Origin of the sequence: Geobacter sp. AOG2, assembly GCF_019972295.1 — a bacterium.
Classification (GTDB): Bacteria; Desulfobacterota; Desulfuromonadia; order Geobacterales; family Pseudopelobacteraceae; genus Oryzomonas.
Genome location: NZ_BLJA01000001.1, coordinates 1,932,317 through 1,989,172, shown reverse-complemented (window position 1 = coordinate 1,989,172; position 56,856 = coordinate 1,932,317). Strand labels below are relative to the sequence as shown.

58 protein-coding genes (2 of these 58 only partly in view) are annotated in these 56,856 nt (G+C 55.2%); 14 read left to right on the top strand and 44 right to left on the bottom strand.

What is annotated here, in order from left to right:
• On the bottom strand, window positions 1–2,076 hold the 5' portion of the coding sequence (locus LDN12_RS08985) for a DNA internalization-related competence protein ComEC/Rec2 (RefSeq protein ID WP_223922335.1). It extends 336 nt beyond the left edge of the window; 2,076 of the gene's 2,412 nt are visible here — the first part of the coding sequence; it begins with the start codon at window positions 2,074–2,076; the stop codon falls past the left edge of the window.
• 216 nt (window positions 2,077–2,292) lie between these two features.
• On the opposite strand from LDN12_RS08985, the gene LDN12_RS08980 reads away from it, so the two are divergent.
• Together LDN12_RS08980 and LDN12_RS08975 are read left to right on the top strand one after the other, a co-directional pair.
• Complete coding sequence (locus LDN12_RS08980; RefSeq protein WP_223922334.1) at window positions 2,293–4,119, top strand: ATP-binding protein; 1,827 nt, start codon at window positions 2,293–2,295, stop codon at window positions 4,117–4,119.
• Complete coding sequence (locus LDN12_RS08975) at window positions 4,116–5,162, top strand: HD-GYP domain-containing protein (RefSeq protein ID WP_223922333.1); 1,047 nt, start codon at window positions 4,116–4,118, stop codon at window positions 5,160–5,162. The genes LDN12_RS08980 and LDN12_RS08975 overlap by 4 nt, the downstream gene beginning before the upstream one ends.
• Window positions 5,163–5,243: 81 nt before the next feature.
• On the opposite strand, the gene LDN12_RS08970 is transcribed toward LDN12_RS08975, so the two are convergent.
• The 12 genes from LDN12_RS08970 to LDN12_RS08915 all read right to left on the bottom strand — a co-directional run bounded on the left by LDN12_RS08970 (window position 5,244) and on the right by LDN12_RS08915 (window position 14,516).
• Window positions 5,244–5,537: a hypothetical protein gene (locus tag LDN12_RS08970; RefSeq protein WP_223922332.1), complete on the bottom strand. Its 294-nt coding sequence runs from the start codon at window positions 5,535–5,537 to the stop codon at window positions 5,244–5,246.
• 10 nt (window positions 5,538–5,547) lie between these two features.
• Window positions 5,548–6,495 carry a class 1 fructose-bisphosphatase gene (locus tag LDN12_RS08965; RefSeq protein WP_223922331.1) on the bottom strand — a complete coding sequence of 316 codons (948 nt, stop codon included), beginning with the start codon at window positions 6,493–6,495 and terminating at the stop codon, window positions 5,548–5,550.
• A gap of 118 nt (window positions 6,496–6,613) precedes the next feature.
• A complete protein-coding gene (locus LDN12_RS08960; RefSeq protein ID WP_223922330.1) occupies window positions 6,614–7,615 on the bottom strand; it encodes a hypothetical protein in 1,002 nt (333 codons plus the stop codon).
• Complete coding sequence (locus LDN12_RS08955) at window positions 7,612–8,340, bottom strand: ABC transporter ATP-binding protein (RefSeq protein WP_223922329.1); 729 nt, start codon at window positions 8,338–8,340, stop codon at window positions 7,612–7,614. Before LDN12_RS08955 ends, LDN12_RS08960 begins: the two co-directional genes overlap by 4 nt.
• 2 nt (window positions 8,341–8,342) lie before the next feature.
• Window positions 8,343–9,479: an ABC transporter permease gene (locus LDN12_RS08950; protein WP_223922328.1), complete on the bottom strand. Its 1,137-nt coding sequence runs from the start codon at window positions 9,477–9,479 to the stop codon at window positions 8,343–8,345.
• Between the two features lies 1 nt (window position 9,480).
• Window positions 9,481–9,771, bottom strand: coding sequence for a hypothetical protein (locus LDN12_RS08945; protein ID WP_223922327.1), 291 nt, complete (start codon window positions 9,769–9,771; stop codon window positions 9,481–9,483).
• 20 nt (window positions 9,772–9,791) lie between these two features.
• Window positions 9,792–10,274: a nitrous oxide reductase accessory protein NosL gene (locus LDN12_RS08940; protein WP_223922326.1), complete on the bottom strand. Its 483-nt coding sequence runs from the start codon at window positions 10,272–10,274 to the stop codon at window positions 9,792–9,794.
• Window positions 10,275–10,300: 26 nt separating this feature from the next.
• A complete protein-coding gene (locus LDN12_RS08935) occupies window positions 10,301–12,040 on the bottom strand; it encodes an ABC transporter substrate-binding protein (protein ID WP_223922325.1) in 1,740 nt (579 codons plus the stop codon).
• The gene (locus LDN12_RS08930; protein ID WP_223922324.1) at window positions 12,037–12,615 is read right to left on the bottom strand and encodes an SCO family protein; all 579 of its coding nucleotides are present in this window, start codon (window positions 12,613–12,615) and stop codon (window positions 12,037–12,039) included. The genes LDN12_RS08935 and LDN12_RS08930 overlap by 4 nt, the downstream gene beginning before the upstream one ends.
• Before the next feature lie 103 nt (window positions 12,616–12,718).
• Window positions 12,719–13,225: a nitrous oxide reductase accessory protein NosL gene (locus tag LDN12_RS08925; protein ID WP_223922323.1), complete on the bottom strand. Its 507-nt coding sequence runs from the start codon at window positions 13,223–13,225 to the stop codon at window positions 12,719–12,721.
• A gap of 308 nt (window positions 13,226–13,533) precedes the next feature.
• Window positions 13,534–13,908, bottom strand: a complete 375-nt coding sequence (locus LDN12_RS08920) for a hypothetical protein (RefSeq protein ID WP_223922322.1) — start codon at window positions 13,906–13,908, stop codon at window positions 13,534–13,536.
• 422 nt (window positions 13,909–14,330) lie between these two features.
• Window positions 14,331–14,516: a YrzE family protein gene (locus LDN12_RS08915; protein ID WP_223922321.1), complete on the bottom strand. Its 186-nt coding sequence runs from the start codon at window positions 14,514–14,516 to the stop codon at window positions 14,331–14,333.
• A gap of 115 nt (window positions 14,517–14,631) precedes the next feature.
• Between LDN12_RS08915 and LDN12_RS08910 the strand changes: the two genes are divergently transcribed.
• A complete protein-coding gene (locus LDN12_RS08910) occupies window positions 14,632–14,736 on the top strand; it encodes an RCKP-type rubredoxin-like domain-containing protein (RefSeq protein WP_149210251.1) in 105 nt (34 codons plus the stop codon).
• Window positions 14,737–14,787: 51 nt separating this feature from the next.
• On the opposite strand, the gene LDN12_RS08905 is transcribed toward LDN12_RS08910, so the two are convergent.
• From LDN12_RS08905 to LDN12_RS08875, 7 genes are all read right to left on the bottom strand, one after another.
• Window positions 14,788–15,273, bottom strand: a complete 486-nt coding sequence (locus tag LDN12_RS08905) for a DsrE family protein (protein WP_223922320.1) — start codon at window positions 15,271–15,273, stop codon at window positions 14,788–14,790.
• Window positions 15,274–15,378: 105 nt separating this feature from the next.
• Window positions 15,379–16,281 (bottom strand): selenium metabolism-associated LysR family transcriptional regulator, encoded by a 903-nt coding sequence (locus LDN12_RS08900; protein WP_223922319.1) that lies wholly within the window; start codon window positions 16,279–16,281, stop codon window positions 15,379–15,381.
• Window positions 16,282–16,324: 43 nt separating this feature from the next.
• Window positions 16,325–17,854 carry a GGDEF domain-containing protein gene (locus LDN12_RS08895; RefSeq protein ID WP_223922318.1) on the bottom strand — a complete coding sequence of 510 codons (1,530 nt, stop codon included), beginning with the start codon at window positions 17,852–17,854 and terminating at the stop codon, window positions 16,325–16,327.
• Between the two features lie 26 nt (window positions 17,855–17,880).
• Entirely contained in the window at window positions 17,881–18,957 is a 1,077-nt protein-coding gene (locus LDN12_RS08890) for a response regulator (RefSeq protein ID WP_223922317.1), read from the bottom strand.
• A gap of 30 nt (window positions 18,958–18,987) precedes the next feature.
• Window positions 18,988–21,642, bottom strand: a complete 2,655-nt coding sequence (locus tag LDN12_RS08885) for a PAS domain S-box protein (RefSeq protein ID WP_223922316.1) — start codon at window positions 21,640–21,642, stop codon at window positions 18,988–18,990.
• Between the two features lie 159 nt (window positions 21,643–21,801).
• Entirely contained in the window at window positions 21,802–22,569 is a 768-nt protein-coding gene (locus tag LDN12_RS08880) for a SagB/ThcOx family dehydrogenase (protein WP_223922315.1), read from the bottom strand.
• A gap of 22 nt (window positions 22,570–22,591) precedes the next feature.
• Entirely contained in the window at window positions 22,592–23,191 is a 600-nt protein-coding gene (locus tag LDN12_RS08875; protein ID WP_223922314.1) for a transglutaminase family protein, read from the bottom strand.
• A gap of 268 nt (window positions 23,192–23,459) precedes the next feature.
• On the opposite strand from LDN12_RS08875, the gene LDN12_RS08870 reads away from it, so the two are divergent.
• The 3 genes from LDN12_RS08870 to LDN12_RS08860 all read left to right on the top strand — a co-directional run bounded on the left by LDN12_RS08870 (window position 23,460) and on the right by LDN12_RS08860 (window position 26,343).
• A complete protein-coding gene (locus LDN12_RS08870; protein WP_223922313.1) occupies window positions 23,460–24,104 on the top strand; it encodes a DUF3047 domain-containing protein in 645 nt (214 codons plus the stop codon).
• Window positions 24,105–24,220: 116 nt separating this feature from the next.
• Window positions 24,221–24,448, top strand: coding sequence for a hypothetical protein (locus tag LDN12_RS08865; RefSeq protein WP_223922312.1), 228 nt, complete (start codon window positions 24,221–24,223; stop codon window positions 24,446–24,448).
• Between the two features lie 125 nt (window positions 24,449–24,573).
• A complete protein-coding gene (locus LDN12_RS08860; protein ID WP_223922311.1) occupies window positions 24,574–26,343 on the top strand; it encodes a M3 family oligoendopeptidase in 1,770 nt (589 codons plus the stop codon).
• A gap of 616 nt (window positions 26,344–26,959) precedes the next feature.
• Here LDN12_RS08860 and LDN12_RS08855 read toward each other — a convergent pair.
• The 6 genes from LDN12_RS08855 to LDN12_RS08830 all read right to left on the bottom strand — a co-directional run bounded on the left by LDN12_RS08855 (window position 26,960) and on the right by LDN12_RS08830 (window position 33,666).
• A complete protein-coding gene (locus LDN12_RS08855) occupies window positions 26,960–28,138 on the bottom strand; it encodes a methyl-accepting chemotaxis protein (protein WP_223922310.1) in 1,179 nt (392 codons plus the stop codon).
• 166 nt (window positions 28,139–28,304) lie between these two features.
• Window positions 28,305–28,685, bottom strand: a complete 381-nt coding sequence (locus LDN12_RS08850) for an HIT family protein (protein WP_223922309.1) — start codon at window positions 28,683–28,685, stop codon at window positions 28,305–28,307.
• 17 nt (window positions 28,686–28,702) lie between these two features.
• Window positions 28,703–30,823 carry an ATP-binding protein gene (locus LDN12_RS08845; protein WP_223922308.1) on the bottom strand — a complete coding sequence of 707 codons (2,121 nt, stop codon included), beginning with the start codon at window positions 30,821–30,823 and terminating at the stop codon, window positions 28,703–28,705.
• Window positions 30,820–31,680 (bottom strand): substrate-binding domain-containing protein, encoded by an 861-nt coding sequence (locus tag LDN12_RS08840; RefSeq protein WP_223922307.1) that lies wholly within the window; start codon window positions 31,678–31,680, stop codon window positions 30,820–30,822. Before LDN12_RS08840 ends, LDN12_RS08845 begins: the two co-directional genes overlap by 4 nt.
• A gap of 187 nt (window positions 31,681–31,867) precedes the next feature.
• Window positions 31,868–32,806, bottom strand: coding sequence for an NADP-dependent oxidoreductase (locus LDN12_RS08835; protein WP_223922306.1), 939 nt, complete (start codon window positions 32,804–32,806; stop codon window positions 31,868–31,870).
• 65 nt (window positions 32,807–32,871) lie between these two features.
• Window positions 32,872–33,666, bottom strand: a complete 795-nt coding sequence (locus LDN12_RS08830) for a dienelactone hydrolase family protein (protein ID WP_223922305.1) — start codon at window positions 33,664–33,666, stop codon at window positions 32,872–32,874.
• 319 nt (window positions 33,667–33,985) lie between these two features.
• Between LDN12_RS08830 and LDN12_RS08825 the strand changes: the two genes are divergently transcribed.
• Complete coding sequence (locus LDN12_RS08825) at window positions 33,986–34,225, top strand: PGPGW domain-containing protein (protein WP_223922304.1); 240 nt, start codon at window positions 33,986–33,988, stop codon at window positions 34,223–34,225.
• Between the two features lie 33 nt (window positions 34,226–34,258).
• The gene (locus LDN12_RS08820; RefSeq protein ID WP_223922303.1) at window positions 34,259–35,197 is read left to right on the top strand and encodes a cation diffusion facilitator family transporter; all 939 of its coding nucleotides are present in this window, start codon (window positions 34,259–34,261) and stop codon (window positions 35,195–35,197) included.
• A 99-nt stretch (window positions 35,198–35,296) separates the two neighbouring features.
• Here the strand turns inward: LDN12_RS08820 and LDN12_RS08815 are convergent, their stop codons facing one another.
• The 7 genes from LDN12_RS08815 to LDN12_RS08785 all read right to left on the bottom strand — a co-directional run bounded on the left by LDN12_RS08815 (window position 35,297) and on the right by LDN12_RS08785 (window position 40,988).
• Entirely contained in the window at window positions 35,297–36,562 is a 1,266-nt protein-coding gene (locus LDN12_RS08815; protein ID WP_223922302.1) for a YbfB/YjiJ family MFS transporter, read from the bottom strand.
• Window positions 36,563–36,706: 144 nt separating this feature from the next.
• Entirely contained in the window at window positions 36,707–37,033 is a 327-nt protein-coding gene (locus LDN12_RS08810) for a c-type cytochrome (RefSeq protein WP_223922301.1), read from the bottom strand.
• A gap of 198 nt (window positions 37,034–37,231) precedes the next feature.
• A complete protein-coding gene (locus LDN12_RS08805) occupies window positions 37,232–38,671 on the bottom strand; it encodes a glyceraldehyde-3-phosphate dehydrogenase (RefSeq protein ID WP_223922300.1) in 1,440 nt (479 codons plus the stop codon).
• 102 nt (window positions 38,672–38,773) lie between these two features.
• Window positions 38,774–39,034: a GIY-YIG nuclease family protein gene (locus LDN12_RS08800; protein WP_223922299.1), complete on the bottom strand. Its 261-nt coding sequence runs from the start codon at window positions 39,032–39,034 to the stop codon at window positions 38,774–38,776.
• Window positions 39,035–39,039: 5 nt separating this feature from the next.
• On the bottom strand, window positions 39,040–39,222 hold the full coding sequence (locus tag LDN12_RS08795; RefSeq protein ID WP_223922298.1) for a hypothetical protein: 183 nt from the start codon (window positions 39,220–39,222) through the stop codon (window positions 39,040–39,042).
• Window positions 39,213–40,532 carry an Hsp70 family protein gene (locus LDN12_RS08790; RefSeq protein ID WP_223922297.1) on the bottom strand — a complete coding sequence of 440 codons (1,320 nt, stop codon included), beginning with the start codon at window positions 40,530–40,532 and terminating at the stop codon, window positions 39,213–39,215. The genes LDN12_RS08795 and LDN12_RS08790 overlap by 10 nt, the downstream gene beginning before the upstream one ends.
• Window positions 40,533–40,739: 207 nt before the next feature.
• Complete coding sequence (locus LDN12_RS08785; protein WP_223922296.1) at window positions 40,740–40,988, bottom strand: TIGR03905 family TSCPD domain-containing protein; 249 nt, start codon at window positions 40,986–40,988, stop codon at window positions 40,740–40,742.
• Window positions 40,989–41,168: 180 nt separating this feature from the next.
• On the opposite strand from LDN12_RS08785, the gene LDN12_RS08780 reads away from it, so the two are divergent.
• The gene (locus tag LDN12_RS08780; RefSeq protein ID WP_223922295.1) at window positions 41,169–41,333 is read left to right on the top strand and encodes a hypothetical protein; all 165 of its coding nucleotides are present in this window, start codon (window positions 41,169–41,171) and stop codon (window positions 41,331–41,333) included.
• 127 nt (window positions 41,334–41,460) lie between these two features.
• Here LDN12_RS08780 and LDN12_RS08775 read toward each other — a convergent pair whose 3' ends face one another.
• Window positions 41,461–43,998 (bottom strand): bifunctional aconitate hydratase 2/2-methylisocitrate dehydratase, encoded by a 2,538-nt coding sequence (locus LDN12_RS08775; RefSeq protein WP_223922294.1) that lies wholly within the window; start codon window positions 43,996–43,998, stop codon window positions 41,461–41,463.
• Window positions 43,999–44,422: 424 nt separating this feature from the next.
• On the opposite strand from LDN12_RS08775, the gene LDN12_RS08770 reads away from it, so the two are divergent.
• Entirely contained in the window at window positions 44,423–45,040 is a 618-nt protein-coding gene (locus tag LDN12_RS08770; protein WP_223922293.1) for a DUF2269 family protein, read from the top strand.
• Here the strand turns inward: LDN12_RS08770 and amrB are convergent, their stop codons facing one another.
• The 9 genes from amrB to LDN12_RS08725 all read right to left on the bottom strand — a co-directional run bounded on the left by amrB (window position 45,041) and on the right by LDN12_RS08725 (window position 52,550).
• Complete coding sequence (gene amrB, locus LDN12_RS08765; protein ID WP_223922292.1) at window positions 45,041–45,844, bottom strand: AmmeMemoRadiSam system protein B; 804 nt, start codon at window positions 45,842–45,844, stop codon at window positions 45,041–45,043.
• A gap of 30 nt (window positions 45,845–45,874) precedes the next feature.
• A complete protein-coding gene (scpB, locus tag LDN12_RS08760) occupies window positions 45,875–46,483 on the bottom strand; it encodes an SMC-Scp complex subunit ScpB (protein WP_223922291.1) in 609 nt (202 codons plus the stop codon).
• 163 nt (window positions 46,484–46,646) lie between these two features.
• Entirely contained in the window at window positions 46,647–47,084 is a 438-nt protein-coding gene (gene mscL / locus LDN12_RS08755; protein WP_223922290.1) for a large conductance mechanosensitive channel protein MscL, read from the bottom strand.
• 12 nt (window positions 47,085–47,096) lie between these two features.
• On the bottom strand, window positions 47,097–47,912 hold the full coding sequence (locus LDN12_RS08750) for a ScpA family protein (protein WP_223922289.1): 816 nt from the start codon (window positions 47,910–47,912) through the stop codon (window positions 47,097–47,099).
• A 29-nt stretch (window positions 47,913–47,941) separates the two neighbouring features.
• Window positions 47,942–48,925, bottom strand: a complete 984-nt coding sequence (gene trpS, locus LDN12_RS08745; RefSeq protein WP_223922288.1) for a tryptophan--tRNA ligase — start codon at window positions 48,923–48,925, stop codon at window positions 47,942–47,944.
• A gap of 39 nt (window positions 48,926–48,964) precedes the next feature.
• Window positions 48,965–49,648 carry a site-2 protease family protein gene (locus LDN12_RS08740; protein ID WP_223922287.1) on the bottom strand — a complete coding sequence of 228 codons (684 nt, stop codon included), beginning with the start codon at window positions 49,646–49,648 and terminating at the stop codon, window positions 48,965–48,967.
• Window positions 49,649–49,778: 130 nt separating this feature from the next.
• Window positions 49,779–51,191, bottom strand: coding sequence for a type I glutamate--ammonia ligase (gene glnA / locus LDN12_RS08735; protein ID WP_223922286.1), 1,413 nt, complete (start codon window positions 51,189–51,191; stop codon window positions 49,779–49,781).
• A 45-nt stretch (window positions 51,192–51,236) separates the two neighbouring features.
• Window positions 51,237–51,575 carry a P-II family nitrogen regulator gene (locus LDN12_RS08730; RefSeq protein WP_223922285.1) on the bottom strand — a complete coding sequence of 113 codons (339 nt, stop codon included), beginning with the start codon at window positions 51,573–51,575 and terminating at the stop codon, window positions 51,237–51,239.
• Window positions 51,576–51,836: 261 nt separating this feature from the next.
• Window positions 51,837–52,550, bottom strand: coding sequence for a PilZ domain-containing protein (locus LDN12_RS08725; RefSeq protein ID WP_223922284.1), 714 nt, complete (start codon window positions 52,548–52,550; stop codon window positions 51,837–51,839).
• 120 nt (window positions 52,551–52,670) lie between these two features.
• On the opposite strand from LDN12_RS08725, the gene LDN12_RS08720 reads away from it, so the two are divergent.
• Entirely contained in the window at window positions 52,671–53,492 is an 822-nt protein-coding gene (locus LDN12_RS08720) for a M23 family metallopeptidase (RefSeq protein WP_223922283.1), read from the top strand.
• The gene (locus tag LDN12_RS08715; RefSeq protein ID WP_223922282.1) at window positions 53,492–54,664 is read left to right on the top strand and encodes a class II aldolase/adducin family protein; all 1,173 of its coding nucleotides are present in this window, start codon (window positions 53,492–53,494) and stop codon (window positions 54,662–54,664) included. Before LDN12_RS08720 ends, LDN12_RS08715 begins: the two co-directional genes overlap by 1 nt.
• Before the next feature lie 207 nt (window positions 54,665–54,871).
• On the opposite strand, the gene LDN12_RS08710 is transcribed toward LDN12_RS08715, so the two are convergent.
• Window positions 54,872–55,663, bottom strand: a complete 792-nt coding sequence (locus LDN12_RS08710) for an AraC family transcriptional regulator (protein WP_223922281.1) — start codon at window positions 55,661–55,663, stop codon at window positions 54,872–54,874.
• A gap of 176 nt (window positions 55,664–55,839) precedes the next feature.
• On the opposite strand from LDN12_RS08710, the gene LDN12_RS08705 reads away from it, so the two are divergent.
• Together LDN12_RS08705 and LDN12_RS08700 are read left to right on the top strand one after the other, a co-directional pair.
• On the top strand, window positions 55,840–56,241 hold the full coding sequence (locus LDN12_RS08705; protein WP_223922280.1) for a hypothetical protein: 402 nt from the start codon (window positions 55,840–55,842) through the stop codon (window positions 56,239–56,241).
• A gap of 219 nt (window positions 56,242–56,460) precedes the next feature.
• Window positions 56,461–56,856, top strand: partial view of a GNAT family N-acetyltransferase gene (locus LDN12_RS08700; protein ID WP_223922279.1) — the 5' portion only. The gene runs 207 nt beyond the window's last position; only the first 396 of its 603 coding nucleotides appear in the window; the start codon lies at window positions 56,461–56,463; the stop codon falls past the right edge of the window.

Here is a 56,856-nt window from a genome sequence, read left to right as displayed (position 1 = left end):
ACTGAGCCGGAACACCAACGACTTTTCGTTCTCCTCCGCCTCATCGGTAACCGGCGGTCGGGGGACGGTCTCCCTCGGAGGGGAGAGTACGGCCAACTTGACGCCGTTGGCAAAGGTTAATTCGTCGCCGGCGGCCAGAGGGCGCCTCGGGACGTGCCGCTCAGCCAGTGCAGCCCGTAGTTGTTCGTATTGTTCGCCGGTGCCCCCCTGGGCCGGTTCCCAGAATTCGCCCACCGGAAAGGTGCGGGCAAGGAACGCCATCCCGCCGATATGGTCGGGATGGCTGTGGGTCAGCACCAAGCGGTCAATCCTGTGTACACCCAGCTTCCACAGGGCCGGCCCCAGGACCTGCCGGCCAAAATCACGGCCGTTGTCATGTAGATACCCTCCTCCATCCACGAGCATGGTCCCGCCATCGGGAAAACGAACCAGCAGCGACTCCCCCTGCCCCACACTGAGCATGGTGACGTGCAGACGTCCATCGGCCGCTGCCGGCGCGCTCAGATGGGTTATAACAGCCACCAGGGGCGGCAGGACACACAGCGCGTACGTGCCCCGAGAGCGCCGCAAAAAGGTGGCAAACACCATGAAACAGAGAAAACAGAGCATGTCCAGGCTGGTAATAGTGTGGACGGAGAATAGCGGAAGCTTTGCAAACAAGGCCACCAGCCAGTTGGAGAGCGCGGTGAGTTGCCCGGCGCACCATAACAGCACCCGGGCCGCAGGGGGGGCAAGATAAACCAACGGGAGCGCGGTAAAACCGGTCAGAACCGCTCCATAGCCAAGAATCGGGACGATCAGAAGGTTGGAGATGATGCCGTTAAGCGAGGTTTGACCGAAATAGAACAGGACCGGCACGATGGTGGCGCACGCCGCGGCGCAGGATACGGCTACGAACTGTATGAGGTTGCGCTGCCAGTTTTTTGGCACTCTCCTGGTGCCCTCCATAAATAATGGGACGGCGACAACTATGCCCCACAGGGCCAGGAAGGACAATTGAAAGGAAAGATCGAACAGGCTGGGAGGGCTGACGACAACCAGCACAAAGGCGGCCAGCAGTAACGCATTGAGCGGGTCTGTCTCGCGTTCGGCGTGGAGTGCCAGGACAAAGGCGGCCAGCATGATGACCGAACGGGCTGTGGCCGGCGCGGCGCCGGTCAGAAAGAGATAGGCCAGCATGGCGGGCACGGCCATCAAAAGCGCCGTGCGTCGCAAGTTGAAACGAAGGCCCAGAAATTCGGAACGGGTCGCCAGGTACAGGGCAACCGCGACGATGAACCAGGCGATGATGCCCACATGAAACCCGGAAATGGAGAGGATATGGTTTACACCGGCCCGTGTGTAGGCGTCATTCAGAGGGGCCGGGATACGTTTCTGGTCGCCGATCAGAAGGGCGGTTAGAACCGACGACAGCTCCCGGTCCGGTACCGTCGTCCGGATAAAATCGCCAAGACGGCGGGAAACGAGGTCAAAGCGCCGCAACAGCGAATCCTCGGCAGCACCGCGGAGCAGGACCATCCCGTCCGGTGCGGCAACCCTCCCCGTGGCCGTCACCCCCTGGTAGGCCAGGTAACGCGTGTAATCGAATTCGCTCGGGATCCCAAGCCGATGGGGCACGGTGATCCTGGCCATGCAACGGACCCGGTCGCCGCGTGTCAGGGGGGTGTCGCCCGTGGCGAGATATACCATCAACCTGCCACACGCCGGGACGGGGGAGCCTTCCCTGACAACTCCCTCGACCCGCAACACGAAACTGCAGCCCTGGGCGGCGGCCACCGGCCGCGACTGCACGATCCCTTCGACAATGATCGGGTCGCGAGTAGCAAAATTCCGTATGTCGTATGCCGGTACCACCGGATGCAGGTAGGCTCCCAGGAAATAGAGGCCCAGCACGAAAAAGAAGGTTGCTGAACAGAGGAGGAACGGAATACTGCTTTTGATCAGGCTACTGAGCACAAGACAACTGAAAACAGCGGCAAGTACCCCAACCGGAACCGCGACGGAATAGCCATCCGCCAGACAGAGCCCGACGGCCATCGACCAGAAGGGTATCAGGAGCGGATGGCGGCGGAACATGGGAGGCTTGCAGACGACGTGGGGTGTTGCCGGCAGTTATGCATCATTTTTCCCTTCGGGGAGGCCGCCCAAAAATAATTGTTGAGATCATTGACAAAAACGATAACAGAATAGTGTACGAGATACAATATTATGTGAGCCACTTGAAAACTTAACGATTGGATGATAAATATTTAAATTAGTGGAAAAGTGGAAAAGAAAAAGATTTGAGGATCCATGATCCCTGATCAGTCCCATTCAAAAAAGTCGATGTTACTGGCCGCTGCCGAATCGAGGCGTTACTACCGGGTCGCCGAGAATAACCAACGCCGGCGCCTTACCTTAGCCGAAGCCATTACGGCGGCCAATCTGCGTTTTATCGAGTCAGGAAGCATCAGTCAGATGGCTGCCGTCCTGCTCGACGCCTCCATGACCGTTACCAATTCGCCTTTCGGCATGTTTTACGAGTTACTTCCCACCGGTTCCGCCTCCATTCAGGCCCTTTCGCTGGCATCTTTCGACCCGATTTCCGAAGAAGATTGTTTTCGCACTATTCAATACGAAATCCGGCGTCATGGAAGTTATGAAATGAAGCGGCACCCTTCGATCTTTTTTGCAGCGGTGGACACTGGCGCCAGCGTTGTCATGGATTCTTCGGCGCACCACCAATGGATTTCCTGTCCCTGTCCGATCTGCTCTCCCCTTCTGACCCGTTTCATGGGAATCCCGCTTAAAATCGCCACCACAACGGTCGGCATGCTCTGTCTTGCCAACAAGAGCAGCGACTATCTCAAAGAAGATGTGGTGGAACTTGAACATTACGCACAGACCTGCGCCATGGCCATCGGTATCGCCCGAGCGGAACTCGAACGTAAAACCGCCATGGAACAACTTCGCCAAGCCCAAAAAATGGAGGCCATCGGGCAATTGGCGGGGGGAATCGCCCATGACTTCAACAACCTGTTAACCGTGATCAACGGCTATAGCACGCTGTTGCTCCAAAAGCTTGATCCGGACTCGCAGATGAATAAAGAAGTCGAGCAGATACTCAACGCCGGGGAACGGGCCACGAGCCTGATCCAGCAACTGATGACCTTCTGCCGCCGCCAGCTCATCTCTCCGCAACAGCTTAACGTCAACTCGTTCATAACCAGCCTCCACAAGATTCTCTGCCGATTGATCGGAGAGAACATCTCGCTCAACACAAATCTTTCGAACGATATCGGCTTGATCAAGGCTGATGCGGGGCAGATTGAGCAAATCATCATGAATCTCGTCATCAATGCCCGAGATGCCCTTGAGGGAGGGGGCGCCATCACCATCGCGACCAACAACTGCTCCCCGGATGACGACTTTATCCGTCAGCAGAGCGAGGTGCCGCCGGAGAATTTCATCGTCATCTCGGTCAGAGACAACGGCATGGGGATACCTCGTGAGATAATCAACAGGATATTTGAACCGTTTTTTACCACCAAGGTGCAGGGTTCCGGTACGGGATTGGGGCTTGCGACGGTTTATGGCATCGTCAAACAGGGCAGCGGGCATATTCAGGTCTTAAGCGAGGTCGGTGTGGGGACGGAATTCCGCATCTATCTGCCTCAATATCCCGATAACGAACAGGCCGTGACCGGTGACATCAAGGCACATGTGGCCGGTCAGGCCGTAACCGGTCTTATCCTGATCGTGGAAGATGATCAGTCGGTACTCGATCTGTCCGCAATTACCCTCAAATCCTGCGGATTCAGCGTATTGACCGCTTCAACCCCCCTGGATGCACTGGAACTATTCAAGCATCACGGCAACAGGATCGACCTGCTCCTCTCGGACGTCGTCATGCCAGTGATGACGGGCCCCGAAATGGCAAAGATCATGCGGGCTTCACATCCGGATTTGAAGATCGTTTTCATGTCCGGTTACGCGGACGAACAGCACGGCATTACCGATTTTCCACAAGAGGTGCAGAACCTTCTAATGAAGCCGTATAACCCGGTCGAGCTGACTCAGATCGTCAACGGGTGCATCGGAACCACTCCCAGGCGCTTCACAAACGGAGACCTTTCATGAATGAACACATCCTGATCGTTGATGACGAGGAAATGATTAGAGAGCTGCTCGCTTCGGCGTTACTCCAGGAAGGGTATATCTGCCACCTGGCGTCTAATGTGGATGAGGCGTTCGGCATCCTGAGCGAGCATACCGTCGATATGGTTATTTCTGACATCATGATGCCCGGCCGAAGCGGCGTAGACCTGCTGAGGGATATCAAAAAAATTGATCCGGACATTGCGGTCCTGATGGTCACCGGGCTCTCCGACATGAATACCGCCCTTGAGTGCATCCACCTCGGCGCGGACGATTACATATCCAAGCCTTTCAGCATCAATCGCGTTTTTCTGACGGTCAAGAATCTCATCGAAAAACGCACCTTGGCAATCGACAAAAAAAATTACCAGATAAGCCTTGAATTCAAGGTAATGGAACAGACCGAACAGATTCGCCGCACCATGAATGAATTGCACAAGGCCTATGACCATACCCTGACCGCCCTGGTAAAGGCCTTGGATGCCCGTGAAAAAGAGGTCGGTTCCCACTCGGAACGCGTGATGAATTATACCTCGCTGATGGCCGCAAAGCTGGGCATCAACGGGAATGATCTGGAACAATTGGCCAAGGGAGCTCTTCTGCACGATATCGGCAAGATCGGGATATCGGACAATATCCTGCTCAAGCCGGGCGCCCTTGATGAGGCCGAATGGATCGAGATGCGCCGCCACCCCCAGGTGGGATATGCCATCCTGTCCGAGATAGGGTTTCTGAAAGGGCCTGCCGAGATTATCCTCACCCATCACGAACGCTATGACGGCAGAGGCTATCCCAAGGGGCTGAAAGGCGAGCAGATTCCCATTGGCTCCCGGATATTTGCCGCAGTGGATACCCTGGACGCCATGACTTCGGACCGCCCCTACCGCAAGGCGCTCCCCTTCGATGCCGTCATCAGCGAGGTACGCGCTTTCCGCGGCAGCCAGTTCGACCCCGACATCGCCGACCTCTTCCTCTCCCTGTCCCGCAGCCAATGGGAGGAATGCGCCGGTAAGAAGTTTACCTGATGCGGTGACCCCGCATAAAAAAAAGGGGATGGTATAAACCATTCCCCCTCTGTGCCGTATATGATGGTCAAGCTCGCCCGTTCAGTCGTCGTCCCAGTCGTCCCGGTCGTCATCGTCCCGGTCGTCCAAGGCATCTCCGAAGGCGTCTTCATCCGTATCCTCCCCTTCTTCAGGTCCTTCCGGCAGGTACGTATGCGTGTCGTCCTTTTCCGAGATACGATCGAACCGAACCAGTAGTTCTCCGTTGGTGCAGAAACGACCGTTCTTGTAATTGCACCGCTCCAGGTCGCACAGGTCGAACAACTGGATTTCGTTGCAAAGCCTTTGTACCGGCGTTTCGGTTCCCTTTTCCTCGATGTCGTCTTTGCCCGGCACGACCTACCCCCTATGCAGAATAACCGTTCAGGAATTCACCGGCCTTGTCCACATCCTCACGGCATCCGATGTAAACCGGAGCACGCTGGTCCAGGCCTTCCGGCATGATGTCCAGGATGGGCATCTTTCCGTTGGTGGCGGCTCCTCCGGCCTGCTCGATGAGATACGCCATGGGATTGAGTTCGAACAGAAGGCGCAGTTTGCCGTTGGGAGTATCCGTGAGGGCCGGGTACATGAATATCCCCTTACCTTTCATCAGTATTTGGTTGATGTCCGGCACAAAGCCGCCTGAATAGCGCAGTTTCGAACCATTATCCTCCAGGTGGCGGATAAAACGGGCGTTTTCCTCCGTGTATTTCTTGCGCAAGCCCCCTGGGGCATAGATGTCCCCGCTCGGTTTCATCCGGACGTTCTCCCTGGTCAAGGTAAACTCCATCAATTGGTTCATGGTGAATTCGTAGACACCCTTGCCGATGGAGTAGACCAGTGAAACCCGCGGTCCGTAGAGGATATACATGGCGCCGACCATTTTACGCCCAGGCTGGAGCAACTCACACCCCTGGTAGATGCCGACAATGGTTCCCACCGCCAGATTCACGTCCACCAATGACGAGCCGTCCAGGGGATCGTATGCCACCGAAAACATGCCCTGGGGATTGCTGGTGACCTGATAGATCTCTTCCATCTCCTCGGAAGCGATGTTGCACACCACGCCGGAATGAACCAGGCGCTTACGCATGATGCGATCGGAGAGCACATCCAGGGCCAACTGTTCTTCGCCGTAGAGGTTCGAGGTCCCTGCAACACCCAGGTCACCGGTGCGCACGGCATTGATGACGTATTTGCTTGCTTCGGCGATCTCGCAGATAAGATGGACCAAATTGTCACTAATATTCTGTTCGCGTAAATGTGCGCGCAGATCGATCTGGAATTTGGTTTTGCCCGGTTCGCTAAACATTGCCGCCCTCCACGTTGAGTCAAATTTATTTTTGCATGTTTCAATCCCGTAACCATACTGTAAAGAGGCCTTTTTAGCAATACTAAAACCCCGTCAGTCCGGGCTGGGACGGCAAGGATTACGGGAAGAGCCGCAGCGATGAAAATATCAGGTAATAGGAAACAATCAGGCAATAAAGCAGGTATGACGCCAGCGCAAACAGGGAGAGCTTATGCTGGACCGCCGGGATAATGCGCGAAAGGCTTACGTGGTTACGAAACGGCATCAGCGCCCCCGTACCCAATCCTGCCACCCCGCCGCAAAAGAGGCTCACATAGAGAACATACCCCACATAACCGTATTCCTTCTGAAGAATGCAAAAGGGGCAATGATGGGATGGCAGCTCATAGATATAGAGGCAGACGAAGGAAACCAGCGACAGAGTCGAAATGATGAACATAAGACTGCTTGCGACCGAAAAAAAATAGCCGCCGCGGCCTTTCAGACAGAAGATAATGCCGCTGACAAAGGTGGCCGCCACGGCAGAGTAAAAGACCCACTCCATAGGGCCGGCCGGCAACGCGGCAATATCTCCGCCAATACTCCGCCTGTCCACACTGAACAGGCTTCCGCAACAAGATGTGATCACATCAGCGTGCAGCCCCTGGAAATATTTGAACTGTAAAAATGCCTCGATAAGCACCAATGGAGCCAGTATGGCCACGAGAATGCCGTATTTCAACCTGATGAGAGGGTAGTCATACCCGCGGGTATCCACATGATTGATGATGAGCCACACACCGGCCAGGATGCAGGTGGCGATCTTGAGGAAAAACGTCGGATAGCCGAAACCGTTTGCGTTGAGACTGCCGGCCGCACACATGGCGCCGGTGAACTGGCTGTGGAGAGAATCGGCGGTAAAGATGAACAGAAACAGCGAAAGTACCTGAAACGCAAGGACATAGCCTAAGATCGACGAAATCAGGTACGTCCGCCGTTCGAGTTGCAACTGGAGTTCGCTGCCGCTGTGCAGGTCCCAGGAACGGAGAATTTTCACCCCGTACCAGGCAGCATACAGCAGCATACCGGCAATCAACAACGACGAGGTCAATAGCGCCTGTATGGCGGGGTGCTGCATCATGGTTCCGTCCCGCCTGCGGTTGTACGCCCGTCCCGCATCTCCACGACACGGTCGGCCAGGTGGGAATCGTATGCTATCGGATCGTGGCTGGCGATCAGCACGGTTTTGCCCTGGGCCTTGAAGATGGCGATAATCTCCATGAATTCGCGGGAGAGCTTGCTGTCCAGATGCGCGGTCGGTTCATCGGCAATGATCACCGCCGGATCGTTGATCAGCGCCCTGGCAATGGCGACCCGCTGGAGTTCTCCTCCCGACAGCCATTCCACCCGGGATGAGGCGTGGCGCGAGATATCGAAGAGCTGCAGCAACTCACGGGCCCGTGCCTGGAACACGGCGTGGCTTTCAGCGGTTGGGTAGGCGGGGAGCATGACGTTTTCCAGGACGGAGATCCCTCGTATCAGATTGAATTGCTGAAAGATGAATCCGAAGGTCGTGCGCCGGATCTCGGTCAGAAACCGTTCGGGGAGGCTGGAGATGTCAAATCCCCCATCGCTGTCTTCCGCAGTCAGAAACGCCGTCCGCACGCCGCGCAGCCGGATGCGGCCCGAACTCGGGCGGCTCATGCAGCCGATCAGCGACAGGAGCGTGGTTTTGCCGGAACCGCTCGGACCCTTGAAGATGGTAAGCTGCCCCGGCTCAATGGCCAGGCTGACGTCCTCGACCGCGGTAAACTGGTTGCTTTTACCGACGTTAAAACTTTTGGTTACATGGGATAATTCGATCACGGTCACGACCTCATGGCGGCGTCAGGGTCAGCCGTGGCAGCCAGCCAGGCAGGGACGATGGTTGCCGTGGTATAGGGAAGGACCGTTAAAAAAAACAGCACTGCCAGATGATAACTATCGACCGTCGGCACCAGTTTGAATCGCGGATAGAGCACGGCCCACCCCTTGAGTGCATGTTCGAATAGCGATGCGGAGAAAAAGAATACATGGCCGTAGGCCAGAAGCCCTCCCAACAGAAAAGCGCTCAGCGAGATCACGATACCTTCCCAGAACTTGAGATAGAGAACATCGGCCGTTTCCCAACCGATGGATTTGAGGATACCGATCTCCCGCCTCTCTTCAGCGGAAAGACCCGTTGCCTTGTCCCAGGCGAATATGACAAATGAGAGCACTGCCGCGGAAAGGATAACTACCATCATCCCGCCGCGCCAGTCGAAGATGGAGTCATAGGTACGCAACATCTCACTCTTCAGAATGGGGCGGGCATCGGGGAACGCCTCGACGATCTTTGCGGCTACCGTGGTTAGTTCCCGGGGATTGGCGACGGTGACGGCAAGATCGGTGGCGCGGTCTTTCGGAAGATTGAACATCGTCTGAAAATCCTCGGACGACATGACAATCAGGTCTGCGGCCACCAGGTTGGACGCAGAGGGATAGATGCCTTTCACCGTAAGCAGCAGGGGGATGTGGTCAGAGGTACGGAATGCGACCATCTCCCCTACCCTTACGCGTTGATTGCGTGAAACCTCCGCGCCGACCAGTATGTTTCCCGGCTCGACAAGGGGCTTTGGAGGCACCGTAAGAGTATAGTTTGCCCCAAAAACCGGATCATAATAATATCCCCACAAACGCGGGGTTACCGCACGCACACCAGGTATGGAGCGGATCTTCTCGGCGTAGTCCACCGGGATCAGGTCATGTCTGCCCGCCATCAGGCGTTGGACCACCATATCCGGTGCGTCGGCGAGCAGGAGCGCCGCCTCGCGCTTCAGGGCGTGGACAAAAAAGAGCAACGAGGCAATCACGAAAACGATCAACGTGTAAACCGCCAACAGGGAAAAATTCTTCATTTTGCGGCGCAGCAGGGAAGATAGGGCAAAGTCGATGATATTCCGGTGTCGGTTCAGGGGAGAATTCATGCTACCTCGCATACGGTGTCGGTGGTGAGAGAAACGAACCTGACGGGAAATGTTCCAGGCTGAGCGGGTGGTCCTGGAAGGGGCTATGAAGATCCGCCATGGAGGGGTGGCGCGTGTAGCGAGCTTCTGTGAACAGGCACAAGTCCGTGAGCATCAGCTCTCTGACCAACTTGATGCGTTCCTGGCGTTCGACGTGCGCCGCCGCCTGCCCATGATGGCTGTGGAGCAGCATCAGGACAAATAACGCCACGTTGAATGCCGTGAAAAAGAGAAACTGGTCGGATTTGCGCACAATGAGTATCCTTGGACGGATTATTCCAACGATTTCAGGATGGCCGGGGTGATCTCGTTCAAGCGCACGACCCTTTTCCCCTGGTGATCGTTCATGAAGCCGCGGGCGTCAGTGAGCTTGGAGAACGGCACAAGTTCCTTGCCCATGGGACCATATACATCGCTTCCGACCACGTAATACGCGGTTCGGCCGTCGATAACCGTCAGCGAGTAATAATCCTTGACCCGAATAGCGGTGACGGCGCTCTGGGATTTACCCGGATTATATTTTTTGAGGTTCAGGTAATAGGTGAAAAGGTCTTTCGGGCCGTCAAAAGTAGCATGGGTACCGTCATTGAACTGTATGGTCGCGACCCAGTCGGGATACTTGGAGACGAACATGCCGCAAACCGGGCATTTCTCCTGCGCGGCCGGGGCCAGCGCGGGGCCGGTGGGAAGAGACGGGAGAGAGACGAACAAAACCAACAGCAGAGCGGGTATCAAACAACGTAACTGTTTCAGCATGGAACCATCCTTTTCATGGCTCACGGTCAATGGATCACCCAGTCGCTTTGCTTGACCAGTTCCGGCGTGAGGCCTTTGGTGAGTTTGACAATGTTGCATCCCTTCGACGCGTAACGCTGACCGGGACCGAAACTGAGGCGCCCGAAAACCGATGAGGGCTGATCCGCAATCATGCCGATGACATCGAGAAGGTTGTCGCGATAGTAATTCCCCTTCAAGTCCATCAACGCCATTGTCAGGATTTGGGTGAGGGTATCGCCCAGGCTCGCCATCTCCTGCGCTTTATTTTTTATCAAAATGTTCGCCTGACTCAGGGTCTTTTGCTGATCATCCTGAAGCGTTGCACTGCCCATGGACGAGTAGGTAACATTCAGGGAAAAGGTATAAGGGTATGTTATATAGGTGAACGGGCGAATCTGGTCGGGTAAGGTCCACAGGTTCTTTCCCAGGTAGCGCGCTGAAACGAACAGCAATGCCGGCCTGCTCCCGGAAGCTGCAAAGGCCTGCAATGCCGGCACGGCCTCGCCCCCATCCCATACCATAATGACACGTGGCTTTTTTTTCGTCACGGCCTGACGCAGGACATTTCCGTTGATCGCCTGCCCTGCCTTCAGTGTGACCGTTTTCGGCGCAGGATGCCCTGAATCGAGCCACGTTTGCCGGAATCCCGCCGCCAGTGCCCGCCCCTCGGGAGAATCACGCACGATCTGCACAACCGATGCGCCCTTTGGCAAGGCGCCACCGGCATGAAGGTAGCGGGCGGCCGTCTCGCCCTCTTGATAATACCCCTTCGACGGATACAGGGTATACCAGTCGGTTTCGGAAATCACCGGGAGATTGGTCATGGGGAAAAGGCACGGGATGTGGTTCTGCTCGCTGAAATCGTGAATGGGCTTCCAATCGCCGTAGGAGATACCACCCAACAGGGCAAACACCGGCTCCTTGCGATTATAGTCCTCAAGCTGTTTCCGCCACGTATCGGGCGGACCTTTCAACACCCATCGGGACAGCGTAAGGTTTCTGGTTGCCAACTCTTTGGAAACGAGCATGTTTTCCGCCATCTGGCGGGACCTGTTTCCCTGCGTCTTGTAAGCCTTGGCCTGGTTGTTTTTGATAGAGATATACAGTTCCAGAGGGGCCAGCATGGCGTTACGGTCTTCAGGGCTCACCTCATCCGTAATAACCGTGGCAAAGTGAAGCGCCGTAGTGGTAACACCCGGAGAATAGTGAGCCGACAATTCCTTAAGATAATAGATCAGGAGCGCCATATCCCCATCGTCAAGAAGATACCGGGGCATGACATCGTTCAGCGCTTTCCCGGTGGGGGTTGCTCCGCTCCGGATAACCTCGGCCAGAGTTTCGTCGTTGTATGCCGGCCGTCGGGGGGGCAAGGGAAAATATTTCTGTTCGAGGCCCTTAAAGAGAAGCTGGAACGGCTGGAAGAGCTTATCGCCGTTCGTCGGTGGCGTGAAAACGCCGCCTTCCACAGAGCCGAGCCCGCTCCGCAGGTGACAACTTACGCAGGTAAAGGCTGTGCCCGGAACGGGGAGGTCTCCCTTGACATAGGCGCGCATCGGCTCGCCTGACGGCAAAAGCCCCTCACGATACATCTGTTCTCCCAGGTGTAACCTTTCCTGGTTCGAAAGCGCCGGTTTGGCGGTCTCGCCAAACGAACCCGGCACCACCGTGAACAATGAAAAAAACGTACCGAACAGAAGCGCAACGGCTAAGCCGCCAAACCGCCGATATCGGTCAGTATCTTTCATTGTATCCCCACTTTCCGGCACTCGTCCATAAACTCGGAACTGCCCATCAATCCGAAAATTCTGACCCATTTATTACCCTCTTTGTTCAAGCGAATAAGGGTCAGTGGAAAGTGCGACATCTTGTTTGGTATGTACGCGTTGAACGCATACATGACCTTGTCGATATCCGCCCGGCTTCCGGTGAGAAAATCCCATCCCGGCTTGGCCCGGTATCGTTTCAGATACTCCTTCATAACCTTCGGGGAATCGTGCTCGGGGTCGATGGATATGGACACCAGTTGAACCTTCCGGGAGTCCGGGCCGAGCTTCTGCTGAAGATTGGCGAAACTCACGGAGAGGATTGGGCATATGGTGGTACAGGTGCCGAAGATAAAATCGACGATAACCGGCTTGTTCGATTGCATCAATTCCCTGAAACGTACCTTGGCACCGCTCTGGTTTACCAGGACCACATCCGGGATAGTATAATTTTCTATGGTACGCTGATATTTTGTCTCAGCGACGGCTGGTTGCAGCGTCAAAATCAGCAACAGCACCGACAGGGCAAACGAGGATATCAGGGTAGGTCGTGGCATGTTTGGCACCTCCGGGCACGAATAACGTTAACGTTATAATCATTCAAAAATCGACATAAAACAATAGGTAACTCAATAAATTCGGAAAAACCGGTTTCAGGGGTCATTTTCCCCCATCCTTTTCCGCAAGACTCAACGCTTCATGGTAGGTGGCCAGTTTGCCCCCATGATCTTTGATAAATGCCTCGGCAGCCGTTTTTTCGGCAAAAGCCCATTTGGGGGTTTTCGTCATCACACCCCGGCGGTCGCCGCCTATTACCCAAAAAGCCTTTTCGGCATCTATCAATACCTTTGTGTTGAAATCGCCGACCTGGACGGACTTGATTGCCGCTCCCTTGCTGTTTTTAAGGTCGATGGCGGCACAATGAATACTGCAGGTAGCGGTCGATTTTCCATCGGCGTAGGTTATCAGCATTCTGGAGTGTGCGAACTTTCCTCTATTCATGCCGCAATAAGCGCAATCACCGTGTAGTTTGACATCGGCCGGGGCGTTTGAATCCGCGGTAAGTGCTTGCTGATGCTCACCATGCTGATGCTCCGTGCTCATTGCGGAACTTGCGGCCAGTGCGATGCTTATCATGATGAAGAATGAACCAAGGTGTTTTTTCATGCGTTTATTCCTTTCTGATGTTTGAATAGGTCGTTGTCCCGGAAGAGCGCTCAACGACAAAATGAGGGGATCTGAACATTCATGAAAAATATACTGAGAAGTATTTTACCAGCAAATCGGCGGGAGTAAACCGGCAGGGGGCATATTTGCAGCCGGAATTCAGGCGATTCAATGAAAAATCATTACCAAATCGGTTGCCCGGAACCGACCGTTGCAGCTTGACTATGCAGCACCTTGAACAACGACGGCCCCCAGGGTAGAGTCCCCGGAGGCCGTCGTGATGGTTCGTTTGTCAAAAAGATTATGGTCTATTCATCATTATGTTGCCTAATCGGCTCCATGCGGGCCATGGCACATTGAAAAATCCTTTGCGACAGAATTGATTCCACCAGCGCAAAACAGAAGGAGATCACCGCATAGAGGGCGGTAACAGCGGCCAGACGCTCGGGTTGTCCAAGATTTGGGCAGGTTTTCATGGCCACGACCAAGGCAACGGCAAAAAGGGCACAGACCAAGTGTCTGATAACCCACCCATTCTCTTGCCTTTGGAGCATGAGCAGGTTCTCCCGATCGTCCTCCTTCGCATATTCCTTGAACCGCAACCAGTCAAAACCGATGCGGGGGATCATGCAAAAGGTAACCATTGTTAGCAATGTCATCATAAGCGCCGTCAACATCGACATCATGGCGAGTCTCCCTTTTTGTAAATTGGTACCGCCCAACCTCTGTTATTTTTATATTGCAAAATCCTGCCCTAAACCGGGGCTATCGTTCGAAAAAAATAATATACATAAAAAACGATATAATTCAAATAGTTGCAAGTTGAGCAGGCACGATAATGGTGTTTCGGTTATTCCCTCTTCCAGACCGGCTCCGGGAAAAGAGGGGTATATTCCTATTTTCGTGGTCATATGACGCACACTAAAAATATACAATATTAATAACATATTAATATTACAAGAAGTGTAATCATATTTTCTCGAGAATGTGTACGTTATTTAACGCACTTAGAGTGGAGCGCGACTCTGCAATTGTAGCCATCAGACGGAGAGTAACGGGATGAAATGCCAAAATAGTTGAAAAGAGGCCAATGGAGTAAAGGGTCTTATTGCGGGGGGGCGTTCTTATTATCCAACGGTTTGTGCTGCATCCTGAGAATCACCAGAAAGAAGGGGAATATTCCCGATAACAATCCCCACAGCAAGGGGTTCTTGCCGCGTCTCCGCGCCATATAAAATCCGATGGCGGCGGGCAAACCGAACAGTAATAACAGGAAGGCCAGTTCGCTCATTTTTTCCTCGCAAATACCGGGCTATTATTTTACAACTGTAGCACCTGTCCGTTGTTTTTCAATTCACACGGGTTGGGGAAATCATACCACAACAGAAACAGGAGGTGATATCACAATGGCAACCTGGAAATGTGCGTGCGGATTTACCAAGGAAGGGCGTTGCAAACCACAAAAATGCGAGAAGTGCGGAGAAAAGGGACAGTTCGTCAAGGCCGAGTAGCCGACATCACCGGGGGCGCCTCCCAAACGGGCGGGTCGCCCCCGGCTCCGACTACATCCAGGCGACCACGGCATCGGCGATATTCTTCATCAACCAATCGGCCCCCTGTTTTTCGACAAAATCATATTTTTCGCTGCCGATTGCACCTGCATATTCGGCACAAGGCGGGCAGACACCGAAGGTGGCGCCCTTGTCCTTAAGTTTTTTGATCAGTTCTGCGGCATTGCCGAATTTTTTAAAGATCGGCGAATCGATTCGGTCAGCCTTGTTTTTGTCGGCCAGTTCCGCCCCTTCCAGAGTCATCCAGACGTGAACCGCGCCAAACCCTTTGTCCTGTGCCGTCAAAGCCATCAGCAGCCCCAGGATCGCCCGGTTGGGATTATTTCCACCATTGGTGATCACCACGATATATTTTTTTGATTCCCCCTGCGCGGCAAACGCCTGCCCACCCATGATGCCGCCCAAGGTCACCGCTCCCAGCCCTGCTCCCACGCCCTTCAGAAAGTCTTCCCTGCTGATGCCGTCATTCTTTTCCATTCGCCCCTCCTGACGTGAATTCTTTACACCACGTGCAGTGTAATGAATTCCCACCATGTGTCAAATGGGTTAAAACGAAGCATTTCAGGGTTGCCATCGATTGTTTCAATGAGTGGTTTTCCAGCGGGAAAGCATGAGGTCCCAGAAGGCGGCGGCGGCCGGCGAGAGTTCCCTGCCGTCACGGCGGGCGGCATAGAATTTCCGGGAGATATTCAGTCCCGGGATTCTGACTGTTGACAGCTGTCCATGATTCAGCTCTTCCGAGATCACCATGCTTGAAATAAAGGCGTAGCCCGTTCCGTTCAGAAGAGCTCGTTTGATCGCTTCGCTGCTCCCGAGCACCGCAACGATACGTAGAGAATCTTTGTTGATCCAGGTGCCGGCAAAGGCCTCGTAAACAGCTTTTTGGGTTCCCGAACCCTGTTCGCGGACAATCATCGGCACCTTGCATAGTTCGGCCTGACTGAGGCTCTGTTTACCCGTTGCGGCGATATCGGACGAGACGGCACAAACAATGGTGTCTTCTCCCAAGGCTTCGAAAAAGAGCCGTTCATCATTGAAACGTCCTCCGATGAACCCCAGTTCGACCTCCTCGTCAATCAGTTGCTTCATAACCGACGTACTGTCCCCCTGCAACACTTCAAGCCGTACCTTGGGGTATTGTTTATGGAACTGGTCAAGCAGCGCAGGGATCAGGCAGGTCCCGGGCGTATTACTCGCGCCGACGCGCAGCACCACATCCTCCATGCCGACGAAACGTCGTACCGCAGAGCGGGATTCGTCGCATTCGGCAAGGATCTTCCGGGCGCGTCCCACAAGCAGTTTTCCGGCCTCGGTCAGAAGGGCGCCCCCCCTGCCCCGGTCAAAGAGCCTGATGCCCAGTTCCTCCTCCAAACCCTGGACATGCTGGCTGGCCGTGGACTGGGTGATACAGGTCTTGTCGGCACCACGGGAAAAGCTGCGGGTTTCGGCAACGGCAACGAACACTTCGAGTTGTTTCAAGGTCATGGGAAATCGCCCTTATGTAATTATTGATCTGGCCGTTTTTATGTCAGCTTTGCAGACCATCCGAAAATAAAGCACAAATTTTGTTTTTGCCGCTTTCCTTTGCCTTCAATAACGCTGTGTCGGATAAATGAATAATTTTTCTTTTATCCATGGGTAATTTGGAAAGGTCGCAACTGGTTAAACCAATACTGATTTTGGTTTTAATGATTTCGTTGTCCATCTGAACAATCAACGCTTCCACGCAATCCTTCAGGTGCTCGGCAACGACAAGAGCTCGTGCACCACCTGTCTCCGGCATGATTATGGCGAATTCATCACCACCCCATCTGACAAAAACATCGACTGCCCGTATCGTCTTGCCGACCGCCTTACATATTTCGATAAGTATTTGGTCTCCAGCAGAGTGTCCATGCTCATCGTTAATTTTTTTGAGGTTGTCCACATCAAAAACGATCAACGAAAACTCATGACCGTACCTTTGGGACCTCAGCATCTCGCGATCCATTGCTTCCTGGAATATGCGGTAATTGAAGATCCCCGTTAAACTGTCCCGAGAGGCGAGTTCCTGAAGTTTTTTGTTCGCACTGCTGAGTTCATGTGCCTGCTCCTCAAGCCTTTCCTTAGCCTGTTTGAGCTCAATAATTTGTAACGCGTATGAGTCGTACAGTTGGCTGAGCCCTTCATTCGCTTCCTGCAATATGAGAGAAAACGGGCGGAGTTTCCCCGGGGCAATGTCGAATGAGGACAACACCGCCAATGTCTGGGTGCCGACAGATTCAATTAAATCATCCACTGCGCTCCCGTTAATACTGAATTTCGAATCGAGAACGCTTTTGAGATGCCTGATCCTGTTAACATCCTGCTTCCCACTGTAAAAGGATGACAGGTCGTTTGCGATACTCAGTATATCCGCCTGGAGGCGATATTTTTCCGGGACCAGATTATCCTGATGGTGATGACGTATCGATTCGTAGATCTCCTCCGGCAGTTGCCAGCTTTTCAGGAGTTCAGCCCCCACATCCTGATGATCGCAGCCAAAGATCAGTCTTTCGACTTCAGGCAAAGGCAGCGAACTGCCTTTTCTATAATTGAATACGAGCTGGTAATCGCGTGGCCGACAACCATGCATTACCATAATGCCGATATCCTGAAGCAAGGCTATGACAAAAATATCCGCACACTGTTGGCCCGTCAGCTTGAGTATCATCTCGGCTGCGACCGCCGATGACAGAGCCCGTCGCCAAAATACCGTCGCATCGAATATTTCATAGGGCTCACACATCAACTCGGAACAAATAACGAATGACAGGGCGATATTTTTCACCGCATGCGTGCCGAGTATGGCCAGAGATTTTTCGATGCTGCTTATTTTTTGGTTTTGGCTGTAATAGGAGGAATTGGCGGTTTTGAGTACTCGAGCAGCCAACGCAGGGTCAGATTCGATAACCCGGGCAAGGTCCTCAAAGGAAAAATTTTCCTTACGCACGGTTTCAAGGATTTTGATCGCGATTGCAGGAGGTGAGGGCAATCGGATATTACCTGTCAGTAGTTCTTGGGCTGGCGTCAACTGCATCCCCTTTATTCATGATAAATTTAAAGTTATTGTCTATCCATAATCAGTCTGAACTCATCTTCCAACACGAGAAAGGCCTTTACAATCTCCGGGTCGAAGTGCGTGCCGTCACCATCCACGACCATCGTTTTGACGTGATCATGGCTGAAACCGGTACGATAGCATCGGTCTGAGCGAAGCGCATCGTAGAAATCAGCCAGCGCCGTTATGCGCGCGGAAAGTGGTATGTTTTTTCCGATCAGGCCATCCGGGTACCCGTTCCCATCCCACCGTTCGTGGTGGTATAAGGCTATCTCGATTCCCATTCCGATGAAAATGTTTTCCGCATACTTGTTATATACAACCTGTAAGTTCTCGGCACCGACAACCGTGTGGGTTTTCATCACTTCGAATTCTTCGACGGTCAACTTGCCGGGCTTCAAAAGGATGCTGTCCGGTATGGCCACCTTGCCGATATCATGAAGCGGAGATGCATACTGGATACATTGCACGAACTCCTGCGAGATATGGGATGAATAAGATGAGTCCTGAAGGAGTTGTTCCGCAAGCAGACGGCAATATTCCCTGACACGCTCCAGATGTGCGCCCGTATCGCCATCCCTGTGCTCTGCCAGTTTTGCAAGGGCGAAAATGGTTGCCTGCTGGGCTTCCGAGACCTCTTTGACCTTTTCCTCAACCATTTTGTGGAATTCCAGCTTATAGCGAAGCGAGCAGAGATTAAGGTGTGTCCCTACCCTGGCCTGCAATTCGGAGAACTGGAAAGGCTTGGTCACATAGTCGACGCCCCCGGCCTGGAATGCCCTGACCTTTACCTCCGTCGAATCAAGACCGCTCATGAAAATCACCGGTATGTCCTTGAGTCTGGAGTTAATCTTTAACCGCTTGCACACCTGATATCCGTCCATTTCCGGCATACCGATATCAAGGAGGATAAGGTCCGGGGGGGCGATTTCCGCCAAGGCCAATGCCTCACCCCCCGTGAAGGCCTTAACGGCATCACAGCCATACTGGTTCATGGTCTCATCGAGGACGGAAAGGACATTCGGATCGTCGTCAACGATAAGGATGCGTGCTTTTTTGGGTTGCAAAACCTGCTCCATCATAAACGAGCTTTCCTAAAAATTGATGACCGGTCAAGAAACTCCAAGTACCCGGCGAAGTGTTTCTCTCAACGTCAACAGCCTGTAAGGTTTTTGAATGAAGCCGGCCAAACCCTTGCCGAGGAACTTCTGCGTCACCTCCTGCTCGTTATAGCCGCTTGACATGATAACTCTAACATCCGATCGCAGTTGTCGCAATTCCCGGAACGTCTGTTCGCCATCCAGGTGCGGCATCGTAAGGTCGAGAATGACGCAGGTTATCTTTTCCACGTTCTCGATAAAGAGATCCACACCCTGCCGCCCATCGAGGGCGGTGATGACATCGAACCCCAACTCCCGCAACATTTCGCTGCCGATTCCAAGCACCGATTCCTCATCATCCACCAAAAGCACGGTACCCGATCCCCGCCACGTGCTGCACGCGCCGGGGGTGGTATCAAACAACTCTCCCGGCATCGTGGTGGCGGGAAGAAACACCTTAAATGTCGTGCCTTTTCCAACTTCGCTATAAATCTTGACAGCCCCGTGGTGGCCGCGAATAATTCCTTGTACCGCAGCCATACCCAATCCCCTGCCGGTAAACTTGGTCGTGAAGAATGGATCGAAAATCCTGCCCACTGTTTTTTCGTCCATTCCGCATCCGGTGTCGGCTATTTCGAGAAAGACGTACAGGCCCTCGGGGATTTGTTTGTCGAGACATATCTGCCTGAGATAGCGCTGGTCGCAATTCATGCAGCCGGTGGTTATGGCGATAATGCCGCTTCGGTCGCCGATTGCCTCGGAGGCATTGATGACGAGGTTCATAATGACTTGGCGAATCTGGGTAGCGTCGGCTGTAACGGACGGCAATGGCCGGCGCAGATTGAATCTGAGCACTGCACTCTTGGAAATGGATACCTCAAGCATATGGGTCATCTCTTGAACCAGTGCATTGAGGTCGATGCTTTCGATGATGAACTGACCTCTGCCCGAATAGGCGAGCATCTGCCGCACCAGATCGGCGGCACGGGACGAGGCGTCCAGGACATGACGCAGATTATCCGTAGCCGGAGATTCCTTGTTGATACGCGTCAGAGCCAGATCGGCATTGCCGATGATGGACATGAGAATATTATTGAAATCATGGGCAATGCCTCCGGCCAATACCCCAAGGCTTTCCAGTTTCTGGGTTTGCATCATCTGACGTTCAAACAGCAGGCGTTCCTCATCGGCCTTTTTACGCGCGGTTATATCCCGCGCTATTTTTGAAACGCCAATGATGGTCCCCTGCTGATCCTTTATCGGCGAAATCGTTGCCGAAACGTCGATGGCCCTGCCATCTTTGCAAATGCGGACCGTTTCGAAATGCTTGACGCTCTCTCCGCGTGAGGCGGCGGCCAGAATGTCCTGTTCTTCGTGCTCACGATCCGGTGGGAAAAGGGCAAGTAACGATGAGCCGATCATTTCCTGTTCGGAATAGCCGAACAGTTTTTCTGCCCCTTGATTCCACGTTGTGACAACTCCGTCCATCGTTTTCGAGATGATTGCATCGTCGGATGATTCAACTATGGCCGACAAACGGCTGATTTTCTCTTCGCCGGCCTTTTGATCGGTTATGTCCCGATTCGAAACGCGCCGCCCCAGGGGCACCGCCCCATCGAATACCGGGCGGCAGCGATGCTGGATCCAGCGTACCTGGCCTTGTTTGGTAATGATTTTAAATTCGATGATATCATTGTGACGCTGCTGCCCGCCTATGGCCTCCTTGTGATGCTTGCAAAAAGTAGCCGAATGATCCGGGTGGACAATTTTTTTGAGCAGATCCGGGTCGCCGGTAAATTCGGCCTGTGTATACCCGGTAATATCAACACAGGAGGGAGAAATGTAGCGCATTATATCGTCCGGGCCGATCCAATACTCCCAATCCTGAGTCCAATCGCATACGGTGCGGAACTTTCTCTCGCTGTTTTGCAATCTTATATCGAAATTCCAACGCCGGCGTGAGGTCATTGCTATGCCTGAGGTGCCGAGCATCCAGAGGAAAAGATAGCCGCCAATAATTTTTTGGTTGAAGGTCTTTTCCAATCCGTAGTGTTTGGCAAGCGGCACCGATATGTTGATCCCTCCACGGATATCCCCCAGGCGGTATCCTTGCTGGGCATGGCATTTCAGACAAGGCTCTTCAACCACAAACGCCGAAATCAGGCGCAAATAGGGCTTTCCGAAAATATCGATCACCTCGGAGCGTTCCTTGCTTTCACGTCGCTCAAATACTTCGAGGCTCTTGCGTTCCCATTCATCGGGGGCGTTGACCGGGTTGAGCGGTTTGAGGCTGGTGATTTTATTTATAACAGGATCGGGTGAACTGGCAATGATGGACTCGAAGACCATCCTGGTCATGTAGGCGGGATTGACGAGAGTAAGTTGTTTTCCGTTGTTGGCGGTTATGTCGCGGTCCGGAATGCTGAGATAAGGATTAGGTACGACTTTGTCTGCCGGGACGTAGACACCACCCATTTTTGCTCCCCAGGCCCGGTAAAACAGGTTGAGGTAGAAGTAGTCCCTGGCTTCATTCTCCGCCGCCTTCAAAGTCTCTTGATGTCGGTAATGCAGGCTCAGAATCACTAACAAACAGATGATGCCGGTCCAGCAGCTTATTAAGATCAGCCCGAACTTTTTTGCCAATGATTTCAGTTCAATAATTGACATTGTCGTTCCTTTGGCGGTGCAATCTGCTGGTTTACTGGATCATTATTGTTTTCTACATGACAAGCGCACAAATTTCAACGTTATTCCAGAATGTTAAAAAGTAAACCATCATTTATATAATCACAATAACCAGCTAACAACGGTACATCATGCGAATACTCAAGCAATAATCTTCCCAACCGGGGCCAAATAGATTGCGAATTCTTCGTCCCCATCCACCCCCAGCAAACCATCGGCCAAGGCCTGGTTGTACGCAGCTATGGCGCAGGTGCCGGCTCCGATAGCTTCGCATGCCAGGTAGAGGTTCTGGCAGACATGCCCGGCATCCAGGGCAATTACCTTGTAGGATGCTTCTGCATAACGCCATTCGGTCCGGGAGGGGATGGCTGTCCAGATGAACGTGACGGCTGCCTGTCCGGCAAAGCTCTGTCCTCGGGCGGCTGCCGTCAGATGGGCCGACAGGTTATCGATTTCTTTTTCGAAAATAATCGAATGATCCAGCGGCAGGTATCGGTAGATACCGATATCGAGACCTTCGACCCTCAACACGGCGAGATAGGTTTCAAAAGGGTGGCGACAGCCGGCGGAAGGAACGGTGCGCAGGACAGCCGCTTCGTGGATTACCGTCCGGACGCCCTGGGTGGCCCACAGGAGGAAGGAAAGTTCATCCAATGTCAGGGACTCTGCCGTAAATCGGCGATGGCTCCGGCGGTCGGCAATGGCGGTTTGCAGGTCGCATGGCTGAATGGACCATGTTTCCCGATCCGGCAGTTTGATTATGTTCTGGTCCTCAGACGCCGGTTTCTGTGCCGGCGGCGGGTCCGAACCCTCGGATTGCGGGGTTACCCAAAAGTTAACCACTTCCCGTATCCGGTCGGTCAGAAGATATCTGCCGATCTCTCTGGTAATGTGCGGAGTTTTTTTCACCGTCCCCCATCCTTCAAGGCAATCACAGGCATTGGGGCAGATCCGGCCACAGTTCGTTCATGGTCGTGTACCTTTTCAGCGTGGCGACCACACTGTCCACCGGAGCCGCAAAAATAGCCTCGTAGATGAATTCATCGGCCTCGGGGTCCATGGCAAAGGCAAGTTGCTCTTGTTCGATGCTGAATTGGGCGTTGATCCCCTTGGTGTTGCCCCGGCTATCGACCCGAATCCATTTATCGAGAGTAGCGAGGTAGACGGCATTAAAACCGTGGAGGACCGGTTCATTATCCACAGGCGGGTCCAGCCGCAAAACCTGGTAGCAGAAACCGGCCGGGATATTGACCGCCCGGAGCAAGGCGGCCAGGAGGTGGCTTTTGGCAAAACAGATCCCGGTGCCGTGATGGAGCACCTCGCTCGCCGTGCAGGTCACAATGTCCAGGCCGGCATCATTGGTATGGGAAATGGTATCTCTCACCCATTCGTACAGACAACGGGCCTTGGCAACCTCATCCGACAGTGACTGCGTAAGTTCCAGAGCCTTCCGCCGGACAGCCGGAGTTTCCCAATCAATAATCGTGTCGGAAACCAGATAGTCGTTTAAATCATCCGATTCAGGGTACATACGATCCTCGTTCGATATTCAGTTTGTGTGGGGAACAACATCGCGGCCGCTGGCGCGATCTCAACCACACCAGTGTGTTATGACTACAGCTTGCCCAGACATACTTATATACTTTAACTGCCTCTCAATAGAAACATTTTGTATTGTTGTGCAATTTTTCAGGCAAATTTATTGTAGTATAAACATGCACCGTGTTGTTGACATTGCAATTTTCCAGCCCATAGCAAAATTGGTGTTGTGATCTCTGTGACATCAGGGAGAAACAAAAATGGCGGGAAGAATTCTGTTGTTGATACTGGTTGGATTCTGCGCCACCGCCCAGGCAAACGAGTATCGTGTCAGCGCCTTTTCCTCTGAAGGGTTGCGCGGTTGGGAAACCAAGACCTTCAAGGGGTCCACTGACTATTCGCTGGTGCGGGACGATGGCCGGACCGTTGTCAGGGCCTTCAGCAAAGGTACGGCATCGGGACTGTTCAAGAAGATGAAGCTCGATCCCCAAAGCTTTCGCTACCTGCGCTGGTCGTGGAAGATTGCCGACATTGTGAAAAACGGCGATGAAACGACCAAGGCCGGGGACGATTATGCGGCGCGGGTGTATGTGGTCTTTCCGGGCCGTTTTTTCTGGCAGACCAGGGCTATCAACTATATCTGGGCCAACCGCCTGCCCAAGGGAGGCGCCATTCCCAATGCCTTCACCTCCCATGCCATGATGCTGGCCGTGGAATCGGGCTCGGAACGGGCCGGACAATGGCTGACCGAGGAACGGGACATCCTGGCCGACTACCGCCGTCTGTTCGGAGACGAACCTCACGAGATCGGCGCCATTGCCGTCATGACCGATACGGACAACACAGGCGGCGAAGCCACTGCCTGGTATGGGGCGATCACGCTCTCGACCAGCAAATCGCCCTGATGTTCTGTGCGGTCGGTTTGCCGCACAGAACAGCGACAGGGAAAACCCTGGCGCCTGCTTGCCCATTATGGCAATATATAGCACCCGATTCCGGGAATACGAACGAGGAAAATTGCATGCCTAAAAGAACTCTTATGCGATTGATGATCGTCTGTCTTTGTCTGGTTGCTCCAGGATGCACCTATCGGTCATGGTACGCGGGATTCCAGGAGCAGCAACGGCAGGAATGCTACAAAAACCTGAACCCGGCTGATACCCAGAGATGCCTCGACAAGGCAAACAGCATGACCTATGACCAGTACAAAGCAGAGCGCGAGCAGGCAATTGAAAAATCCAGACAGTAACCGCGCGGCCTGACAACCCGTGGAACGCCGGCCCGCCTTGACGCTTCATCCGCCTCGTAGTACTCTTCTTCCGACACGCGCGGAAAGTGTGTCCTATTCCCATCAAACAACGGAGATAATCATTCATGTCCCAAACCGATCTGACTTGGAACACCGCCCTGCTCTACCCTTCACCGGATTCGCCCGAGCTTGAGGCCGACCTGGCCTCCTTCGGCAGCTTGGCCGCTACGTTCCGCGAACGTTACTTCGAGAAGCTGGCAGGCCTGGACAGCGCCGCCATCCTGTCCGCCGTGCAGGAATACGAGGCCTTGCAGGTGCGTATGGCCAAACCGTTCTGCTATGCACACCTGCTGTTTGCCGCGGATTCGGCCGACGAAGCCAACCGCGCCCTGGCACAGCGCTGTTCCGAGCTTGGTAGCGGTCTGTCCCAGCAACTGTTGTTCTTTGACCTGGAGTTGATGCACCTGGACGACCGGAGCTTTGAAGCGCTCTGCAACCTGCCGGAAGCGGCGCCGTACGTTCATTTCCTGGCCGGCATCCGCAAATTCCGTCCCTACAGCCTCAAGGAAAACGAGGAGCGGCTCCTGACCCGCAAGGACCTGACCGGTGTGAACGCCTTCACCAAACTGTTCGACGAATTGTCGGCATCCTTCAGCTACCGTATGGAGCTGGACGGCGAGGAACGGGATTTCACCGGAGAGGAATTGCTCTCGTTGCTGCACCACCCGTCGGCCGACGTCCGTTTCCGAGCCCAGACCACCTTCCTGGAACGCCACGCCGAGCACGGCATCGTCTTCAATTCGGTATTCAACAACATGGCTCTCGACCATGGCCAGGAGATGGAGCTGCGTGGCTATGCAACGCCGATCCAGCCCACCAACATCGGCAACGAGATCCCGGATGAGGCGGTGGAGCATCTGATGCACGTGACCGAGGCCAACTACGGCCTTGCCCAGGATTATTTCCGCCTCAAGGCCAAGATGCTCGGCATGGACAAGATCCGCAACTGCGACATGTACGCCCCGGTGGCCGAGTCGGAGAAGCAGTATGGCTTTGACGAGGCCCGGGACCTGGTAGTCTCATCCTACAGCCAATACGACCCGGATTTCGGCCGTATAGTCGGGGCCTTCTTCGATGAGCGCCGCGTGGACGTGCTGCCGCGCGCCGGCAAATCGGGAGGCGCCTTTGCCATGGGGGTTTCGCCGCAGATCCCACCGTTTCTGTTACTCAACTATACCGGCACCCTGCGCGATCTGGCCACCATCGCCCATGAGGCGGGCCACGGTCTGCACTTTGTCCTGGCCCAGAAGCAGAACATGCTCAACTACCACGCCCCGCTGCCGTTGGCCGAAACCGCGTCGGTTTTCGGCGAAATGCTGCTGACCCGCATGTTGCTTGAAAACGAAACCGATCCGGCGGTGCGCAAATCATTGTTGTGCGCCAAGATCGAGGACATCATCGCCACCACTTTCCGTCAAACCGTGCTGACCCGTTTCGAACTGCGCCTGCACAACGAGCGGCAGGCCGGATTGCTGTCCAATGACCGCATTGCCGGGATCTGGCTGGAGGAGAATGGCAAACTGTTCGGAGATGCCGTGGAACCGATCCCGGCCTACCGTTGGGGGTGGAGCTATATCAGCCATTTTATTCACAGCCGCTTTTACTGTTATTCCTACACCTTTGCCGAACTGCTGGTTCTGGCGTTGTTCCAGAAATACCGTGAAGAAGGTGAAGGCTTTAAGCCGGGCTATCGCCGCCTGCTGGAATCGGGCGGAGCTTTGTCGCCGGCAGACACAGCCCGTCTGGCTGGGATCGACATCACAGCCGAGGATTTCTGGCAGAAAGGTTATGATTTTCTTAAAGGCTTGATTGAGGAATTACAGGAAATCGTCTGACTCATCGGCACATGTGCCCACTTTTACGAGAAAAGCCCTCCGAATTTTCCGGTGGGCTTTTCTCGTAAAAGTAAAAGCAATTTTTTATAACTCCGTTATCATTGACTCCTATTTCAGTGGTGCGTGGCGTAATACCGATAAATCTGCACCCCCAATACCGCAACCATTAAACCCGCTAGACACATCAGAAATATCAGCATACGTAACACCTCCTTGTGTTTTTTAAATATCCTGAAATTATAATAACACCATTTTATTTTATTTTAAACATAAACTATTGATTGGTAAAAGCAAACACAGATCCTCATATTCTGGTTACCGATTTGCTTGACGAAAGATAAAATCCAGGTGAACAAGGAAACCCACTTGTAGATTGATAGCCCTCTCCCCGACCACAGCGCTGAGAAGGCGACCGCTAAAACGTCGTGAACAGGAGAATGCTCAGTGAGACAAGCGAGTTATGGCTTAGGGTTTATGAACGCTGCCGGCCGGCAACGCTCACAGGGAGTGAAAAGCTGTATGAATCCGAATGAAGGGAGGCAAGAAAGGTACGGGGACAGAGGAAACGAGGAGACCACACCCTGGTGGATCAGCCCGTGGTGGCTTTAAAGACCTGTTACACGCGGAATTTGCTCGCCATTGCCCGCAGATCGACAGCCGAATCCGTTAGGCCGGAGGCTGCCTGATCCGTTTCCCTGGTGCCACGGGAAACGTTGTCGATGACATCGCTGATCGCACGTATATTATTTCTGACGCCGGCAGTGGTGGCTGACTGTTCCTCGATTGCGGTTGCAATCTGGGCAACACTGTCGGTCAAAATTTCAATGTGAGACTTGATGTCCGTTATTGCCTGACTGGAGAGCTGGACTCCCTGCTCACCGTTTTTGACGCTCCGCGAACTCTGTCCCATGGACTCGACGACGTTTTTCACGTCGCTCTGCAGAACTGCTATGATCTTATGGATTTGCTGTGTCGCTGTTGTTGTGCGCACCGCAAGGCTTCTTACCTCGTCCGCCACGACGGCGAACCCGCGCCCCTGCTCACCGGCACGAGCCGCTTCAATGGCTGCGTTCAACGCCAGCAGGTTGGTCTGATCTGCAATATCCTCGATGGTTCCCACGATCTCGCCGATCTGATGGGAATTATTACCCAGCGACTCGACCGCCAGGGTCGTATCGCTGACCAGCGTGCCGATCTCAACCATCATCCGGGACATGGCGTCAATGGTCCGTTCGCCATCCATCGTGGATTCCTTCGTCTCCGTCGCCTTACTGGACATTAGCTGGCAATTCCGGGCAATATCGGAGCTGACCGACGTGAGATCTTCGACGGCGTGCACGACTGAAGCCGACTGTTCCACCGCCTGTTCGGCGCCGGCCGCCATGCCTTCGGAGGTCTGGCGCAGATCGCCGGCGGCCTTGGTCAGACCTTCAGATGTTGACTGGATGGCAGAGATCATCGAACGCATGTTTTGCTGTAACTCGGCTATTGTTTTGATTATAAGGCTGATTTCATTGTTACGCTTGGCGACGATATTCTGGGACAGGTCGCCGTTGGCCATGGTCTGAAGGTGCGCGATCACCCGGTTGATCGAACTTCCGATCCCCATGATGTTCAGCATGCCGAAAAAAGCGCCCAGGATTATGAAAAGCCCCAACGAACCCCATCGAACCGCCCCTGAATCGGTACGGGCCAAAATGGTCAATGCGATCATACAGATGCTGTAGCAGAAACAGAGCAGTGCAATTCGCATCTTGATGGAGAGGCGGTAATAGTACTCCTGAAGTGCTTGCATAGCGTTATCTCTCTATAGTTGTGATTTTGGTAATGTTTACACACAAATCAAACAATATTCAATAACAATTCCAGTGCATTAAAATAAATTTACCTTTATGTAAGTATATGCTAAATATGAATAAATGTATGTATGGGACAGATATCGGATACGGTTGTTACCTAAGTCATGTTCGCCTCGTCTCGAGATAATCAAAATGCTTGTTGCCAAGTTCGATTCCTTCGCGACGCGGGATCAGGTGGATATGGGCGTGCAGTATGGATTGACCGGCGACAGGGCCACAGTTTATGCCTATGTTGAAACCTTGCACCGTAGAATCGTAGCGCATGATCTGCTCCCTGAGCGCAATCAGCAACCGTTGCGCGTCGGAGCGTTCTTCGTCGGTCATGCTGAAATAGTCCAGGGTGTGGCGATAGGGCACGACGAGCAAGTGACCTTGAGTCACCGGATAAAGATCCTCAACGGCAAAGACGGTTCCCAGCTCCATCAGCACGCGGTGATGTATTGCGTCGGAACAAAATACGCACTTCCTGGCAAATCCCCACATGCTTTCCCCCTTTGGAACTATCCGTTTTCCCCATCAAGAACTTCGCGGACTCTGGACAGCAACACATTCCGTGTCAACGGCTTTTGCAAAAAATGTACCCCATCCTCCGGTAATCCGCTCCGAAGGATATCGTTATCCGAGTAGCCACTGATAAAAATAATCTTGATATCCGGTTGTTTTTCCTTGATTTTTTGGTACGCGTTCCAACCGCCCATCTTCGGCATAACCACATCCATGAGCAGCAAGCCGATCCTTTCGGAATGCATTCCAAACTTGGCTACGGCATCCTCGCCATCATTGGCCGAAATGACGGCATAACCACTCTCGGTCAGTATGCTTGAGACCAGAGCCCTTACCAAGGCGTCGTCTTCAGCCACCAGGACAGCCTCGGAACCCGGCGGATTGTCCGCAGGAAGGGTACAAACGCCCTGCTCTTCATCTTCCGCGAGGCACATATCCTGTGCAATCGGCAAAAATACAGAGAAGACAGTTCCCTCACCTTCCTTGCTCTGCACGGTGATAAATCCGTTGTGTTGTTTGATAATGCCATGCACGATCGACAGCCCCAGGCCAGTCCCCTTGCCGATTTCCTTGGAGGTAAAAAACGGCTCGAATATCTTGGTCAGAATTTGCTTCTCGATTCCAGGACCGGTGTCGGTAACGGAGAAAAGAGCGTGGGTTCCTGGCAGGCCGTAACCATGGGTTGCGACGAAGTTGCCATCCAGTTCCTCTTTCGACAACTTGATAGTAATGCGACCGCCATTGGGCATGGCATCGCGGGCGTTGGACACCAGATTCATGATCACTTGCTCGACGTTACTGCTGTCCGCGCGGACATAATATTTCCCGGCACCATATTCCGTTTCGAGCATGATATCTTCGCCGATTATCTGGCGCAAAAATTCTTCCATATTTTTGATGATGCCGGCCAGGTCGACCAGCCGCGGGTTTAAAATCTGTTTTCTACCGAATGCGAGCAGGGAGCCCGTCAGTTGTACACCCCGGTTTGCCGCGGAAAGGATGCTGTCCAGTCTGTACAGGGCCGCATCCCGGTCCTGCAGGTTGTCCTTGAGCATGGTTGCATAGCCAATGATTACCGTCAGCAGGTTGCTGAAATCGTGGGCAACGCCGCCGGCAATCTGTCCCATCGCATCCATTTTCTGGGAATGGCGCAACTGTTCTTCAAGCGATTTTCTGTCGTTTATATCCTCAAAAATAGCGATGTAATTGGTGGTAGCCCGGCTCTGAACGCTGATGGGAAAGATGGTGGCATATTCCCAAACAAAGCCTTTGTTGCAATGCGTGCTGAATAATTCACCCTGCCAGACGTTACCGGATACCACTGTTTCCCAAATATTCTGAAAATTATTGCCCGGTCCGGCGTTTGTCTTTAATTCATACAATTTCTTGCCAATTACGTCATCCTCGGAACAGTCCATCATCTCAATGAACTTGGGGTTGGCAAACTCGATAATACCGTCCGTATCCATGATAACGACCGAAGATGGGCTTTGTTGGATGATTGCCGACATCTTGAAGAGCAGATTTTCAGCGTGAATGCGCTCATCAAATTCGTAACGGAGGTGTTCATTGGTCTCAGCCAACTGTTGCTCTCTCACGTCAAGAAAACTTTGCGTTTGCACGAGCGCCCGGTAAGGGAGTATGCGGAAAGCAAGAAAGATGAGTGCACCCAAAAACGTCGAAGCGACACTTACCAGAGCCGTCTTTGCCAGTAGATGACTCAATGAACGAGTAATCTCGAACTGTGCCACAACCGCGCCTGCGTCGAAGATATTCCTTCGCAGCGAGATAACCGGCGAAGACAAGGTGTCCGCGTTTTCCGCAATGACCTTGCCCTTCGGATCAATGATACGCCGTATCTCGATTACCCCGGCAGCGGTGCGCCGTTGAAGCAACTCGGCAAGCCTGGTTTGTTCGAACATCCACATGCCGGGATTCGCCATCACCATATCTGTGGCCGCGCGGGCATTCATGTCGGCCTGCGTCTCCATGCTGCCACGCAGATATTCATAGGAAATGGCGAAATAGCCCGCCGGTATCAGGAACGCAATGATGACGGCCATGGTCCCGGCGAACAGGGCAGTGGTACGGCGTATAGTACGGGTTTTCTGTCTCACGGCCCGTCTTTTGGGCCGGCAACAACCAGTACTCCGGTTTTTCCGGCAATGACGCGTCCCTGCCGAGAATAGACAAAAGCCAGAAATTTTTGGACAGCAGGCGACGGATGGGCGGCAGTAATGAAATTGATCTGTTTGACGAGCGGATAGTTCCCGCGTGAGAGCGATTGCAGGGAGCCCTTGACTCCATTAAGCTTCAGGATGTTAAGCGGCTGTTTGCCGGAAATGATCGAAACCAGTGCCGAGGTCCCGATTGCGCCTGGCGTCCTTGAGACGGTTTCATCCGACTCCGGATCGGTCGCGGCATACATAACCCCTGCCAGCGACCGGCTTTTGTTGAGGGCTTCGTTTACGCCGGGAGACAGCCCCCGCAGAATCCGGCTGTCAACATCCTCCCAAGGGCGCAGCACCACTCTGATCCGCTCTCCGTTAGGCCATTGTCGCAACCTGCCGGCATAGATATCTTCCAGTTCCCTGGTGGTGATATTCTTTTTGGGGACTGACTTTTCGGTCACCGCCAGAAGTGGTGTTTTGCCGAACCTGTGGAACTGAAGACCTTTTGCGCCTTGTTCAGGGGTAAGAGGCTTGCTGCTCACAACGACATCAAGCACACCGGCGAGAAGGGCCTGAACGGCGCCGGCACTACCCAGGGCTTTTCCTGTTTCGACATGGACCTCGCGATGTTGTTCGGTGTAGGCATCCGCCAGTAATCTGGCCATGCCGAGCGGCCCCCCCGAGCCATTCATTCGGATGATTTCCATGGCGTGGGACTGACTTGCAACAGCTGTCACGGCACAGGCCACCACGAGTATCATCCTGAAGAAACCGGTTATCAGCCTGCCAGCGACGTTGCCCATAGCCCCCACCCGTACCGTTTTCGAGGTATGTCTTTCTATGTTCCATAAATATCATTAATTTTTACGATAATGTCAATGTATAGGTAAATGGGGTGTTATGACATCGAGGCGGGCGGTAACACGGTCAAACCGACCTTTTTGCCGAGGGCGGTTTGACCGTGCCATAGGATGATATTAAGAGTAGGGGTTACAGAACCTTGAGAACGATCTTGCCCCGAGCGTGGCCGTTCCGGCTAAGCTCCTGAGCGCGGCGGGCTTCGGCAAGCGGCAGCACCGACTCCACCATGACCCTGATCTTTCCCGAATCCACAAGCTTGGCGATCTCCGCCAACTCCGCCGCATCGGGCTGAATGAATACAAACTCGGGGCGCACGCCATGTGCCACCGCTTCCTCCTGGGAAGGGGGGCTGACAATGGAAACCATGACGCCTCCCGGCTTCACTACCTTCCAGGAGCGCGCCTGGGTCTCGCCGCCTATGGTGTCGAATACCACGTCAACATCCCGCACCCGGTCCTCAAAGCGCACATTCTGATACGCAATGACCTCGTCGGCACCCAGGTCAAGCAGGTAATCGTGATTGCGTTCGGAGGCGGTGGCAATGACATGGGCGCCCTTCCATTTCGCCAACTGCACGGCATAGGTTCCCACCCCTCCGGCCGCCCCGTGGATGAGTATCGTCTGCCCGGCAGAGAGATGAGCTGCGGAAAAAAGTGACTTGCTCGCCGTCAGACCGGCAAGGGGAATGGCAGCCGCGTGCAGGTGGTCGATGGTTTTTGGTTTGAAGGCCGCCTCAGTTTCCCTGATCACGATGAATTCGGCATATGCTCCGTCCCGCGCGAGATCAGGCCGGCTGAACACCTCGTCCCCCACTTGGAAGCGAATCACCTCCGGACCTACCGCCTCCACCGTGCCGGACACATCCCAGCCCATGATCAATGGCAGGCGACTGTCGAGCATGTCCTTGAGGTACCCCTCGCGGATCTTCCAATCCACGGGGTTGACCGCGGCGGCGTGGACGCGGACCAGGATTTCGTCCTTTCCCGGCTGCGGACGTGGCGCATCTTCATGCACGAGCACCTCCGGTCCGCCATATGCGTGAATGCGCACGGCTTTCATGGTTTCCATAACCTCTCACCTCCTGCTAAAAAGAATACCCACCTCTTTCCTTGATTATTCGGCAGTATGGCAAATCATCGCGCCGGAGCCTGCGTGAAAATTTCCGCGAAAAACTGCTTCATCGCCTCCCAGGAACGCTTATCTGCTTTCTCGTTGTAGGCGGCACCTTTACTGTTGTCGTTTCCGGCATCCGGGTTGGTGAAACTGTGCACCGCATTGGCGTAGGTTATGAACTGCCAATCCACCTTGGCGGCACTCAACTCCTGCTTGAAGGCGGCTCTCTCATCCGCTTTCACAAAGGGGTCGTCGGCGCCCTGTAGCGCCAGGACTTTTGCCTTGATGTTCTTCGCATCCTCCGGCTTGGGCGTAGCAAGACCGCCGTGAAAGCTGACGACGCCTTTCAGGTCGGCGCCATCGCGGGCCAACTCCAGCACGGTAGTGCCGCCAAAACAATACCCGATGGCGGCAAGGCGATGCCGGTCAACAAACTTCTGCCCTTTCAAGACTTCCAGCCCAGCCCTGGCACGGGCGCGCATCAAAGGTCGGTCATCTTTATAGATGGCAGCCACCCTGGCGGCATCGGCAGGCGTTGCGGGGCGCACCCCTTTGCCGTAGATGTCGGCCGCAAAGGCAACATACCCCAGTTTTGCCAGCATCTCGGCCCGCTTCTTCACATAGGGGCCAAGCCCGGTCCATTCATGCACCACCAGCACCCCAGGGCGCTTGCCGGTCTTGGCGTCGTCCCATGCCAGATACCCCTCCAGCACGGCATCTCCTTGTTTATACTCAATGACCTTGGTCTTGACGGCAGCCTCGGCAGAGGCCGCCCAACAACTGAGGGCCGCTGCAACCATGATAAGTCTCAACATGGCATCCTCCTTAATTACGCCGATTCTTGACGTTGTTGTATAGTATATACCCTGCGGCGGCGGGGTCAATTGATGCGCCCCCCTATCTTGACAACAGAGCCGACCATGCGGTAAGGTGGTGCAATCCTGGTGTTCTCACGACCTGATATGAAAACAGTCTCCCTCACATTCATTATCTTGTATCTCCTGTTGCCGATTGCATGCCTCACGCTCTCTGTCCCGGCATATAGGGAAGCAGGCGACATTTCTTTGCCCCCGACCAACTGACCAGCCGAATAACGCCCCGTACACCATGATGCAGACAGCGGATTGAATCACCATGTATAATTGGTCACTCAAAAAACTGAGGCGGGTGGTTGTGGCGGTTATCGGCATGACGGTCCTCATCATCGGTATTGCCATGATCGTTCTGCCTGGTCCGGCCATCGTCGTTATTCCGGCCGCGCTGGGTATCCTCGCCACCGAGTTTGCCTGGGCCCGCAGGCTATTGCACCGTGTGCGGGAAAAGATCGAGCGCGCCGCCAACAACCGGAAAAACAGTAATCAACCAAAACCGTGATGAAAAAATCATGATGACCGCCGGAGCACCGCAATGATCCAATCACCCGAAGTCCTGGCTGCGAAAAACAAAGCCGCGACCCTGTCCATAGCCTCCAATACGATACTGATCATACTGAAGCTGGCAGTCGGCGTTATGATGCAGTCGGTCAGCGTTCTCTCCGAAGCGGTGCATTCAGCCATCGACCTGGTGGCCGCCCTTATCGCCTGGTTCTCGGTCAGGGAGTCGGGCAAACCTGCCGACGATGTTCACCGTTTCGGCCACGGCAAGATCGAGAACGTTGCCGGGACCATCGAGGCCGCCCTGATCTTCGGTGCGGCTTTCTATATTATCCGGGAGGCGGTGCACAAGCTGCAAACGGGTACGGTGGAGATCGGGAGCCTGGGAATAGGTGCGACGGTCATGGCACTGTCCGCCCTGGCAAACTACCTGGTTTCCCGACATCTGCTGAGCGTCGCGTCCAGGACCGATTCGGTGGCGCTGGAAGCCGATGCCCTGCACCTGAGAACGGATGTGTACACCTCTGTCGGCGTACTTGGTGGGCTGGTAGCCATAAAGCTCACCGGCATCGCCATGCTTGACCCGATTGTTGCCATAGTTGTGGCGTTCATGATCATGAAGGCTGCCTGGGATCTCACCAAAACAGCTTTCTTCCATATCCTCGACGTCAAGTTGCCCGACGACGAGGAGGCACTGATCCATGATGCGATGAAACGCTACACAAACCGTTTCATCGAATATCACAAACTGCGCACCCGCAAATCCGGTCATATCCGCCATATCGACATGCATCTGGTTGTTCCGAAGCAGATGACCGTCGAAGCCGGACATACGCTTACCCACCAGATCACGGCGGACATTGAGAAATGCCTGCCCTACAGCCATATCCTGGTACACATCGAGCCTTGTCCCGGCGGGTGTGAGAGATGCGCCGTGGAATGCCCGAAGGTCGGCGGTCTTTCAATGGCATAATACTGTGGGGTACACGCCCTCCCCCGCCGGACGCACGAAGCATGGTACAACGCTCGCTGATGGAAGATGAGGGCGATGTGTTGAACGATAGGGTCGAGATCAGGCGTGGACGGGTCGGGGAAGAAAAAGGGCCAGAATTGAGGCCGCTGCGGTGATCAGGGCTGCCAGCAGGTAGGCGCCGGCAAAGGCGCCGGTGGCCTTGGCGATTATCCCGGCCAGGGCCGGGCCAAGGGTCTGCCCCGCAGCGAAGAAGATGGTGATGGTGGCAAAAGCGCCTGCGGCGCGCGACGGCCCCAGGTAATCCCCCACGGCGGCAGCCATGATGGCCGGTATGGCGAAGACCGCCAGCCCATACAGGACGATGGAGATCGTCAGCCCCACACTGCCCGGTTTGAGCCCGGCCAAGAGATAGGCGGCGCTCTGGACGGCAAAGACCAATGCCAAGCCGTAGCGGCGGCCGATGCGGTCGGAGAGGGCACCGAACAGCACCCCGGAAAAGAAGCTGAAGAAACCGGCCCACGACCAGTAGTGACCTGCCTTGGCTTCGCTAAAGCCATACTCCCGCACCATGGTGGTGACGATAAAGGTGCCGTAGACCATGAACGTAGCGCCGAAGGCCAGGTAAAGCACACCCAGGCGTACCAACAGGGCTCCGTCGCCGCGCCGCTCGTGGGGAATAAGCTGCTCGGGAGAGGGGGGCAGACTGCGGCCCATTGGTTCCAGGCCGACATCGGCGGGATGGCTGCGTACCAGCCAGCCAGCCAGAATACTCACCACCAGGGCGACAGAACCCAGCACCAGCCACCCAGCCCGCCACCCCTCGGCCCCGAAAACGCGATTGAGATAGGGAATCAGAAAACCGGCCAGCATGATTGCCGCTCCGTTACCCGCGATCATCAGCCCGGCGGCCGTGCCGCGCCGGTCGCTGCGGAACCAATGGTTAATCAAGACCATGGTCGGGATGTTGGCAAAGCCGGTTCCCACGCCTGCCAGGAGGTAGAGTGCGAACGGTGCGATGAAACCGCTGGAGCGGCCAATGGCCAGCAGCGCCAGGGTGATCGGCATCAGCCCGGCGCAGATCATGACCCGCGGCCCGAAGCGCCTGATGAGACGGGGCGCCAAGACCACCGACAGCAGATACCCGCAGAAATTGCCGGTACCGATGAAACCCATGCGGTCGTAGGAGAGTCCCAATCCGGCCTGCATGGAAGGGAGCAACATAGTGTAGGCATAGCGTGCCAAGCCGATGCAGGCGAAAATGATGAGAAAACCGACGGCGACGATCACCCATCCGTAATGGAACGGGACGACTGGAGTTGTTGTCCCGTTCCCGGGGCGCGCGGCTTTCCCTTGTTGGCTTGGCATGCCGCAAAGGTAGCGGCGCCAGAGGAGTTAGTCAACCCTTAAACAACGTCTCACGTCTCCTCAAAAACAATGTTACACGACCAGGGGAACGGCAGCAGAGTGACCGTTCCCCTGTATTTTCAGCATTCAACTGTACAGATTCCGTTACTTGAAGGTTTTCAGAACATATTCGGCAATGGCCTTTGCTTCCTTGTCAGGCATTTCCTTTTTGTCGAATTTGGTCATGCCGGGTCCGGGGTTACGTATCTTTGCCACAATGTTCTTCCAGCTCTTGATGCCGTTTTTTGCAAGAGCCTCCTTCCCCAGTGGCTTGGCCTTATTGATGATATTTCCACCCCCAGGGTGGCACACGGCGCAGTGCTTGTCGAATTCCGCCTTGGCATTAATCTTTCCCCCCTCCATATCTGCCTGTGCGCTGAAGGCAAGGGCTCCGAACGTGAACAATGTGGCTGTTACGATAGTCTTTTTCATAAGGTTGTGCCTCCTGGTTGATTGCCTGACGTGTCAGGTTTTACGTGTACATCAGAGACGATAGCACAATAAATGTATATCTCAAGCCTTGCGAAGAAAACGCGAATACTTTCCCATTTACAACGCCTTTAAACACAAGGGGGCAGGCCATTTTCGGCCTACCCCCTTGTCTGTCCTGCAAAGCCAACATCAATCAAATCAGCACGGCAGTGTCGGCAGCTCCACGCCGGCCATCTTCTGTACCATGCGGACCACTTGGCAACTGTAGCCGAACTCGTTGTCGTACCATACATAGAGGACGCATCGGTGCCCCTCGGCGATGGTGGCCAGAGAGTCCACCACCCCGGCATGGCGTGAGCCGACAAGGTCGCTGGAGACCACTTCCGGGGAATTGGTGTAGTCTATCTGGTTCTGCAACGGCGAGTCCAGCGAGATACCGCGCAGGTAGTCGTTGATCTCCTCCACGGTGACCTTCTGACTCAGCTCCAGGTTGAGGATGGCCAGCGAGACGTTAGGGGTCGGTACGCGGATGGCATTGCCGGTCAGTTTGCCGGCCAGTTCGGGAATGACCTTGGCGACCGCCTTGGCGGCCCCGGTCTCGGTGATGACCATGTTCAGAGGGGCACTGCGTCCGCGACGCGAGGCCTTGTGGTAGTTGTCGATCAGGTTCTGGTCGTTGGTGTAGGAGTGGCAGGTCTCCATGTGGCCATGCACAATGCCGAAGCGGTCGTTAATGGCCTTCATCACCGGCACGATGGCGTTGGTGGTGCAACTGGCGGCGGAGAAGATGCGCTCCTGCGGGGTGATCAGTTCGTTGTTGACCCCGGCCACCACGTTGGGGATGTCGCCTTTGCCCGGCGCAGTGAGGATTACCTTGTCGATGCCGGGGGACTTGAGATGGCGGGACAACCCTTCCCGGTCGCGCCACTTGCCGGTATTGTCGATCAGGATTGCGTTGGTGATGCCGTACTGGGTGTAGTCCACCGACTCGGGCGCGTCGGAATAGATGATGCGGATCATATTGCCGTTGGCGATAATGGCGTTCTCTTCCTCATCCACGGTGATAATGCCGTTGAATTGGCCGTGGATGGAATCGCGGCGCAACAGGCTGGCGCGCTTGACAAGATCGTCGCTGCTCCCCTTGCGCACCACCGCCGCCCGCAGGCGCAGCTTCTCGCCGCTGCCGGCCTTGTCGATCAGGATGCGGGCCAGCAGCCGTCCGATGCGGCCGAAGCCGTAGAGCACGATGTCCTGGGGCTCGGCCAGAAGCGAGGTCCTGCCGGTATTGACGGAGGCAAGTTCCTGGACCACAAAGGCGTCCACCGGCATACCCGAAGCGAGAAAGCGCACGGTGAGCTTGCCGAGGTCGATGCGGGCGGGGGCCAGGTCGAGTTTGGCAATAGCCTCAAGGACCGGCTGGGTGTCCAGTACCGTCAGTTCACCGTCCAGGATGAGCCGGGCAAAGCGGTGGGCCTTGAGCAGGTCGATGACCGTACCGTGCACCAATGAGCGGCCATAGACGGTCAGCACGATATTTTTTTCGCGGTAGAGCCGGCCGATGACCGGCAACATGCCTTCGGCGACAGCTTCCTGCCGCTGCCATTCCTTGAGATGAATTTCGGGTTTTTGTCGATTCATGGATGAGCACCTTTGCTGGTTGAGATAGACTACGGAAAAACGCCCGCACAAGCACGGGCAAGGTTATTTTACGACATCAGGCATGCAGCCTCAAGCATTTCGTTACAGGGTAATCGCGGTCTGCCCGGAAATCAGGACCAATTTTTCAGTCCGATCCATGGCCTTGATCCGGGCCTCGCGGCTGGTGGCGGAAGCACGGTTGTGGTTATGTTCCAGATAGACCACTCGTAGCGGTTGCCGCCCCCGAAAATATTTGGCGCCCTTCCCCTCCGCGTGCTGGCGGAACCTCCGCTCCATATCCGTAGTGACCCCGGTGTAGAGGGAGTTGTCGGAGCAGAGGATGATGTAGACGTGCCATTCCACAAGTCTTAGGGCTTGATATATGCGTTCAGGCCGATGGTCACCGGCTTGCCGTCCACGTGGGCGGTAGTGACGGCGTTGCCGCGGGTGCTGGCCACCACCAGGGTTTTTCCCGAGGCCGACCGGGTCGGTTTCTCCAGATCGATCTCGATACAAAGCTTGTTGTCTTTGATTTCAACCGTCATTGCCATGATGTGCCCCTTTCGTTTTTTGTGGGGGCTGCAACGGAGCCGGCAAAGAGCGGCACGCTGGACCCCAACCCATGAACGACGCTGGTAAAGGCATCCCTGTTGTCCAATTTGCCCCGGCCGAACCGCTCGGCAAACAACGTCTGGATGCGGGGAATCCGCGAGGTGCCTCCGGTCAGAAAGACCGTATCCATCTGGGCCGGCGTAAGCCCGGACCGTGCCACGACCTCGTCGATGCAGTCAGCAATCTGCCGGATATTTTCCGCATTGATCGCTTCAAACTCCACCTTGCCGATCTCCTCGCCGATACAGAGATCGCGCTCTCGGAAGCTGATCATGGCATGTTCCCGTTCGGAAAGCTCGCATTTGGCCTTTTCAATGGCCTGGAACAGGAAAAAACCGTAATTGTCGCTGATGATATTTTCCAGGTGTTCAATGGCCCGGCGGTCGTCGGTGGTAGCCTTGATCACCCGGATGTGTTCCCTGGTCTTGCGCGACCGCAACAGCGGGATGCGATGCCACTGGCAGAGGGTATAGACAATGCTCTTGGGGACACTCACCCACTCGTCCTTACCCATGGTCTTGTAGCGGGCATAACGACCGAAATGGTGCGCCACCTTGTCCCACATGATCTGGGAATCGAACTTGTCACCGGCCACGTAGACGCCCCCCAGGGAGAGCACGTCGCTACGCCGGTCGGAACGGGCAAAGGCCCCCCCCTTGACGCGGATCACCGAAAAATCCGATGTGCCGCCGCCGAAATCGCCGATGAACACGATCCGCTCCTGCCCGGCCCGCAAGGTCTCTTCAAAGGCCAGCGCCGCAGCAACCGGTTCGAACTGGAACCAGATGTTCTTGAAACCGGCCTTGCGGGCAGCCTTTTCCAGACGTTGCTCGGCCACGGCGTCCTTCTCCGGATCTGCGGAAAACACCACCGGCCGTCCCAGGACAACGCTTTCCACGGGGCACCCCACATGCGCCTCACCCCGGGCCTTGATCTTCCTCAAGATGATCGCCACCAGGTCATCAATGGCATAGCGTCTGCCGAATACCTCGGTGCTGTCGAAACTGGTGTTCGGCAGAAAGGTCTTGATGGACTGCATAAAGCGCCCGCTGGCCCCGTCGCCCACATACTGGCGAATGGCCTCCTGCCCGGCATAAATCTCGTGTTCCTCGTTAAAGTAGAGCACCGAACGCATCAATTCCCCGCTACGGTCGTTGCCGTCCACGGCAATCACCTCAACAGAACCGTTCCGGTAGACCGAAAGTGCTGAATTGGTGGTGCCGAAATCGATACCGAATACGATCTGCACTGACAAACTCCTCGCCGTCAAACATCAACCTCACCCGTCAAGTTGCGGGGGGTACGCACATTACGCCATCAGCTTTTCAGCTTCAAGCAATTTTACGGGGCACCAGGAAGAAAAGGGCAAAGGGGGCGTTGATCGCAGGGGTATAAGGGGATGACTATTGCGCACCAACTTATTGTACAGTCCAACAACGCGTTAGCGTTTCCGCCATTATTTCATATGTGCGGATGTTTCCAGGGCCCGGGCCAGTTGGTCGGGGCACGACGTGTCCCCCTGGCAGGCGATCCCCTTCAGACGCCGCACGACTTCCGCCACCGGCATCTCTTTGACCAGGGCCGTCAATGCCTGGGTATTGCCGGAGCAGCCGCCGACGAAATCGGCACTCACGAGAATGCCGGCTTCCATCTCAATATCGATCCGTTTACTACAGGTGCCAACCGTTTCATAGCTGAATTTCATTGCTGCACATCTCCTGACATAGGTTTAGATGTTCATTTATAGCACAGTGCGTTCGGCACGTCACGCTCGCCACGCGTTTAGCCCTTTGCGCTTCTGCCGATGGTGTGCTATCACTAGTCGGCGTGTCATTCCATCAACAAGCGGCTGCACGGCAATCCGGCCGCCGCACCGGCGGACCACATGAATAAACTCGGCGTGACCATTCTCCTTGCCTTTGTCCTTGGCGTAGTCGCCTTTGGAACCTGGCAACTCTTTGCGGGCAACCTGGGAGCGTCCTTTTCTACCTTCCCTTTTCTGCTTGTCACCTACCTGTTCGTCCTGAGGCTCCGGCGGCGCGGGGAATGAGTTTCAATTGCTCCGGCGCCAAGGTTACATGGCACCGGAAGAAACAACACCCCCCGTCCCGGCAAGCCGGAACGGGGGGTCATAGTATGCCATCAGCCTTTCAGCCTCAAGCATTTCCTCTCAAAATCTACTTGTATTCCGGCATCTCGTCGAACTGCAGATACTTATAGATCTTCTCCTTGTTCGGCTCAATCTTCTCCTTGTAAACCTTCATATACTCGGCCGGCGTGGGCAGCTTACCCATGAGCGCCGTTACCGCGCCCAACTCGGCGGAACCGAGATAGACCTTGGCGCCGTTGCCGATACGGTCATCGAAGTTGCGGGTCGAGGTGGAGAACATGTTGACGCCGTCGGGTACGCGGGCCTGGTTGCCCATGCAGAGCGAGCAGCCGGCGATCTCGATACGGGCGCCGAAGGCGCTGTACACCGAGAAGTAGGCTTCGTCCTTAAGCTGGGCCTGGTCCATGCGGGTCGGCGGGCAGATCCAGGTGCGGACATCCGGGTTGAACTTGCTGCCGCGCCAGATCTCGGCGGCGGCGCGGAAGTGGCCGATGTTGGTCATGCAGGAACCGAGGAACACGTCCTGGATCTTGGTCCCCTTGACCTGGGAGAGCAGTTTGACGTCATCAGGATCGTTCGGACAGGCCAGGATCGGCTCCTTGATGTCCGCCAGGTTGATCTCGATCACGGCTGCGTATTCGGCACCCTTGTCGGCCTTCAACAGGCTCGGCTTCTTGAGCCATGCCTCTACCGCCTTGATGCGGTTTTGCAGGGTTTTCTTGTCCGAATAGCCGTCGGCGATCATCTTCTTCATCAGGGCCACGTTGGACTTGAGGTAGGTGGCTACCGACTTCTCGGAGAGCTGAATGCAACCTGCGGCGGCCGAACGCTCGGCGGCAGCGTCGGTCAGTTCGAAGGCCTGCTCCACGGTCAGGTCGGGCAGACCCTCCATCTCCAGGATGCGGCCGTTGAAGATGTTGACCTTGTTTTTCTTGGGCACGGTCAGAAGACCTTGCTTGATAGCCCAGTAGGGGATAGCGTTCACGGCGTCACGCAGGGTGATGCCGGGGTTGAATTTGCCTTTGAAACGCACCAGGACCGATTCGGGCATGTCCAGGGGCATGAAGCCCATGGCGCCGGCAAAGGCCACCAGGCCGGAACCGGCCGGGAAGGAGATACCGATGGGGAAACGGGTATGGGAATCGCCGCCGGTGCCGACGGTATCGGGCGTCAACAGGCGGTTCAGCCAGGAGTGAATGACGCCGTCGCCGGGACGCAGGGCCACGCCGCCACGCTCGGAGATGAAGCCGGGCAGGTTCTTGTGCATCTTGACGTCGGCCGGCTTGGGGTAAGCGGCGGTGTGGCAGAAGGACTGCATGAACATGGGTGCCTGGAACTTGAGGCAGGCCAGTTCTTTCAACTCGTCGGCGGTCATGGGCCCGGTGGTGTCCTGGGAACCGACGGTGGTCATCTTGGGCTCGCAGGCGGTGCCGGGCAGGATGCCGGTGACGCCGCAGGCGACACCGACCATCTTCTGCGCCAGGGAGAAGGCCTGCTTGGCCTTGGGCTTGGGATTCACCGGCAGGGTGAATACCGTGGTCGGCTTGAGGCCTAAGGCTTTACGGGCCTTGTCGGTAACGGCGCGACCGATGATCAGCGGGATGCGGCCGCCAGCGCGGAATTCGTCGGGTACGGTGTTGGGAGCTATGGTCAGTTTGGAGAGAACCTTCTTACCCTTCTCATCGGTGATGACCCCCTTCTTGGTGTCGATCACGATCACGTCGCCGGTCTTCATGCCGGTCACGTCGGCCTTGAGCGGCAGGGCGCCGGAGTCCTGGGCGGTATTAAAGAAGATCGGGGCGATGACGCCGCCGATGATCACACCGGCGGTTTTCTTGTTGGGTACGCAGGGGATCTCTTCACCGATGGCCCACAATACACTGTTGCAGGCCGACTTGCGGGAGGAACCGGTACCGACCACGTCGCCAACGAAGGCGACCTGATAGCCTTCCTTGCGGAACTTGGCGATGGTGGCAAGTCCGTCCTTGAAGCGGGTCTTGCCCATGGCCAGGGCGTGCAGCGGGATATCGGGGCGGCTCCAGGCGTCACCGGCCGGTGAGAAGTCGTCGGTGTTGATCTCGCCGTCCACTTTGTAGACCTTGACCTTGATGGTCTCGGGTACGCCCTTGCGGCTGGTGAACCACTCGGCGTCGGCCCAGGATTTGAGCACCTTGGCGGCTGCGGCATTTTTGGCCTTGGCCAGGGCTGCCACCTCGTCGAAGGCGTCATACACCAGGGTGATATGGGAGAGTGCCGTAGCGGCGGCGTCGGCCAGTTTCTTGTCTTTCAGGGCCGCTACCAGCGGAGCCACGTTATAACCACCGATCATGGTGCCCAGCAACTTGATGGCGGCTACCTGGTCGATCAGGGGGGACTTTTTCTTGCCGCTGACGATCTCGGCCAGGAATTCGGCCTTGACTTTGGCAGCAGGGTCAACGCCTGGGGAAACGCGGTTGGTGATCAGGTCCAGCAGGAATTTTTCCTTGCCCTTGGGGGGTTTGACCAACAATTTGCACAGCTCGGCGGTCTGCTCGGGCGTGAGCGGCAACGCGGGGATTCCCTGGGCCGCCCGTTCCTTTTCATGGGCTAAATAGGCTTCGATCATCTGACATCCTCCTTTGGGATATATATACTGCGGTCGGTTTTGCCTTAGCAAACAGGTTTCACTCGTTAAAATGCATACTGTATACACTTCAAATTGGCCACTGTCAATGAGTTACAGCTTGGCAACCACATCAAAACACAATGTGTCATCAGTGTCACACAAACCAAAACAAACACCTTAATACCCCGGATTTACGGCCTATCCTTCCGTCAAAACACCCCTTACACTTGGCAACAAGAACATTTGTGAGCCACAAAAGACACATCATAATGAAAACACAATACCCGAAAGGCGTAAAATAATACAATCAAAACAAGTCGTTATACCGTAAACCGTAGTGGCTGAATCTGGGCACCTTCCTTGCTCACAATATAGGTAGAACGGCACATAGATTGTTATCCCAGGGAAGGAACACACTGAATTGATGCAACTCCTGTTCGCCCACAAGATGAAACTTCTCCTAAAGACCCTTCACACCTTTGCTTCATGTGCCTGGGTCGGCGGCGTGTCGGCAGTCCTGATAATCCTGAACAATGATCGCCGAACCATCAACGGTGATGAACTCTTTGCTTTTCATTCCGCCATAACAATCATCGACGACATGCTTATAGGCCCGGGTGCCGCCGTGTCGCTGCTAAGTGGCGCGCTGCTGTGCCTGACATCCAAGTGGGGGTTTTTCAGACATTGCTGGGTTGTGGTCAAGTGGATCGGGACCCTGATCGCTATTTATGTCGGGGTAGCCTATCTCAACCCCTGGATGAGGGAGCTGGCTCACTTTTCGGACATTCTTCGCGACAACACAACACAGAATATCGATTATCTGCAACTGTTCCACAAGGGTATCGTTGCGGTTTACCTGCAGATTGCCGCACTATTCCTGCTGGTCATCGTATCCATCTTCAAACCGGATCCCGATTTGCTGCCAAGCGAACACGAGTTACGGCATACCATACTTCGCGGCAACCTGAAAAAGGCCATACGTCTGCGTGGCAGGATCGCGAGCAGCTTACGGCGTTCCCTGGGCGCGAATCAACCGTCCTGATTACCACACCGAAACAGCCGCATACCCCACCACCTGGCTATTATCGCCGGTAATGCCGCCACTGTTCCCATAGGCAGTGAGTTCTGCCTGTGCAGCCCCCAGTTCCCGGCTCGCCACCAGCATGACCGCCGCCGGCACAACCCCGCACATGGTAATGCGTTCACTGCGGCAGATTTTCAGCAGTCCCTCGGGATCAAAAGCCAAAATCCTTGCCAAAGCCTGCTCGTCCTTACGCCGGGCCGAGTCGGCCGACTCGTAATGGGTCATGTCGGAACTGGCCACGATCAGAACCTCCCCGCCATAGCTGCGTATCGCTGCGGCAATCCCCTTGCCGATCTCCTGCACTGCATCAAAATCACCGTGACCGAGACAAAGTGCGGCGATGGTTGCATCGGAGCGCAGATATTGAATAAAGGGAATTTGCACCTCAAGGGAGTGCTCGAAACGGTGGGCACTGCTGTCCAACTCCACAAAGGGGACGTACTGCTGAAGCAGTGCAGTGAGGCGGGGATTAATGGTGATCGGCCCGAGAGGAGTCAGCCATTCCCCCTCCGGGTAGAGGGCGGCCGCCGCGCCGGCCCCATGGTGATTTGGGCCAATGATCAACACGGTGGGGGGTATGACTATCCGGCCATAGACCGTGCCGGCAATGGCGCCGGAATAGACGTAGCCCGCATGGGGCGCGACGATCCCCAGGGCTAGCCGTTTTTCCGGAACGGACGGAACCAGTTCGGACAAGGCGGTTCGAAGCTGCTCCCGCGTACCGGGGTAGAACTGTCCCGCAACTGCTGCCTGTCGTTGCATGGCACACCTCCTGCCGTGTTCAGGTATCTGTCATTCCGGTTCGTCAAAGGGAAGCGAACTGTCAGCCGGAGGTGCGGCGTCCGGTTCCAGGGGCAATTCCTCCTGACGTTCAAACTGGGGCGTCTCACCAAGGGCCTGAATCTCACGCAAAGTAGGTAAACTTTTCAAATCTTTAAGTCCAAAAACCTCAAGAAATTCTTTAGAGGTCCCATAGATCAGCGGCCGGCCGGGAATATCCTTTTTACCCAGGATCTTGACCAGTTTCTTTTCCAGAAGCGACTTGAGCACGCCGCCGCAATCAACACCGCGCAGGTGCTCTATCTCGGCGCGGGTTATGGGCTGGCGGTAGGCGATGATGGCCAGAGACTCCAAAGCCGATTGGGAGAATTTGGCCGCCTTGGTCTTCACGTGCCGGACCACGTATTCCTGCAATACCGGATTGGTTCTGAACTGCCAGCCACCGGCCACCTCGGCAAGTCCGAATCCCCCTCCCCGCTCCTCGTGGAATTCGACCAGGCCGGTTAAGGCGGCCTTGATGGCAGTGCGTTCGTACTCGGGCAGCATCTCGCAGAGCCGGTCAAGGGACAGGGCCGAATCGGCGGCAAAGATGATGCTTTCGATGATTGCAGGCAAAGACATGGTCAAACCTTAAAACGGGCGTTGGGCTACAGAACCAGGGAGACGTCGAGAAAGCCGCATTCTAAGCTAACATCAGAGAGCCTTCCTCATGATGCGGCCTTAGACTCTGTTGCGACTCTGTGGCAAAAAAATATCCAGGTTAAACGTTAAAGCCATTTTCCTGCTATTCAAGGTCAAGTGTTGACGTGCATTGCGGGCAACGGGACGCCGCCAGCGGTATCTTGGACAGACAGAAGGGGCAATCCTTGGTGGTGGGGGCTGGAGGTGTTTCCTCGCGCCGCAAGCGGTTGATCTGCTTGACCATGAGAAAGACTACAAAGGCCATGATCGTGAAATCCACGAGAGTGTTGATGAATAGGCCGTAATTGATGGTCGCGGCCCCGGCCTTCTTGGCTTCCGCCAGCGTCTCGTAGGTTTTCCCGGAAAGATTTACGAACAGGGAAGAAAAATCCACCTTGCCAATCAGCAGCCCAACCGGTGGCATGATGATGTCGTTAACCAGTGATTGCACAACCTTATTAAAGGCTGCGCCGATGATGATGCCGACCGCCAGGTCGATAACGTTGCCCTTGAGCGCAAATTCCCTGAACTCCTTCAGCATGGCACCCTCCTTTTATACGACAGTTTGAACGGCTTCGTCGTCACTATCCGTTTGTCCCGAGGCAACAGCGGGGACGAACCAGATGGAACCATACTCCCCATTCTGGAAGATGCGAATCAGCTTGAGGCGGCATAATTCCAGGAGGGCCAGAAAGGTGACAATGACCCGTTCGCGGGTCATCTCGTCCCGGACAAGCTCATCAAATTGAAGTGTATCACGTTCCTGAAGCAGGGAAAGTATTTCATTGATACAATCGGCAATACTGAGGGAATCACCGGGGGCGACATCGTGAAAACTTTCCGCCGGAATGCGCGCCAGAAGAGCCCGGAAGGCATCCACAAGTTCAAAGAGCGACAGCTCCAGCGGCCCCTCGTCGCTGCGGGCCTTGGCCAACGCCGGGTCGGGACAGGCCCGTGCGAAAACCTCTCGCCCCAGGAGCGCCCTGGCACCGATCACCATGCCGGCCTCTTTGTACTGCTGGTACTCCAAAAGGCGCCGGATCAATTCAGCCCGGGGGTCGCCCTCTTCCTCCTCGCCCTCTTCCTGATCATCGGGCGGCAGCAGCATGCGGGATTTGATATGGAGCAGCGTGGAGGCCATGAACAGGAAATCACCGGCCACATCCAGATTGAGCACCTTCATCAGCTTGATGTAGTCCAGGTACTGACGGGTGATGTCTGCGATGGGAATGTCGCAGATATCCACCTCGTTCTTGCGGATCAGGTGCAAGAGCAAATCCAGCGGACCGTCGAACTTGTCCAGATGGACGCTGTATCCGTCGCGGAACTCGTCAAGAAGAGTCGGATTTTCTTCCCTAACCTGATTCATCGGCACCCTGCCCAAATCCCGCGTCGCGGTTAAATCTTCAGGGCGTCGCGGACTTCGCTCATGACGGCATCGGAAATCTCCGAAGCCCGGCGGCTGCCATCCTGTAGCAGATCCTTGACAAACTGCGGATGGGTAGCCAATTCCGCCCGTTTTGCCCGGCAGGGGGCCAGGCGTTCATTCATGCACTCAGCCAGTATCCGCTTGCATTCCACACAGCCGATGGCGGCGTTGCGACAGGCAGGGATAATCTCGTCCAGTTTTTCCTGGGGCACGTAGATACGGTGAAGGTTAAAGGCCACGCAAACATCAGGGTCACCGGGGTCACTCCGTCGGATTCGGGCCGGGTCGGTCATCATGGACAGGACCTTCTTGGTGGTCTCCTCGGCCGTGTCGGAAAGATAAATGGAGTTGCCGTAGGATTTGCTCATCTTACGGCCATCGAGGCCAAGTAGCTTGGGGGTCTCGGTTAAAAGCCCCTCGGGCTCGGGGAACACGTTGCCGTACAGGTAATTGAAGCGCCGGGCTATCTCCCGGGTGATCTCCAGGTGCGGCAACTGGTCCTGCCCCACCGGCACACGGGCAGCCTTGTAGAGGATGATGTCGGCCGCCATCAGCACCGGATATCCCAGGAACCCGAAGGTGGAGAGGTCCTTGGTCTCCAGGTTCTCCTGCATCTCCTTGTAGGTGGGGCAACGCTCCAGCCACGAGACCGGCGTGATCATGGAGAGGATCAGGTTCAGCTCCGAGTGGTGGGGCACCAGGCTCTGGCGGAAAACGACGCACTTGGCCGGGTCGAGGCCGAACCCGACCCAGTCCAGCACCATCTCATGAATGCTGTTGCGAATACCGGCGGTATTGTCGTATTCCGTGGTCAGTGAGTGCCAATCCGCTACAAAGAAGAAACAGTCAAAAGAGTCCTGAATCTTGACCCAGTTTTCCAGTACACCGTGATAGTGGCCGATGTGCAGCTTTCCGGTCGGCCGCATGCCGCTGACTACTCGTTGTTTCGTCATTATAATGCTCCAGGAAGATAAGGTAGGGTAACGAGGGATTTAGCGCATCATAAGTTGCGTGACCCCCATCACCAGGTTGCTTTGCGGTCCTGCCAGCACGTGAACCCCCACGTTGAGAATCGGCGAGATGACATAGGAAAAGACATTAGTGAAGAATACCAGCACAATGATGATCACCATGCCGTACGGTTCGATGCGAGACCAGGTTGCAGCCTGTCGATGGGGCAAAAGTCCGACCAGCACCCTGCCACCGTCGAGCGGCGGTACCGGGATCATATTGAAGATAGCCAGCAACAGGTTTATGTAAACCGAAAAGGCCAGCATCAAGGCAACCGGTTCGACCAACATGGACAAGGGGGAGCCGGGTGCGACCGCTGAGTTATCGATAACGGCCACCCCCCGCAGCAAAAAGGCGGAAATGGTCGCCAGCAGGAGATTGGTCACGGGTCCGGCGGCAGCCACCCAGATCATGTCCCGTTTGGGATTGCGTAGATTCTCGAAGGTCACCGGAACCGGCTTGGCCCAGCCGATACCGATGAAGAAGATCATCAGGGTACCGACGATGTCGATATGCTTGAAGGGGTTAAGGGTCAGCCTGCCGAGCATGCGCGCCGTGGGGTCGCCGAAGCGCCAGGCAACGAAACCGTGCGAGACCTCATGACAGACTATGGCCAGCATACCCGGCACGAGCATAACGGAGAGCTTGAAGAGAAAATTTTCCATGAACATCCTTTGAATCTTGATAAACCGTGTGTCTTTCTAACAGACTGGCCGGGGAAAGTCAATTGGAGCAGGAACGAAAAGAGGCGGGGATAACCCCGCCTCTTTAGTGTTGCATACCGTCGTGTACGGCTTAGATGTCGTAGTAAAGCTGGAATTCCATCGGTACCGGACGCATGCGGACCGGGTTGACTTCGGCTTCGGTCTTGTACTCGATCCATTTCTCGATGACATCGGCGGTGAAGACGTCGCCCTTGAGCAGGAACTCGTGGTCATCTTCGAGGCACTTGAGCGCCTCTTCCAGGCTGCCCGGAGCGGACGGGATGTCTTTGAGCTCTTCCGGGGAAAGACCGTAGATGTCCTTGTCCAGCGGCTGGCCCGGATCGATTTTGTTTTCGATACCGTCGAGGCCGGCCATCAGCATGGCGGCGAAGGCCAGGTAGCCGTTGCAGGACGGGTCCGGCGTGCGGTACTCAACACGCTTGGACTTGGGGTTGGTGGAGAACATGGGAATACGGAGCGAGGCCGAACGGTTACGGCTGGAGTATGCCATGTTCACGGGAGCTTCGAAACCCGGCACCAGACGCTTGTAGGAGTTGGTGGTAGGGTTGGTGAAGGCGCACAGTGCTTTGGCGTGCTTGATGATGCCGCCGATGTAGTACAGTGCCATCTGGGAAAGCCCGCCGTATTTGTCACCGGCAAACAGGTTGACGCCGTCCTTCCAGATGGACTGGTGGGAGTGCATGCCGGAACCGTTGTCGCCGTAAAGCGGCTTGGGCATGAAGGTAACGGTCTTGCCGTTGCGGTAGGCAACGTTCTTGATGATGTACTTGAACCACTGGAGTTTGTCGGCCATCTTGACCAGAGCGTCGAAACGCATGTCGATCTCGGCCTGTCCGCCGGTGGCTACCTCGTGGTGCTGGCACTCAACCTGGATGCCGACCTTCTGCATCTCCATGACCATCTCGTTACGCAGGTCGTTCTGGGAGTCGGTCGGGGAAACGGGGAAATAGCCTTCCTTGTGGCGCGGCTTGTAGCCCAGGTTGGGGAACTCTTCGCGGCCGGAGTTCCAGGCGCCTTCAACCGAGTCAACGGCATAGAAGGACTGGTTGGCGGAGGAGTCGTAGCGCACGTCGTCAAAGATGAAGAATTCGGCTTCCGGGCCGAAGAAGGCCGTGTCGCCGATGCCGGTGGACTTGAGGTATGCCTCGGCCTTTTTGGCGATGTTGCGCGGGTCGCGGCTGTAGCCTTCCTTGGTGATCGGATCAAAGATATTGCAGATCAGGGAAAGGGTCGGAATAGCGGTGAACGGGTCCATCTTGGCGGTGGTGGCGTCGGGGATGATGATCATGTCGGAGGCATGAATCGGCTGCCAGCCGCGGATGGAAGAACCGTCAAAACCAAGGCCGTCGTCAAATATATCCTCGCCGAACTCGCTGATCGGGGTGGAAAAATGCTGCCAGATCCCAACAAAATCCATAAATTTGAAATCTACCATCAGTGCGCCATTTTCTTTGGCAAACTCTACTACTTGTTTCGGGGTCATCAGTTTCTCCTTTCGGGGGGATATGTAATAAACCTCTTTGGTGCCTTACAGCGCGTCTTCGCCTGTTTCGCCGGTCCTGATGCGGATGACGGCTTCCACCGGCGTGACGAATATCTTGCCATCACCAATCCGGCCGGTTTTGGCGGATTGCTCTATGGCCTCGACGACTCTGGAAAGAATCGCATCCGACACAATGATTTCAAGCTTGATTTTAGGGATAAAGTCCACGACATATTCGGCGCCGCGATACAGTTCGGTATGCCCCTTCTGACGGCCAAAACCTTTGACCTCGCTGACGGTAATACCCTGCACACCGATTTCATTCAAAGCTTCCTTGACCTCGTCAAGCTTGAATGGCTTTATGATAGCTTCGACTTTTTTCAAACCGTGGCCCTCCCTTTCTTGAAAATTGGACAGGGGGAGATTATATGAATTATCGGTCAAATTGCAAGCGGTAAGCTGCGGCATGCATCCTAATTATTATTGCAAACACTCTGCCAAAACAATGACACGAAAAATATAACAATTTAAATTAGATATAAATATACAACAGCAAGAGCACGAGATTCTCACCAGAATATCTGCACAAAAAAAAGGCACCACTGCGAAACATGCCAGCAAAACAGGCAGTGCAGCGAGCCACGTTTACAGCGTCTGCTCTTTAAGCTCTTTGATTATTTCAACCTGGCGCTGGTTGATGTAGTAGGATATCTGTTGCTGGGAGTGTTTTTCCGGGTAGAACTCCACGAAACAATTATACGGAGCGTTGTCGCCCGTCACCTTGATAACCGTTGCGGTAACCCCGACCTCGTGTATCGAACCGCTGGAAATGTCCGGAAGTTTCAAAAACATGCTGATTTCGCGCCCCTGGGGAAGCTGTTCCCGAGAGGCTACAATTATGGATGCGCCGCCAAGGGAAACGTCCCTGATACTTCCCTTAAGTATGTCGTCTTCAACGATCAATTCGGCTTCAAGGGGCTTATCGAGCACGACCCTGACGAAACGCCGCATATCCGACTTGATCTTGGCGTAGCCGAAATTACAGAGTATAACCTTTTTCCGGGCGACATTGACATAAAAGGCTTCCCCGACCATATCCTCGCGGAAGGAAAATTTTTCGTGGGCGCGAATCAGCGCCTTGTGCTCCAGGGCTATTACCTTTGCCTGGTACTCGTGCACCTCGAATTCGGCCATTTCGTTATCCACGTTGACCAATTTGGCGTCGTAGGATACCGGAATTTCTTTATAATAGTTCAAAAACGAGAAATTTTTCCCAATCATCTCCTTCAGATTTTGGATAACTACCAGGGAATCTTCACGTTCGGTTCCCTTAATGATTTGGTCAAAATACTGGAACATTACTTATAATTCCCCGGAAGGATCGATTAAATTGCAGAAACCGCGCGGTTGCTGTATAAACAGGACCGGACTTTTTTTAACAGAAATGCCTTCGGACGACAAGCACTAATGAGCGCAATTATGCATAAACAGGACATATTTCCATCGCCAAGGGCGCAACTCCTTGTAATATTATGGATGTGCGCCGTCATTCCGTCGTTGCCCAACGATTGCCGCGCCGACATATACCGTTTTGTCACGGTTGACGGCGTTGAATCGTTCACCGATGCGCCCCAGGACAAGAAGGCCAAGGTCATCATCAAAGAGTATGGTACGCTATCTTCAAAAAAAAGAAAAACGGCAAAAAAAGAAAAAACCAGAGAGATCTCCCTGAATGAAGTTGTTGAAAAGACCGTCAACGCATCGTTCAAACCACGGGAGACGTCGCCGACAAGTTTTGAACCGCACCTGCCTTCGGTAGGCGGCACCATAACCTCCGGCGTGGGCATGCGTATCGACCCCATCGACGGGAAATGGCGTCATCACAACGGCATCGACATTGCCGTCCCCGAAGGGACGCCCGTTACTCCTGTGGCACCGGGGGTCGTCGTCTATAGCGGCCTGCGTTCCGGATATGGCTACACGGTGCTGATCGAACACGATAACGGCATGATCACCCTCTACGGTCACAACAGTCGTTTGCTGGTTGCCCAGGGGCAGGCTGTCGATGGTGGGACGCCCATTGCCCTGTCCGGCAACACCGGCCGTTCGACGGGTCCCCATCTCCACTTCGAGGCATGGCAGGCGGGCGTCAATATTACGCCGGTGTTCATGCCCGGCAGTACCACGCCCCTGCCAAAGGTTCACCTGGCATCGTCAAAACACAGGAATAGCCATTTTCGCAAAGAGGTCCTGGCCGACGGTTCCATCCTGTTCACCAATATTCCCGACTCCATACCCTGATGCATTACCAGATAGAAAAATACCGCCGCAAATTGGTTGCCGATCGTTCTGCGCTGCCGGAACGGATCGCCTTTGCCGCCCAGGACGACATCGTGATTGCCGCGGGTGATGCCGCGCTGTCCCGTTTGGCTGCGTCCGTTCTCGGGCGACTCAACTGCCTGGCGCTCTGCGCCGCGGCGCCCGCCCTCCCCTTTGCTCATTTCCTGTTGCATCGGACAGAAAGCAGCGAGCGGGAAATCGTGCCGCGCGATACCGAGACCCGCACCTTTCTGCACGACATTCCGATCCTGCGCCATAGCGATCTCGGCGACGACCCCGCGGAGACCATCGCACATGTGCTGGGCAACCGTAAAGGCATCATCGTCGAGGGCATCGGCATCGTAGCCAGCGGCGCCCTGACCGTCGAGCAGGCATTTATCAACTGGTCGTCCGTCTTTCACTCCACCTTCATCAAATACCTGGAAGATGTCCTGGAGGAGGGCTTCAAGCTGCCGGGCGAAGCCCAGGCTTTCGACGATTTTCGCCGGCAGTGGCTGCAACCGCTCACGGCCACGGGTTTGCAGTTCAAAAACGGGCCCCTGTGGGAAAAAGCCGATATTCTCGACGAGATGGCGCGGGTGGGGCGTTACACGGTGGAGCGGGGTCTGGTCGATTCGTTTTTCGGCAATATTTCCTATTCCAACGGCGATCTTATCTATATCTCCCAGACCGCCTCCAGCCTGGACGAGCTGCCGGGCTGCATCGATCCGGTCCCCTTCGAAAACAGCTCCACTGTCGGCATCACTGCCTCCAGCGAACTGGTGGCCCATCGCCGTATCTTCGAAACCGCAGAATGCCGGGCCATCCTGCACGGCCATCCACGTTTCGCCGTGGTAATGAGCATGCTCTGCGACGAGAAGGAACACTGTTCCATAACCGACTGCTGGAAGGATTGCCCCAGGGTGCGGGTCATGGGCGGCACCCCCGTGGTGGCGGGCGAGATCGGGGCCGGGGGGATAGCCAAAAGCGTCCCGCCGGTCATCGCGGAGCCGGGCCGGGCCATCGTCTACGGCCACGGGGTTTTCACCCTTGGGCGGGTTGATTTTGCAGAGGCGTTTCAGGCGTTGGTGGATGTGGAGAACTGGTGCCGGGAAGAGTATTTCCGCAGGTTTGATGAGATATATGGCGGCTAACAGGCCAAACCGTAAAGGCTGCTCTCACAGAGCTCACAAAGGCGCAAAGGAAATCGGAAAAGCGGAAAGAAGTACAAAATTCCGGTTTGCCAACAAAGCATCCGGTTTTGGATGTTCTCCGGGCCTCTGCGAGCTTGAGCGAACGTGAGTAGAGCGGGTGATAGATAGAATTTGAAAAAAGCCGCGCGCAGCACCCTCCCCTCAATTCTACCCCTTCCGTGAGCCGGCCTTATCCGCCAACTGGCTGCGGAACTCCGCAGGGGTCACCCCGTAGAGCGCCTTGAACTGCCTGTAGAAATTGGCCAGGCTGGCAAAACCGTACTCCAGGGATATCTCCAGAATGCTTTTCCCCGGCGCCATCAGGGCCGTGCCCGCGTTTTGCAGCCGCCGTGAGTTCACGTAATTGACGATGCTCGTGCCGGCATATTTGCGGAATTCGCGGGTAAGCAGGCTCCGGGACATTCCGAACCGCGCGGCCAGGGCGTCCAGCTTCCCCACCTGGCCGGGATTGGCGTCGATCCACGCGCAGACACCCCGCATCTTGTCCGAATGCCTGACGCCGGGCTCGTCCGGCTTCCCCTCCACCCGGCGCACGTAGGAGGCGACCAGCATGCCGATCACACCCCACACCACGGCCGGGTCTCCCTGCTCCCCCCCATCCAGCGTGTCCGGAATCCTGTCCACAAGCTGCCAGAGCCAGTCATCCTGTTCCGGGTAGTCGGTGAATGTTGCTCCGCCCGGCCCGGCCTGCCCGAGCACGGCGGCCTGGGCGGCGGAGAGATTGATGGTGGCGTCGGTTTTGGTCATGCATACGAACTTCAGCTCGGCGGCCTCGTCGCCACGGAAGATGAAACGGTGCCGTGCGCCCGGTGCAACAATGACCGCCCGGCGGCCTGTCAGCTCGATGTCGTGCCGCCCGACCACGAGCAGCCCCGAACCGGAACGGCAGAATATCAGCTCGATGATGTCGTGCTGGTGCCACTCCGACGACGTGGCCATATTGAGGGTCGTGCTCCAGATCATAATTGTCCAATCGAGTAATAATTGTATCCGATAAGATATGACATCCTGTAAATCCATTGATAGCATATATTCAAACGTGTGGCAAGTTGATCCAAACGGATAACTCAGTGCCACAGAGCGTCAAACACCATGGAGTTGAAAAGGGGAGCGAAATGACTATTGAAGTAAGCGACGAGATCCGCCGGAACTTTCACCTGTTCTGGGACAACTTCCCGGCAGCGGTCATCCTGGTCTACAAGGACCACACCATCATCGAGACCAACAGGATGGCGCAGGAACGGGGCTACCCCACCGGCATCAAGTGCGTGGACATGGGGGAGAGGAAGCACCACGCGGGGTGCAAGGCCCAGACCGCGCTACGCGACAAGGCCGCAGCGCGCAATGTGGCCTATTACGACTTCCTCGGGCAGGTAGTCGACAGCTATTGGATTCCCCTGGCCGGTGCCGAGGACTTCTACGTTCATTTCGGAACCGATATTACCGAGTACGCCGCAGACCGGCTGCTGCCCGGCAAACGTTCCGATCACGCCTGTTCGTCGTGTAGCGGCGTGTAACGGAGCCTGCACCGGGATAGTGGTCCTGACGAATGCAGCCACCGGGGAAAGATAAAGAGGGGCACGCCTGTAAATTTTAAAATACCCGTGATGTCAGGTGGTAGTTTGAAATTTGTCGGGCAGCCCTGTGGTTTTTCTTCTGGGGGATGTGGTAAATTGGCGCAGGGAAATATATGCCAGGTGTTTCGTATCCCCGGAATACAACCAAAGAGGCAGGATATGAACGACACGGGATCGATTAACGTCCGGATGCTGACCGGAGCCGCCATTGCGGACAGCCTGAACGATGTGGCGACGCTGCGCCTCGACATTTTCCGGGAGTATCCCTATCTGTACCAGGGGTTCAGGGAGGACGAGCTCGACTACCTGGGCGCGTATACCCAGGCACCCGATGCCTGCATCATACTCGCCGATGACGGTTCTGCCGTCATCGGCGCCGCCACCGGCATGCCGCTTGTCCATGAGGACGCCCAACTGCGCGGCGCCTTTACGGACACGCCCTTCCCGCTCAACGGGATCTATTACGTCGGCGAACTGCTCCTCCGCCCGGCCTATCGTGAGCGCGGCCTGGGCCAGGAACTGCTGGCCCGGCTGGAAAACCATATCCGCGCTCTC

Excerpts from the sequence above, each read along its gene's own strand:
- LDN12_RS08980 (WP_223922334.1), top strand. The coding sequence starts at position 2,293 with ATGATCCCTGATCAGTCCCATTCAAAAAAGTCGATGTTACTGGCCGCT.
- LDN12_RS08975 (WP_223922333.1), top strand. The coding sequence starts at position 4,116 with ATGAATGAACACATCCTGATCGTTGATGACGAGGAAATGATTAGAGAG.
- LDN12_RS08965 (WP_223922331.1), bottom strand. The coding sequence starts at position 6,495 with ATGTTTAGCGAACCGGGCAAAACCAAATTCCAGATCGATCTGCGCGCA.
- LDN12_RS08960 (WP_223922330.1), bottom strand. The coding sequence starts at position 7,615 with ATGATGCAGCACCCCGCCATACAGGCGCTATTGACCTCGTCGTTGTTG.
- LDN12_RS08950 (WP_223922328.1), bottom strand. The coding sequence starts at position 9,479 with ATGAATTCTCCCCTGAACCGACACCGGAATATCATCGACTTTGCCCTA.
- LDN12_RS08940 (WP_223922326.1), bottom strand. The coding sequence starts at position 10,274 with ATGCTGAAACAGTTACGTTGTTTGATACCCGCTCTGCTGTTGGTTTTG.
- LDN12_RS08935 (WP_223922325.1), bottom strand. The coding sequence starts at position 12,040 with ATGAAAGATACTGACCGATATCGGCGGTTTGGCGGCTTAGCCGTTGCG.
- LDN12_RS08930 (WP_223922324.1), bottom strand. The coding sequence starts at position 12,615 with ATGCCACGACCTACCCTGATATCCTCGTTTGCCCTGTCGGTGCTGTTG.
- LDN12_RS08925 (WP_223922323.1), bottom strand. The coding sequence starts at position 13,225 with ATGAAAAAACACCTTGGTTCATTCTTCATCATGATAAGCATCGCACTG.
- LDN12_RS08920 (WP_223922322.1), bottom strand. The coding sequence starts at position 13,908 with ATGTCGATGTTGACGGCGCTTATGATGACATTGCTAACAATGGTTACC.
- LDN12_RS08915 (WP_223922321.1), bottom strand. The coding sequence starts at position 14,516 with ATGAGCGAACTGGCCTTCCTGTTATTACTGTTCGGTTTGCCCGCCGCC.
- LDN12_RS08910 (WP_149210251.1), top strand. The coding sequence starts at position 14,632 with ATGGCAACCTGGAAATGTGCGTGCGGATTTACCAAGGAAGGGCGTTGC.
- LDN12_RS08905 (WP_223922320.1), bottom strand. The coding sequence starts at position 15,273 with ATGGAAAAGAATGACGGCATCAGCAGGGAAGACTTTCTGAAGGGCGTG.
- LDN12_RS08900 (WP_223922319.1), bottom strand. The coding sequence starts at position 16,281 with ATGACCTTGAAACAACTCGAAGTGTTCGTTGCCGTTGCCGAAACCCGC.
- LDN12_RS08895 (WP_223922318.1), bottom strand. The coding sequence starts at position 17,854 with ATGCAGTTGACGCCAGCCCAAGAACTACTGACAGGTAATATCCGATTG.
- LDN12_RS08890 (WP_223922317.1), bottom strand. The coding sequence starts at position 18,957 with ATGATGGAGCAGGTTTTGCAACCCAAAAAAGCACGCATCCTTATCGTT.
- LDN12_RS08885 (WP_223922316.1), bottom strand. The coding sequence starts at position 21,642 with ATGTCAATTATTGAACTGAAATCATTGGCAAAAAAGTTCGGGCTGATC.
- LDN12_RS08875 (WP_223922314.1), bottom strand. The coding sequence starts at position 23,191 with ATGTACCCTGAATCGGATGATTTAAACGACTATCTGGTTTCCGACACG.
- LDN12_RS08870 (WP_223922313.1), top strand. The coding sequence starts at position 23,460 with ATGGCGGGAAGAATTCTGTTGTTGATACTGGTTGGATTCTGCGCCACC.
- LDN12_RS08865 (WP_223922312.1), top strand. The coding sequence starts at position 24,221 with ATGCCTAAAAGAACTCTTATGCGATTGATGATCGTCTGTCTTTGTCTG.
- LDN12_RS08860 (WP_223922311.1), top strand. The coding sequence starts at position 24,574 with ATGTCCCAAACCGATCTGACTTGGAACACCGCCCTGCTCTACCCTTCA.
- LDN12_RS08855 (WP_223922310.1), bottom strand. The coding sequence starts at position 28,138 with ATGCAAGCACTTCAGGAGTACTATTACCGCCTCTCCATCAAGATGCGA.
- LDN12_RS08850 (WP_223922309.1), bottom strand. The coding sequence starts at position 28,685 with ATGTGGGGATTTGCCAGGAAGTGCGTATTTTGTTCCGACGCAATACAT.
- LDN12_RS08840 (WP_223922307.1), bottom strand. The coding sequence starts at position 31,680 with ATGGGCAACGTCGCTGGCAGGCTGATAACCGGTTTCTTCAGGATGATA.
- LDN12_RS08835 (WP_223922306.1), bottom strand. The coding sequence starts at position 32,806 with ATGGAAACCATGAAAGCCGTGCGCATTCACGCATATGGCGGACCGGAG.
- LDN12_RS08830 (WP_223922305.1), bottom strand. The coding sequence starts at position 33,666 with ATGTTGAGACTTATCATGGTTGCAGCGGCCCTCAGTTGTTGGGCGGCC.
- LDN12_RS08825 (WP_223922304.1), top strand. The coding sequence starts at position 33,986 with ATGTATAATTGGTCACTCAAAAAACTGAGGCGGGTGGTTGTGGCGGTT.
- LDN12_RS08820 (WP_223922303.1), top strand. The coding sequence starts at position 34,259 with ATGATCCAATCACCCGAAGTCCTGGCTGCGAAAAACAAAGCCGCGACC.
- LDN12_RS08815 (WP_223922302.1), bottom strand. The coding sequence starts at position 36,562 with ATGCCAAGCCAACAAGGGAAAGCCGCGCGCCCCGGGAACGGGACAACA.
- LDN12_RS08810 (WP_223922301.1), bottom strand. The coding sequence starts at position 37,033 with ATGAAAAAGACTATCGTAACAGCCACATTGTTCACGTTCGGAGCCCTT.
- LDN12_RS08805 (WP_223922300.1), bottom strand. The coding sequence starts at position 38,671 with ATGAATCGACAAAAACCCGAAATTCATCTCAAGGAATGGCAGCGGCAG.
- LDN12_RS08795 (WP_223922298.1), bottom strand. The coding sequence starts at position 39,222 with ATGGCAATGACGGTTGAAATCAAAGACAACAAGCTTTGTATCGAGATC.
- LDN12_RS08785 (WP_223922296.1), bottom strand. The coding sequence starts at position 40,988 with ATGAAATTCAGCTATGAAACGGTTGGCACCTGTAGTAAACGGATCGAT.
- LDN12_RS08780 (WP_223922295.1), top strand. The coding sequence starts at position 41,169 with ATGAATAAACTCGGCGTGACCATTCTCCTTGCCTTTGTCCTTGGCGTA.
- LDN12_RS08775 (WP_223922294.1), bottom strand. The coding sequence starts at position 43,998 with ATGATCGAAGCCTATTTAGCCCATGAAAAGGAACGGGCGGCCCAGGGA.
- LDN12_RS08770 (WP_223922293.1), top strand. The coding sequence starts at position 44,423 with ATGCAACTCCTGTTCGCCCACAAGATGAAACTTCTCCTAAAGACCCTT.
- amrB (WP_223922292.1), bottom strand. The coding sequence starts at position 45,844 with ATGCAACGACAGGCAGCAGTTGCGGGACAGTTCTACCCCGGTACGCGG.
- scpB (WP_223922291.1), bottom strand. The coding sequence starts at position 46,483 with ATGTCTTTGCCTGCAATCATCGAAAGCATCATCTTTGCCGCCGATTCG.
- mscL (WP_223922290.1), bottom strand. The coding sequence starts at position 47,084 with ATGCTGAAGGAGTTCAGGGAATTTGCGCTCAAGGGCAACGTTATCGAC.
- LDN12_RS08750 (WP_223922289.1), bottom strand. The coding sequence starts at position 47,912 with ATGAATCAGGTTAGGGAAGAAAATCCGACTCTTCTTGACGAGTTCCGC.
- trpS (WP_223922288.1), bottom strand. The coding sequence starts at position 48,925 with ATGACGAAACAACGAGTAGTCAGCGGCATGCGGCCGACCGGAAAGCTG.
- LDN12_RS08740 (WP_223922287.1), bottom strand. The coding sequence starts at position 49,648 with ATGGAAAATTTTCTCTTCAAGCTCTCCGTTATGCTCGTGCCGGGTATG.
- glnA (WP_223922286.1), bottom strand. The coding sequence starts at position 51,191 with ATGACCCCGAAACAAGTAGTAGAGTTTGCCAAAGAAAATGGCGCACTG.
- LDN12_RS08725 (WP_223922284.1), bottom strand. The coding sequence starts at position 52,550 with ATGTTCCAGTATTTTGACCAAATCATTAAGGGAACCGAACGTGAAGAT.
- LDN12_RS08720 (WP_223922283.1), top strand. The coding sequence starts at position 52,671 with ATGCATAAACAGGACATATTTCCATCGCCAAGGGCGCAACTCCTTGTA.
- LDN12_RS08715 (WP_223922282.1), top strand. The coding sequence starts at position 53,492 with ATGCATTACCAGATAGAAAAATACCGCCGCAAATTGGTTGCCGATCGT.
- LDN12_RS08710 (WP_223922281.1), bottom strand. The coding sequence starts at position 55,663 with ATGGCCACGTCGTCGGAGTGGCACCAGCACGACATCATCGAGCTGATA.
- LDN12_RS08705 (WP_223922280.1), top strand. The coding sequence starts at position 55,840 with ATGACTATTGAAGTAAGCGACGAGATCCGCCGGAACTTTCACCTGTTC.